This window comes from Streptomyces geranii (assembly GCF_002954775.1).
Taxonomy (GTDB): domain Bacteria; phylum Actinomycetota; class Actinomycetes; order Streptomycetales; family Streptomycetaceae; genus Streptomyces; species Streptomyces geranii.
In genome coordinates this window covers 1-56645 of record NZ_PJME01000050.1, presented here as the reverse complement: position 1 = coordinate 56645, position 56645 = coordinate 1, and the positions used below count along the sequence as shown (strand labels likewise).

General features: G+C 68.4%; 57 protein-coding genes and 1 pseudogene (1 of these 58 running past the window's edge). 15 read left to right on the top strand and 43 right to left on the bottom strand.

The genetic code is table 11. The features are described 5' to 3' along the window. Positions 1–5202 carry the 5' portion of a ricin-type beta-trefoil lectin domain protein gene (locus CW359_RS36640; RefSeq protein ID WP_232838764.1) on the bottom strand. It extends 2376 nt beyond the left edge of the window, so only the first 5202 of its 7578 coding nucleotides appear in the window; its start codon is at positions 5200–5202; its stop codon lies off the left edge, out of view. 377 nt (positions 5203–5579) lie between these two features. Between CW359_RS36640 and CW359_RS36635 the strand changes: the two genes are divergently transcribed. The 5 genes from CW359_RS36635 (at position 5580) to CW359_RS36615 (ending at position 14275) form a co-directional block, all read left to right on the top strand. Beyond that, on the top strand, positions 5580–8978 hold the full coding sequence (locus CW359_RS36635) for a hypothetical protein (protein WP_157968703.1): 3399 nt from the start codon (positions 5580–5582) through the stop codon (positions 8976–8978). A gap of 110 nt (positions 8979–9088) precedes the next feature. Next, on the top strand, positions 9089–10057 hold the full coding sequence (coaA, locus tag CW359_RS36630; protein ID WP_408647564.1) for a type I pantothenate kinase: 969 nt from the start codon (positions 9089–9091) through the stop codon (positions 10055–10057). Positions 10058–10140: 83 nt separating this feature from the next. After that, positions 10141–10599: an effector-associated constant component EACC1 gene (locus tag CW359_RS36625; protein WP_105974529.1), complete on the top strand. Its 459-nt coding sequence runs from the start codon at positions 10141–10143 to the stop codon at positions 10597–10599. Between the two features lie 6 nt (positions 10600–10605). After that, positions 10606–13317, top strand: coding sequence for a caspase, EACC1-associated type (locus CW359_RS36620; RefSeq protein WP_105974528.1), 2712 nt, complete (start codon positions 10606–10608; stop codon positions 13315–13317). A 37-nt stretch (positions 13318–13354) separates the two neighbouring features. Further along, positions 13355–14275 (top strand): DUF389 domain-containing protein, encoded by a 921-nt coding sequence (locus CW359_RS36615; protein ID WP_105974527.1) that lies wholly within the window; start codon positions 13355–13357, stop codon positions 14273–14275. Between the two features lie 86 nt (positions 14276–14361). Here CW359_RS36615 and glmM read toward each other — a convergent pair whose 3' ends face one another. From glmM to rplM, 3 genes are all read right to left on the bottom strand, one after another. Further along, complete coding sequence (gene glmM / locus CW359_RS36610) at positions 14362–15720, bottom strand: phosphoglucosamine mutase (RefSeq protein WP_105974526.1); 1359 nt, start codon at positions 15718–15720, stop codon at positions 14362–14364. Positions 15721–15973: 253 nt separating this feature from the next. Then, positions 15974–16510, bottom strand: a complete 537-nt coding sequence (gene rpsI, locus CW359_RS36605) for a 30S ribosomal protein S9 (RefSeq protein ID WP_105974525.1) — start codon at positions 16508–16510, stop codon at positions 15974–15976. 41 nt (positions 16511–16551) lie between these two features. Beyond that, a complete protein-coding gene (gene rplM / locus CW359_RS36600) occupies positions 16552–16995 on the bottom strand; it encodes a 50S ribosomal protein L13 (protein WP_006376008.1) in 444 nt (147 codons plus the stop codon). A 291-nt stretch (positions 16996–17286) separates the two neighbouring features. Here rplM and CW359_RS36595 point away from each other — a divergent pair, with 291 nt between their 5' ends. Continuing rightward, complete coding sequence (locus tag CW359_RS36595; protein WP_105974524.1) at positions 17287–18204, top strand: hypothetical protein; 918 nt, start codon at positions 17287–17289, stop codon at positions 18202–18204. 122 nt (positions 18205–18326) lie between these two features. Here the strand turns inward: CW359_RS36595 and truA are convergent, their stop codons facing one another. The 31 genes from truA to rpsJ form a co-directional block, all read right to left on the bottom strand. Then, positions 18327–19211 (bottom strand): tRNA pseudouridine(38-40) synthase TruA, encoded by an 885-nt coding sequence (gene truA / locus CW359_RS36590; RefSeq protein ID WP_105974523.1) that lies wholly within the window; start codon positions 19209–19211, stop codon positions 18327–18329. A gap of 145 nt (positions 19212–19356) precedes the next feature. Continuing rightward, entirely contained in the window at positions 19357–19881 is a 525-nt protein-coding gene (rplQ, locus tag CW359_RS36585) for a 50S ribosomal protein L17 (protein WP_105974522.1), read from the bottom strand. Between the two features lie 200 nt (positions 19882–20081). Further along, positions 20082–21104, bottom strand: coding sequence for a DNA-directed RNA polymerase subunit alpha (locus CW359_RS36580; RefSeq protein ID WP_003966937.1), 1023 nt, complete (start codon positions 21102–21104; stop codon positions 20082–20084). 126 nt (positions 21105–21230) lie between these two features. Next, positions 21231–21635: a 30S ribosomal protein S11 gene (rpsK, locus tag CW359_RS36575; protein WP_006376016.1), complete on the bottom strand. Its 405-nt coding sequence runs from the start codon at positions 21633–21635 to the stop codon at positions 21231–21233. Positions 21636–21704: 69 nt separating this feature from the next. Then, positions 21705–22085 carry a 30S ribosomal protein S13 gene (gene rpsM / locus CW359_RS36570; RefSeq protein WP_006376031.1) on the bottom strand — a complete coding sequence of 127 codons (381 nt, stop codon included), beginning with the start codon at positions 22083–22085 and terminating at the stop codon, positions 21705–21707. A gap of 207 nt (positions 22086–22292) precedes the next feature. Next, positions 22293–22406 carry a 50S ribosomal protein L36 gene (gene rpmJ / locus CW359_RS36565; protein WP_003998809.1) on the bottom strand — a complete coding sequence of 38 codons (114 nt, stop codon included), beginning with the start codon at positions 22404–22406 and terminating at the stop codon, positions 22293–22295. A gap of 63 nt (positions 22407–22469) precedes the next feature. Beyond that, positions 22470–22691: a translation initiation factor IF-1 gene (gene infA / locus CW359_RS36560; RefSeq protein WP_003948620.1), complete on the bottom strand. Its 222-nt coding sequence runs from the start codon at positions 22689–22691 to the stop codon at positions 22470–22472. Positions 22692–23644: 953 nt separating this feature from the next. Further along, positions 23645–24481 carry a type I methionyl aminopeptidase gene (gene map, locus CW359_RS36555; protein WP_105974521.1) on the bottom strand — a complete coding sequence of 279 codons (837 nt, stop codon included), beginning with the start codon at positions 24479–24481 and terminating at the stop codon, positions 23645–23647. A gap of 141 nt (positions 24482–24622) precedes the next feature. Next, complete coding sequence (locus CW359_RS36550; protein ID WP_105974520.1) at positions 24623–25285, bottom strand: adenylate kinase; 663 nt, start codon at positions 25283–25285, stop codon at positions 24623–24625. After that, entirely contained in the window at positions 25285–26598 is a 1314-nt protein-coding gene (gene secY / locus CW359_RS36545; protein WP_105974519.1) for a preprotein translocase subunit SecY, read from the bottom strand. Before secY ends, CW359_RS36550 begins: the two co-directional genes overlap by 1 nt. A gap of 245 nt (positions 26599–26843) precedes the next feature. Then, positions 26844–27299 (bottom strand): 50S ribosomal protein L15, encoded by a 456-nt coding sequence (gene rplO / locus CW359_RS36540; protein ID WP_105974518.1) that lies wholly within the window; start codon positions 27297–27299, stop codon positions 26844–26846. Positions 27300–27301: 2 nt separating this feature from the next. Beyond that, the gene (rpmD, locus tag CW359_RS36535; RefSeq protein WP_006376032.1) at positions 27302–27484 is read right to left on the bottom strand and encodes a 50S ribosomal protein L30; all 183 of its coding nucleotides are present in this window, start codon (positions 27482–27484) and stop codon (positions 27302–27304) included. After that, positions 27484–28089 carry a 30S ribosomal protein S5 gene (rpsE, locus tag CW359_RS36530; protein ID WP_006376045.1) on the bottom strand — a complete coding sequence of 202 codons (606 nt, stop codon included), beginning with the start codon at positions 28087–28089 and terminating at the stop codon, positions 27484–27486. Before rpsE ends, rpmD begins: the two co-directional genes overlap by 1 nt. A gap of 70 nt (positions 28090–28159) precedes the next feature. Further along, positions 28160–28546 carry a 50S ribosomal protein L18 gene (rplR, locus tag CW359_RS36525; protein ID WP_105974517.1) on the bottom strand — a complete coding sequence of 129 codons (387 nt, stop codon included), beginning with the start codon at positions 28544–28546 and terminating at the stop codon, positions 28160–28162. Between the two features lie 3 nt (positions 28547–28549). Then, entirely contained in the window at positions 28550–29089 is a 540-nt protein-coding gene (gene rplF, locus CW359_RS36520) for a 50S ribosomal protein L6 (protein ID WP_105974516.1), read from the bottom strand. A 22-nt stretch (positions 29090–29111) separates the two neighbouring features. Beyond that, entirely contained in the window at positions 29112–29510 is a 399-nt protein-coding gene (rpsH, locus tag CW359_RS36515) for a 30S ribosomal protein S8 (protein ID WP_010986352.1), read from the bottom strand. Between the two features lie 227 nt (positions 29511–29737). Beyond that, the gene (locus CW359_RS36505) at positions 29738–29923 is read right to left on the bottom strand and encodes a type Z 30S ribosomal protein S14 (RefSeq protein WP_003948630.1); all 186 of its coding nucleotides are present in this window, start codon (positions 29921–29923) and stop codon (positions 29738–29740) included. Positions 29924–29928: 5 nt separating this feature from the next. After that, positions 29929–30486, bottom strand: a complete 558-nt coding sequence (gene rplE / locus CW359_RS36500; protein ID WP_105974515.1) for a 50S ribosomal protein L5 — start codon at positions 30484–30486, stop codon at positions 29929–29931. Continuing rightward, positions 30486–30809, bottom strand: coding sequence for a 50S ribosomal protein L24 (rplX, locus tag CW359_RS36495; RefSeq protein WP_052839850.1), 324 nt, complete (start codon positions 30807–30809; stop codon positions 30486–30488). Before rplX ends, rplE begins: the two co-directional genes overlap by 1 nt. A 2-nt stretch (positions 30810–30811) precedes the next feature. Further along, entirely contained in the window at positions 30812–31180 is a 369-nt protein-coding gene (rplN, locus tag CW359_RS36490) for a 50S ribosomal protein L14 (RefSeq protein ID WP_006376015.1), read from the bottom strand. A 111-nt stretch (positions 31181–31291) separates the two neighbouring features. Further along, positions 31292–31585 (bottom strand): 30S ribosomal protein S17, encoded by a 294-nt coding sequence (gene rpsQ, locus CW359_RS36485; protein ID WP_105974514.1) that lies wholly within the window; start codon positions 31583–31585, stop codon positions 31292–31294. After that, positions 31585–31809, bottom strand: coding sequence for a 50S ribosomal protein L29 (rpmC, locus tag CW359_RS36480; RefSeq protein WP_005481220.1), 225 nt, complete (start codon positions 31807–31809; stop codon positions 31585–31587). Before rpmC ends, rpsQ begins: the two co-directional genes overlap by 1 nt. Further along, on the bottom strand, positions 31809–32228 hold the full coding sequence (rplP, locus tag CW359_RS36475) for a 50S ribosomal protein L16 (protein ID WP_105974513.1): 420 nt from the start codon (positions 32226–32228) through the stop codon (positions 31809–31811). Before rplP ends, rpmC begins: the two co-directional genes overlap by 1 nt. Before the next feature lie 5 nt (positions 32229–32233). Continuing rightward, positions 32234–33082 carry a 30S ribosomal protein S3 gene (gene rpsC, locus CW359_RS36470; protein ID WP_105974512.1) on the bottom strand — a complete coding sequence of 283 codons (849 nt, stop codon included), beginning with the start codon at positions 33080–33082 and terminating at the stop codon, positions 32234–32236. Then, on the bottom strand, positions 33082–33429 hold the full coding sequence (gene rplV, locus CW359_RS36465) for a 50S ribosomal protein L22 (protein ID WP_105974511.1): 348 nt from the start codon (positions 33427–33429) through the stop codon (positions 33082–33084). The genes rpsC and rplV overlap by 1 nt, the downstream gene beginning before the upstream one ends. Before the next feature lie 42 nt (positions 33430–33471). Next, positions 33472–33753 carry a 30S ribosomal protein S19 gene (rpsS, locus tag CW359_RS36460; RefSeq protein WP_005481224.1) on the bottom strand — a complete coding sequence of 94 codons (282 nt, stop codon included), beginning with the start codon at positions 33751–33753 and terminating at the stop codon, positions 33472–33474. 12 nt (positions 33754–33765) lie between these two features. Further along, the gene (rplB, locus tag CW359_RS36455) at positions 33766–34602 is read right to left on the bottom strand and encodes a 50S ribosomal protein L2 (protein WP_006376052.1); all 837 of its coding nucleotides are present in this window, start codon (positions 34600–34602) and stop codon (positions 33766–33768) included. 38 nt (positions 34603–34640) lie between these two features. Continuing rightward, entirely contained in the window at positions 34641–35060 is a 420-nt protein-coding gene (rplW, locus tag CW359_RS36450) for a 50S ribosomal protein L23 (RefSeq protein WP_105974510.1), read from the bottom strand. Continuing rightward, positions 35060–35716: a 50S ribosomal protein L4 gene (gene rplD / locus CW359_RS36445; RefSeq protein ID WP_105974509.1), complete on the bottom strand. Its 657-nt coding sequence runs from the start codon at positions 35714–35716 to the stop codon at positions 35060–35062. Before rplD ends, rplW begins: the two co-directional genes overlap by 1 nt. Positions 35717–35723: 7 nt before the next feature. After that, complete coding sequence (gene rplC / locus CW359_RS36440; protein ID WP_105974508.1) at positions 35724–36368, bottom strand: 50S ribosomal protein L3; 645 nt, start codon at positions 36366–36368, stop codon at positions 35724–35726. Positions 36369–36385: 17 nt separating this feature from the next. Further along, entirely contained in the window at positions 36386–36694 is a 309-nt protein-coding gene (gene rpsJ, locus CW359_RS36435) for a 30S ribosomal protein S10 (RefSeq protein ID WP_003948644.1), read from the bottom strand. Positions 36695–37168: 474 nt separating this feature from the next. On the opposite strand from rpsJ, the gene CW359_RS36430 reads away from it, so the two are divergent. Then, on the top strand, positions 37169–37876 hold the full coding sequence (locus CW359_RS36430; RefSeq protein WP_105974507.1) for a hypothetical protein: 708 nt from the start codon (positions 37169–37171) through the stop codon (positions 37874–37876). A gap of 13 nt (positions 37877–37889) precedes the next feature. Here CW359_RS36430 and CW359_RS36425 read toward each other — a convergent pair whose 3' ends face one another. Genes CW359_RS36425 through CW359_RS36415 form a run of 3 tightly spaced genes read right to left on the bottom strand, consistent with a single transcriptional unit; the run spans position 37890 to position 39821 of the window. Next, positions 37890–38723 carry a hypothetical protein gene (locus CW359_RS36425; RefSeq protein ID WP_105974506.1) on the bottom strand — a complete coding sequence of 278 codons (834 nt, stop codon included), beginning with the start codon at positions 38721–38723 and terminating at the stop codon, positions 37890–37892. Positions 38724–38772: 49 nt separating this feature from the next. After that, the gene (locus CW359_RS36420) at positions 38773–38970 is read right to left on the bottom strand and encodes a DUF397 domain-containing protein (protein ID WP_105974505.1); all 198 of its coding nucleotides are present in this window, start codon (positions 38968–38970) and stop codon (positions 38773–38775) included. Next, positions 38967–39821 carry a helix-turn-helix domain-containing protein gene (locus CW359_RS36415; RefSeq protein WP_105974504.1) on the bottom strand — a complete coding sequence of 285 codons (855 nt, stop codon included), beginning with the start codon at positions 39819–39821 and terminating at the stop codon, positions 38967–38969. The genes CW359_RS36420 and CW359_RS36415 overlap by 4 nt, the downstream gene beginning before the upstream one ends. Before the next feature lie 140 nt (positions 39822–39961). Here CW359_RS36415 and CW359_RS36410 point away from each other — a divergent pair, with 140 nt between their 5' ends. Together CW359_RS36410 and CW359_RS36405 are read left to right on the top strand one after the other, a co-directional pair. Then, positions 39962–40402, top strand: a complete 441-nt coding sequence (locus CW359_RS36410) for an ATP-binding protein (protein ID WP_105974503.1) — start codon at positions 39962–39964, stop codon at positions 40400–40402. Positions 40403–40523: 121 nt separating this feature from the next. Beyond that, entirely contained in the window at positions 40524–41276 is a 753-nt protein-coding gene (locus tag CW359_RS36405; RefSeq protein ID WP_105974502.1) for a hypothetical protein, read from the top strand. A gap of 18 nt (positions 41277–41294) precedes the next feature. Here CW359_RS36405 and CW359_RS36400 read toward each other — a convergent pair whose 3' ends face one another. The 5 genes from CW359_RS36400 to rpsL all read right to left on the bottom strand — a co-directional run bounded on the left by CW359_RS36400 (position 41295) and on the right by rpsL (position 48932). Further along, complete coding sequence (locus CW359_RS36400) at positions 41295–44390, bottom strand: glycosyl hydrolase 115 family protein (RefSeq protein WP_105974501.1); 3096 nt, start codon at positions 44388–44390, stop codon at positions 41295–41297. Between the two features lie 194 nt (positions 44391–44584). Further along, positions 44585–45778, bottom strand: a complete 1194-nt coding sequence (gene tuf / locus CW359_RS36395) for an elongation factor Tu (protein WP_105974500.1) — start codon at positions 45776–45778, stop codon at positions 44585–44587. 143 nt (positions 45779–45921) lie between these two features. Then, positions 45922–48048, bottom strand: a complete 2127-nt coding sequence (gene fusA / locus CW359_RS36390; RefSeq protein WP_105974499.1) for an elongation factor G — start codon at positions 48046–48048, stop codon at positions 45922–45924. Between the two features lie 39 nt (positions 48049–48087). Next, positions 48088–48558, bottom strand: coding sequence for a 30S ribosomal protein S7 (gene rpsG / locus CW359_RS36385; protein WP_105974498.1), 471 nt, complete (start codon positions 48556–48558; stop codon positions 48088–48090). 2 nt (positions 48559–48560) lie between these two features. Further along, on the bottom strand, positions 48561–48932 hold the full coding sequence (gene rpsL / locus CW359_RS36380) for a 30S ribosomal protein S12 (RefSeq protein WP_003948652.1): 372 nt from the start codon (positions 48930–48932) through the stop codon (positions 48561–48563). Between the two features lie 415 nt (positions 48933–49347). Between rpsL and CW359_RS36375 the strand changes: the two genes are divergently transcribed. From CW359_RS36375 to CW359_RS36350, 6 genes and pseudogenes are all read left to right on the top strand, one after another. Beyond that, entirely contained in the window at positions 49348–50058 is a 711-nt protein-coding gene (locus CW359_RS36375) for a Crp/Fnr family transcriptional regulator (protein ID WP_105974497.1), read from the top strand. 255 nt (positions 50059–50313) lie between these two features. Next, positions 50314–51207: a hypothetical protein gene (locus tag CW359_RS36370; RefSeq protein ID WP_105974496.1), complete on the top strand. Its 894-nt coding sequence runs from the start codon at positions 50314–50316 to the stop codon at positions 51205–51207. Further along, positions 51204–53453: a hypothetical protein gene (locus CW359_RS36365; protein WP_105974495.1), complete on the top strand. Its 2250-nt coding sequence runs from the start codon at positions 51204–51206 to the stop codon at positions 53451–53453. The genes CW359_RS36370 and CW359_RS36365 overlap by 4 nt, the downstream gene beginning before the upstream one ends. Before the next feature lie 47 nt (positions 53454–53500). Next, positions 53501–55522, top strand: coding sequence for a hypothetical protein (locus CW359_RS46090; protein ID WP_198655521.1), 2022 nt, complete (start codon positions 53501–53503; stop codon positions 55520–55522). Continuing rightward, on the top strand, positions 55519–56049 hold the full coding sequence (locus CW359_RS36355; protein ID WP_105974494.1) for a Pycsar system effector family protein: 531 nt from the start codon (positions 55519–55521) through the stop codon (positions 56047–56049). Before CW359_RS46090 ends, CW359_RS36355 begins: the two co-directional genes overlap by 4 nt. 53 nt (positions 56050–56102) lie before the next feature. Beyond that, positions 56103–56645 (top strand): annotated as a pseudogene (locus tag CW359_RS36350) (hypothetical protein); the annotation flags it as partial.

Below are 56645 nucleotides of genomic sequence, written 5' to 3'. Positions count from 1 at the left end.
GGCCTGCTCGTCGCCCCCGTACGTACGGGTATCGGCGTTCCCCGTCTTGTCGTACGTCAGCGTCGCCGTCTCGGTGATCTCCGGCCTCGTACCCGCCGTGTGCGACATGCCGGTCAGCGTGTGCGGCTGCGTGCCGTCCGCCTTGCCGTACGTGTACGTCGTGGTCGCGTTCTTCGTCGCGTCACCGGCGGGGTCGTACTCCACCAGCTTCTCGCGGTTGCCGGCCGCGTCGTACTCGTACTTCTTGTGGTAGCCGTCGCCCCGCGCGCCCGCGGTCACCGAGGTCGGCGTGCCGTCCGTCGCCGTGGCGCAGGCCGCGTCGCTCGCCGTCCATGCCCTCGTGAGCTGGCCGATCACGTCGTACGTGAAGCACTGGCGGTCCGTCACCGAGTCGACGGTGTCCTCGGTCCTCGTGACGTTGCCCGCGTTGTCGTAGGCGTACGTGCGGTTGTTGACCCGGTGGTCCAGCACACCGGTCCTGTCCGTGATCGATTCGCGGTCCACGATCGAGCGGGTGAGTTCGCCCGTGCTCTCGTCGAACAGGTTCGTCGTCCACACCCGGTTCGGCATCTCGCCGGTGACCGAGCGCAGGACCTCGCCGTAGGGGCTGTAGTCGGTCTCCGCCGTGTACCAGTCCAGGCCTGACGTGGAGACCGGCAGGCCGTCCGCGTTGTAGCGGGTGACGACCTTCTCCTCCGCCAGCGTGCCCGCCTTCGGCAGGGTCACCGAGTCGAGCCTGCCCAGCCTCGAGTACTCGTACGTGTACTTGTACATATCGAGCAGACCGGCCCGCTCCGCCACCAGCGGCGGCAGCGTGAGCCGCGTTCCCTTGGGCTGGTAGTCGTCGGTGTAGCCCAGCACGTCGGTGGTGTACGGCAGGTTGTCGGTGTAGCGGACGGCCTTCGAGGGCAGGCCGGCCGCGCCGATGATCCCGTCGTAGGCGGTCTCGGTCAGCTTCGTTCCGGTGGCGGAGTTCAGTCGCTGCTCGGTCGGGCGGGACAACGCGTCGTAGCCCGTCCACACCTTCACGCCACGGGCGTCGGTCGTCGTCACCGGGCGGTCCAGGACGTCGTACGTGGTCGAGGTCGTGCCGGTGTCCGGGTCCGTCGCCGTGAGTTGACGGCCACGCGCGTCGTACGTCCAGGACCAGGTGTTGCCCTGGCTGTCCGTCGCGCCGACCTGGTCGCCGCGCTCGTCGAACGCGTACTCCGTGGCGCGGTAGGCCGAGCGCAGGGCGTCGGTGAAGGTGTCGACCCGGACCGTACGGCCCAGGGCGTCGCTGTAGCTGCGCTGTGCGGCGGCGCCGGTCGGTTCGACGACCGTGGAGTAGTCGTAGCCGTACTCGTAGCGGGTGGACTTCGCGGGCTTGGTGCTGCCCGCCTCGTACGGGGTCTCCGACAGGGTGCGGCCCAGGCCGTCGTAGGCGTACAGCGTGGCGTTGGGGACGCGGAAGTCCGACTCGACCTCGAACATCACCGTCTTCGGGTCGTCCGGCGCGTAGTAGGCGTTGTCCGTGCGCTCGATCGTGCCGTTGGCGCTGTAGTGCGTGTCGGTGATGAGTCGGCCCTTGCCGACCGCCGGCTCCTGCCGCTGCCGCTCGCGGCCCAGGCCGTCGTAGAAGACCACCGAGTCGTCGTACGTGCCAAGGTCGTTGAGCGCGGAGGTGACCACGGACACCGGCTCGCCCGCCGTGGTGTTGTACGCGAACTTCACCAAGGGCTCGGTGGACGTGGTCCGCGTGGCGTCGGTCCAGCCGGCCGTCGTGCGGCCCAGCGCGTCGTAGGCGAACGCGCTGTAGTGGCCGTTGGTGTCGGTCTCCTTCAGGGAGGTGCCGCGGGCCGGGTCGACGACCGTCGTCTCCTCGTGGCCGAGTTCGTTGGTCGTCGTGACCGAGTACACCTGGCCCTTGTCGGGGACGTAGGTGGTCGTGTCGGTGTTGTTCAGGGCGTCGGTGGTGGACTCCACGCGCCCGAAGTCGTCGTAGGTGAGCGTGCCGCGCCGACTCCAGGCGCCGTTCCCGTCGGTGTCCCACGTGATGGTCGCCAGACCGGTGGTCGGGGCGTCGCCGTACTGGCTGTTGTCGTAGGCGACACGTGAACCGGCGAGCGTGTCGTCGCCCGTCGCCGTGTCGGCGTCGGCGCAGGTGCCGACGGTGGTCCGGGACTGCAGGGGCAGCCCGATCAGCCACTTGGTGGTGTTGTGGACGTACGACGACACCGTGCACGACTCGTCGCCCGACCGGCCCGTGTCGCCTTCGGACTCCACCCGCACGGGCAGGCCGTAGCCGTCGTACTCCGTCGTGGACCTGATGGTCCGCCACTCACGCTTGTCCTCGCCGGTCTTGGACGACCGGGTCACCGTATCGTCCCGGTCGTCCAGGACCCGGTAGGCCCTGAGCGGCGGGATACCGCCGTCGCGGGTACGGGTGGCCAGCACCGTGTGCTTGGGGCGGTCGACGGAGCGCGTCACCAGGTCGCCGCCGTACTTCGTGTACGTCATCGTCTCCGCGACGCGACCGGCGTACGGCAGCCTGTCGGCGGCGATCAGCCCGTCGGCGTAGTCCTTCACCTCGACCGAGCGGGTCGTACCGTCCGGCAGCGGGTCGCCGTCCATCCCACGGAAGTAGCGGGTCTCGGTCATCGACCGCTGGGTGCCGAGGTACTGCTCGGAGTTGTCCGCGCCGCCGATCGTGCGGACGACGGAGAAACCACGCCACTGGTCGTAGGTGCGGGTCTTCTTCTTGGAGAACTCCGCCTGGTTCAGGGCCCAGGCGCCACCGCCCTCGTACTTGTAGCTGGTCGTCATCGTCGGGACGCCCGTCATGGCGGGCAGTTCCTGGACGTTGTCGACGACGTACTTGTTGAACCAGTCGATGTTCTCGTCGGCCTTGTCCGGGTCAGGATGCCAGTACGCCGGGAAGCACAGCCCGGTGTTCTCCTCGGGCTTGGGGAAGCCGCTGCCGGAGGCGCACTCGTCGACGGGTTCGGAGTAGTCGACGAGGGTCTCGCCGCCGTACTCGCTCACGATCCGTTCGATGCGCAGCCGGTCGAAGGTCGGAGCCGGGTCGTTCGCCCCTTCCTTGACCCGGTTGGGCATGGCCTCCGTGTTCGCGACGAACGTCACCGGGCGCAGCGGGAGCGACTTGCCGTCGGCGCCGAAGCCCGTGCGGGTGATCGACTCCAGCCACAGGGCGGTGCCCTCGTCGGTGCGCTCGGCGGGCAGCGACTGCTGGAGGGTCCAGGAGTCGACCCTGGAGAGCGCGGTCGAGCCCTGGGTGCGCTGCGCGGAGGTGGTGACCTGTGCCAGGCGCTTTCGCGACCAGAAGGTGGGCACCGGTACGAAGCACTCCTTGCCGGTGGCGCCGGAGCAGTACAGGTCGGCCGGGGTGTCGTACCAGATGTGGGTCTTGTCCCAGTCGCCTGAGGTGAAGTTGTCCTCGGTGCAGGCGATGCCGTCCTCGGTGAAGCAGCGCTCGTCGACCGTGAAGGCGACGCGGGCGATCGGGTCGGCGGAGAGCAGGGTCTCCTCGCGCTGGCCGTAGTCGATGCGAAGGAGCTGGCCGTCGCGGTCGTACTCGACCGGGTCGTTGAACTTCAGGTTCTTCGCGTAGTGGTTGCTGTACTTCTTCCACCACAGGGTCATGGCGTTGCCATGGGGGTCCACGACGTAGTCGAGGTTCCAGCGCCAGGCCTGGTCGCAGAAGGAGTCGGCGAACTTCGTGGCGTGGCAGGGCTCGCCGGGCTGGTTGCCGGCCACCGGCACGGTCAGTACGGAGTTGGTGACCTCGGTGGCACTGGACGTCAGCTTGTGCTTGCCGAAGTAGTACTGGGTGCCGTCGCGGGTGGTGACCTTCCAGTACTCGCCGTCCTCGTCGCCGTTGCCGAGCGCGGTGTTCGTGAGCAGTTCGACGCGCGAGCCGTCGCCGTTGGCGGTGACCCACTTGCCGGTGGTGTTCTCGTCGAGGTCGGCGTCGGGGGTGTTGTCCTTGACCAGCTCGGTGGTGGTGCCGCCGAGGGTGAGGGTGGCGTTGTCGGAGCCCCAGCACAGGTCACTGGTCTTGCGCTCGGCGTTGTTGGCGCCGTCTGCGAGGTCGTCGCGGCACGTCCGGTAGGTACGGGTGACCGAGCCGGGGTTGTACTCCCAGCCCTCTCCGATCCAGGAGGCCTGGTTGTTGGTGGCGGACGTACGGCCGTCGACGACCTGCGAGTTGTAGCCGAAGACGATGCTGGGCGAGGGGCCGTTGGGAACGGTCGGAGCCTGGAGTCCGTAGGTGTAGCTGAAGGAGCCCGAGCTGTTGCCGGCCGCCCAGGAACCGGCGCTGACCAGCGGGGTCGCGGAGAAGTCGCCCTTGGCTCCGCTGCCCGCGGAGGTGGCGGCGAAGACGGAGGCGTCGGACTCCTCGGCGGCGGTACGCACTCCCGCGCCGGTCCCGGTCCTCCGGTACACGCCGTCGGTGATCACGCCCTGGTCGTCCGTGGCGGCGGCCGTGCTCGCGCCCGTCGAGGCGGCGGTCGCGTCGGTGAGTTCGGCGACGTCGATGACGGCCTCGACGCGCCGGACGCCGTCCAGGACACCGTCACCGGTGACATCGGTGGTCGCGGGCTCGATGACGTTCCGGGTGTCGACCTCGGTCGGCTCGGAGCAGCCCTCGGTGTCCGGGGTGGTGAGGAAGCACGCGGGGAACCTGACGAACTGCAGCCGGTCCGCCCAGTCGGCGCCGTACAGCTCGGCGAACTGGGTGTAGTCCAGGGCGACGACGGCGTCGCCGGTGGCGGTGGCGGGCGGGTCCACCCGGAAGACGAGGCCGTTGATGTCACGGTCGCCCAGGGTGGTGTCGTCGAGGAGGGTCGCCTGCCAGGAGCCTTCCAGTGCCTGGGCCTCGGTCGGGGTGGCGTCGTCGGGGGCGCCGACCTCGATGGGGAGGGTGCCCACAGGGACGGTCTCGCCGGCGGTCAGACCGGAGACCGTCTTGGTCTCCGTGTCGGCGGCCGGTTCGGCGACCTTGGTCGGCTCGTAGTCCGGCTCGGCCTGGACGGCGCCGGTGGTCAGGTCGGCGAGGGCACCGCCGTCCTCGCCCTTCGTCTCCTCGGCGACCGGCAGGTCGACCAGTTCGACGCCGCCCCGGTCGTCACCGGGCGGCGGTACGGCGTAGGCGCCGCTCAGCGTGCCCACCGTCAGGGCGACAGCCAGCGCGACGATCACGCCGACCCGGAGTCTCAGACGTCTGCTCCAAAAAAGCGATCCCCACACGACGGCCGCAGCCCCCCAGCTCGATCCGGTGACGGGCGGATCTTCTGCCAGGAATTCGCATTTGGTCAATCAATTTTCATGACAGGTGATTTACCTCACATATACTTCCGCTTTAACATCACTAAACCTCCCCTTCGCCGCAAAAAGGGAAAAAATATCTGTGGATTGCGCGGCGACGATCCGGCATGCTGCCCGCACGCTCAATGGCATCCAATTCGCTTTCATTGGTGACTCACAGGTTCACCGGTTCGGTATTGAATACGGCCGCGAAGAGCGGGTGGCTCAAAAGCACCCGCACGCTGCCGTTACGGGGAGGGGAATTCAGCACCGTGGACCGTCGTCGTCTCGCCGGGGTGGCAGCCCTGGCCGCCGCAGCTCTGGGCGTCACCCTTCTCACCGCACCGGAATGGGGCGAACCGGACAGCGCCGGAGGCCAGGAACATCCGAAAGCGGCCGTCGAGTCCCTGACCGAGGACGCCGCCCAGACACAGGCCCGAAACACCCGCAAGCGCGTCGAGGTCACCGCCCTGCGTGACGCCACCTCCACCACCTACGCGCTGCCGGACGGCGGCTTCGAACTCACCGCGTACGGCGCTCCCGTACGGGCCGAGGTCGACGGTGCCTGGCAGCCCATCGACACCGTGCTCTCCCGTACCGAGGAAGGCTGGGCCCCCAAGGCCACGACCTCGCCGGTGGTCTTCTCGGCGGGCAGCGAGGAGCGTTCGAGCACCGCCCGCCCTGCCGCGTACACGGTCTCCCGCGCCTCGCGCACGAACCGCACCGCCGTCACCCCCGTGGCCGACGACACCGCGTACACCGACCTGGTCACCTTCACCAGCGACGGCCACGAGATCACCATGGGCTGGCCCGGCACTCTGCCCGCCCCCGTCATCGACGGTTCGAGCGCCCTCTACCCGGGCGTGTTCGACGGCGTCGACCTGATGCTCACCGCCCGCGACAACGGCTTCAGCCACGTCCTGGTCGTGCACAGCGCGGAGGCCGCCGCCAATCCCGCGCTCGCCTCGCTCCCCTACCGTCTGACCTCGCCGGATCTGACCTTCCACCTCGATCCGGTGACCGACGTCCTGACCGCCCGGGACACCGAGGGCCAGGAGATCGCCGTGTCCCCGACCCCGTACCTGTGGGACTCGGCCGGCACCCCGGCGGTCACCGAGGGAGACGACCCCGAGCCCGCCGAGCCCACCGACGAGCCCTCGGCGACCTACTCCGAGGAGCCGGGAGAGGCCCCGTCCGACAACCCGACGGGCGCCGACACCGAGGACACCGCCGCCCCGGACCCCGATGACGACCCGACCCCGTCACCGTCGGAGTCCGCGGAAGCCGCCCCCACCCCGAGCGCGAGCGACGCCGACAGCTCCGGAACCGCCCAGCAGTCGGCGTACCGCACGGGCACCGGCGCCACCACCGTGTCCGATCCCACCCCCGCCGAGGTGTTCGCCCTCCCCGGCCTCACCGGCCCGCACCCCGGGACCCACCGAGCCGTCGGCACCTCCGCCCTCGACACCCCCGGAACCACGTCGGCCACGCTGACCATCACCCCCGACCGCTCTCTCCTGACCGCGGCGAACACGGTCTACCCCGTCTTCATCGACCCGCCCCTCTCGGGCAAGACCACCAACTGGACCACCGTCTACAAGAAGCACCCGGACGCCAACTTCCTCGACGGCGCCAACTACAACACCGGCACGACCGAGGCCCGCGTCGGCTACGAGTCCACCACCGGCGGTCTCTCCCGCTCCTTCTTCCGCCTCGGCTGGCAGACCCGCTTCAAGGGCGCCGTCATGAAGTCCGCCTACATCCAGCTTCAGGAGACCTACGCCTGGTCCTGCACGGCCCGTCCCATGGAGCTGTGGCGCACCGGGGCCATCTCCTCAGCCACCACCTGGAACAACCAGCCGAGTTGGGTGAGCCAGATCGGGGTGAAATCCTTCGCCTACGGCTGGAACTCCTCCTGCCCGGACTACTACGTGAGATACGACGCCATGTCAGTCGCCCAGGACGCCGCCGACGCGGGCTGGGTCAGCCTCTACATCGGGCTGCAGGCCACGGACGAGAGCTCCTCGTACTCCTGGAAGAAGTTCAAGGCCGAGACCGATGCCGCTCCCAAGCTCGTCATGACGTACACCCGCAAGCCGGCCGAGCCCACCAAGCTCCACATGACCCCGGGCCCCGACTGCGACACCACCTCCCCGTACGCCTCCGTCGGCGGCGCCGACCTGACCTTCGACGCCACCGGCACCGACCCGGACGGCGACCTCAAGTACCTGGACTTCGAGGTCTGGCAGTCCGGCAGCACCACGAAGCTCTACGACGACACCGTCCCCGTCACCTCCGCCGGCAAGGCGAGCATCACCCTCGACGGCCTCGACGGTTCCAGCAGCAAGTTCACCAACGGCAAGACGTACCACTGGCGCGTGCGCGGCCTGGACGCCACCGGATCGGGCTCCACGTACGCCCCGAAGGGCGACGGCAACTGCGGCTTCGTCTACGACGCCACCCGCCCGAACTCCCCCAACGTCACGTCGACCGCCTTCCCCGTGGACGACGGCACGGGCGCCGTCTGGAGCAGCGTGCCGTTCGGCACCGGCGGTGCGGCGACCTTCGACGCGCAGGGCAGCAAGGACACCGTGAAGTACGAGTTCTCGTACAACAACAGCACCTTCAACCACAGCGTGACCCCGGCCACGGCGGGCGGCACCGCCACGGCCACCCTCACCCCGCCCGCCGCGGGCCCCAACGTCCTCTACGTCCGGGCCGTCGACGCCGCCTCCAACGTCTCCGAAGCGTTCAAGTACGTCTTCTACGTCAAGCCGCGCGACAAGGCCGACGCGCCCGGCGACGTCACCGGCGACACCAAGCCCGACCTGTTCGTCATCGACCAGTTCGACGACCTGCGCCTCTACCCGGCCCCCAGCAACGGCGACATCCACGCCTCCCTGCCGGCCGCGCACGACGAGGGCGCGCTCCTCGCGGAGGACGACGCCTACGACACCTACTGGACCGGCGCGCTCATCACCCACAACGGCGACTTCCTGCCCGGCGACGGCATCCAGGACCTCGTCGCCCGGATGCCCGACGGCAAGCTGTACGCCTACCCGGGCGACGGCTACGGCAGCGTCGACATCACCAGGCAGACGGAGATCGTGCTCCCCTCCGGCGCCCCCGACCCGGCCGACCTCGACCAGATCCTCGCCGTCGGTGACGTCGACAACGACAAGCGGCCCGACCTGTTCGCCCTGGCAGGCAACCAGTACTGGGCCTTCCTCGGGTACACGGGCGGTACGTTCTCCCGGGCCGTCCTCCAGAACGAGGGCACCGCCTGGGCCGACCGCGACCTGGTCTCCCTCGGCGACCACAACGCGGACGAGGTGGTCGACCTGCTCTACCGCAGCGTCCCCTCCGGCCGCCTTCTCCTCCGCTACGGCAAGTCCGACGGCAACGGCGGCACCTCCCTCGCCTCTCTCGCCGTCTCCACCAGCTCCCTGAACGGCTCCGACACGGAGTACGCGGCCTCCGGCTGGACGACGGCGAGCGTCCGCCTGCTCATGGGCGGCCCGGACGTCAACCTGGACGGCATCCCGGACATGTGGGCGGTCATGAACGACGCCGCGGGCACGGTCCGCTTCTACCGGGGCGGCAGGACCGCGGTCGGCGCGTACACGACGGTGGTGAGCAGCGGCTGGACGGACAAGGCAGCGGTCGGCTGACCGTCCGTGGACCGGGTATGGACGGGGTGGGGACAGCGGCGTGACGCACCCCACCCCCCACCCCGTCCACACTCCCGTAACAATGGACTGTGATCTCTCCGGTCTCCTCGATGCCCCGGAGCGCCCACCGGCAGCGGCCGGAGGCGACTCCCTACGTCGACCTCACCCGTGCCGAGTGGAGTGCGCTGCGCGACAAGACGCCGCTCCCCCTCACCGCCGAGGAGGTCGAGAAGCTGCGCGGTCTGGGCGATGTCATCGACCTCGACGAGGTGCGGGACGTCTACCTCCCGCTCTCCCGCCTCCTCAACCTCTACATCGGCGCCACGGACGGGCTGAGGGGCGCCCTCAACACCTTCCTCGGTGAGCAGGGCGCCCAGACCGGCACCCCCTTCGTCATAGGGGTCGCCGGCTCCGTGGCCGTCGGCAAGTCCACCGTCGCCCGTCTCCTCCAGGCCCTGCTCTCCCGTTGGCCCGAACACCCGCGCGTCGAACTGGTGACCACGGACGGCTTCCTGCTCCCCACCGCCGAGCTGACCGCCCGCGGCCTGATGTCACGCAAGGGCTTCCCCGAGTCGTACGACCGCCGCGCCCTCACCCGTTTCGTCGCCGACATCAAGGCGGGCAAGGACGAGGTCACCGCACCCGTCTACTCCCACCTCATCTACGACATCGTCCCCGGCGAGAAGCTCACGGTCCGCCGCCCCGACATCCTGATCGTCGAGGGCCTGAACGTCCTCCAGCCCGCCCTCCCCGGCAGCGACGGCCGCACCCGCGTCGGCCTCGCCGACTACTTCGACTTCAGCGTGTACGTCGACGCCCGCCCCGAGGACATCGAGCGCTGGTATCTGAATCGCTTCCGGCGGCTGCGCGAGACGGCGTTCCAGAACCCCTCCTCCTACTTCCGCAAGTACACGCAGGTCTCCGAGAAGGAGGCCCTGGACTACGCCCGCACCACCTGGCGCACCATCAACAAGGTGAACCTCCTGGAGAACGTGGCCCCCACCCGGGGCCGCGCCACCCTGATCGTCCGCAAGGGCCCGGACCACAAGGTGCAACGCCTCAGCCTGCGAAAACTCTGATCTGCCGGAGTTATCCACAGCCGACCCGAATCCTCCCTCCGACGACTAAAGTTGCCGCCCACAGGAACGAACGGGGAGGCACGGTGGGGGCGCAGGACATCACGGTCGGACTGGTTCTCGACCTTCAAGACGGAGACAGAGACGCAAGGGGAGACGGGTACGGGGGCGGGGACCCCGAGTTCGTCGAAGAGGAACTCCAGTATCTGGTGGCCGAGTTGGACCAGCTCGACGTGACCGGCATCGGCCGCGTCCCGTCCGGCCCCGCGCCCGACGGCACCCGCGGCGAGGGCGCCGTCGAAGTGGGTGCGCTGCTGATCGGACTGGGCGGCGGTGGCGCCCTGTTACCCGTACTCGTCGGCCTCGTACAGGACTGGCTGAGCCGCCGTAGGTCCGGCACGATCCGGCTGCGGATCGGCGAGGACGAGATCGAACTGACCGCGACCACCGACGAGATGCGGCAGCGCGCACTGGACGACTTCCTGCGCCGGCACTCGGACCCGGGGCCTGCGGCCGAGCCGCCCGCCGTGCGGCGCGGGGAGTGAGCCGCCATGGCCAACAAGGCGCTCATCATCGCCAACAGCACCTACGACGACAGCAACTTCGACACCCTCCCGGCAGCCGCGGCCGACGCCGCCGCCCTGGCGCAGGTGCTCGGTGCCCCGGAGATCGGCGACTTCTCCGTGAACACACTCGTCGACGTCGAACAGCGCACCGCGCTGCGCGCACTGGAGTCCTTCTTCACCCAGGCCAGACCTGACGACCTGCTCCTCCTCCATCTCTCCCTGCACGGCTGGAAGGACGTGCGCAACCGGCTGCACTTCGCGATGCGGGACACCGAGCGCGACTACCCCGGCTCCACGGCGATCTCGGCGGACATGGTCGGGACCTGGATGGGCGAGAGCCGCAGCCGACGGATCGTGGTCCTCCTCGACTGCTGCTACAGCGGGGCGTTCGCGATGAACACGCGCCGCCGTGACGCCGGGCCGCCCACCGTCGACGTCGCCGAACCCTTCGCGGGCAACGGCCGGGTCGTCCTCACCGCGTCCACCGCCCTGCAGTACGCCCACGAGAGCGAACAGGACGTCCGCTACAGCCGCACCCCGGCCCAGCCGTCCGTCTTCACCTCGGCGGTGGTCAGCGGCCTGCGCGACGGCTCCGCCGACCTGGACGGCGACGGCCTCGTCTCGGTCGACGAGCTGTACGACTACGTCCACGAGCAGGTACGGCAGCGGATCGCCGGCCAGACACCGACACTCAGCGTGGACAGCGCCCAGGGCACGATCTACCTGGCCCGCAGCCCCCGCCACGAGGACGTGGACCGGCTGGTGGAGATGCGGGCCGCCGTACTCGACACCCAGCCGTGGAAACGCATCGGCTCCCTGCATCTGGTGGAGCAGCTGCTCGGCAGTGTCCGCGAGCCGACCCGCGACGCGGCCCGCGCGGCCCTGCTGGGACTGATCGCCGACGGGGACCGCGAAGTGGCCCGCCGGGCAAGGGAGTTGTGGCACGCCCGGGGCCTGGGCGAGATCCCCACGGCCCGCGCGCCCCGGCCAGCACGACCCGCCCCGCAACGGCTGAGCGGTGAGTACCGACCGGTCGTGGGCATCGACTTCGGTACGACGAACTCGGCGATCGGTCTGCTGGAGGGCGAGGACGTCCGTCTGATCCCCAACGCGGAGGGCGCGCTCACCACACCCAGCCTGGTGGCCATCACCGCCGAGGGCGACATCCTCGTCGGCACGGCGGCGAAACGGCAGGCGATCACCAACCCCGACTACACCGTCCGGTCGTCCAAGCTGAAGCTGGGCACGGGGTGGAGCATCACCCGGGGCGGCATCCACCTGACGGCGGAGGACGCGGCCCGGCTGATCCTCCAGCGGCTGCGCGAGGAGGCGGAGACATACGTCGGGGGCCCGCTGGGCGGCGCGGTGCTGACCGTGCCGGCCAACTTCGGCCTCGACCAGCGGGCGGCGCTGGTCCGGGCGGCGCGGCAGGCGGGACTCCATGTCTTCCGGGTCATCAACGAACCGACGGCGGCGGCGATCACGTACGGCCTGAGCCGGGAGGAGGACTCCACCGTGCTGATCTTCGACCTCGGCGGCGGCACGCTGGACGTGTCGCTCGTCGAGATCGGCGACGGGGTCGTGGAGGTCAAGGCGACCGGGGGCGACAGCCACCTCGGGGGCGACGACTGGGACCGGCGGCTCGTGGAGTACCTCGTGCGGCGGGTGCGGGACCGACACGGAGTGGACCTCGGCCAGGATGTCCCCGCGATGCAGCGGCTGCAGGAGGCGGCCGAGGCGGCGAAGGTCGAGCTGTCGTCGGCGACGTCGGCCACCGTCACGCTGCCGTATCTCGCGTCCGTGGCCGGCACCCCCGTACACCTCGACGAGACCCTGACCCGCACGCAGTTCGAACAGCTGACCATGGACCTGCTGGACCGCTGCCGCCGCCCTGTCCTTCAGGCCCTCCGTGACGCCGCCGTCCCCCTCGCCGAGCTCGACCAGGTCATCCTGACCGGCGGAGCCACCCGGATGCCCGCCGTGGGTGAGCTGGTCCGGGAACTCACCGGCGGCAAGCACCCTTACCGCGGCCTGATCCCCGAGGGCATCGTCACCGGTGCCGCACTCCAGGTCGGCATTCTCGCCGGGCAGCTCAAGGACGTACTCCTCCTCGACGTCAACTCGGCCTCACTGGGCGTGGAACTGCACGACGGCGGCGTTCTCACCCTGCTCGAACGCAACACCACCATCCCCACCCGGCGCCACACCGTCGTCGCCACGAACGCACGGGACCAGCGGACGATGGTGCTGCGTCTCGTGGAGGGCGAGCAGTCGACACCCACCGCGAACAGAACCCTCGCGGTGCTCCAGTTGTCCGACCTGCTCCCGGTCGCCCCGCGCACCCCGCTCGTCAGGCTGACCGTCGACATCGACGCGAACGGCCTGGTGCACCTCATGGCCCAGGATCTGGGCGGCAGCGGCAGACAGCTGGCCGCGAAGGTCAGGCAACTGGAACAGGCGAAGCAGGCACACCTCAACAGCACGGAGGCGGACGCCGACGACACCTGGACGGCACTGCGCGCGCTGGAGGCCTCGCTCTACACCGGCCGTGAGTGGAAGGTCCTCGTCGACCGGTCCACGACGACCGAGGCGGCGACCCTCGTGGCATCGCCCGAGTGGGAGACCCTCCGCCGCCGCACGCCCCTCGGCTGGACCCCACCCATCCGCCCGAAGCCCACCCTCTCCACCGACCGCTGACCCCCGGTCGGCCACCCGCCCCGGTTACCCTGCCCCCATGCTCCACCTACGCCTCATCACCCCCGCGGACCGAACCGACGACGTGGTCAGCCTGATCGAGAAGACGGTCGGCACCGCCCACCTCGTCGTCTTCCCAGGCGCCGCCCGCAACCCCGTCGGGGACGTCGTGACATGTGACGTGGCCCGGGAGGCCGGCGACGAACTCATCGGCGGGCTGCGGGCGTTGGACCTCGACGCCACGGGTTCGATCGCCGTGGAGAACATCGACCTGTCGCTCTCCAAGCGCGCCGACAAGGCGGAGGAGGAGGCACCCGGCGAGGGCGCGGACGCGGTCCTGTGGGAGCACCTCGCGGACGCGACCCACGAGGAGTCGACGCTCTCGATCACCTACGTCGCCTTCATCACGCTCGCCACGATGATCGCGGCCTGCGGTGTGGTCCTCGACAACGCGATCCTGATCGTCGGCGCGATGGCGGTGGGCCCGGAGTTCGGCCCCCTGGCCGGCTTCAGCACAGCCCTCGTCCAACGCCACCCGAGACTGGCACTCCGCTCACTGACCGCCCTGTTGGTCGGCTTCGCGGTGGCGATGGCGGTGACGGTCGGCTTCACCTACTTCATGGACGCCATGAACCTCTTCAGCCGGGTCCAGCTGGACGCCGAGCGCCCCAACACCAACTTCATCTACCAGCCGGACGCGTTCTCGTTCGTCGTGGCGGTCCTGGCCGGAATCGCCGGCATGCTCTCGCTGACCTCGGCGAAATCAGGCCTGCTGATCGGCGTGGCCATCTCGGTGACGACGATCCCGGCCGCCTCGAACGCGGCGGTGGCCTTCGCCTACGACGACTACCACCAGGCCTGGGGCTCCACAGTCCAACTACTCCTGAACCTCCTGGGCATCGCCCTGGCGGCGACACTCACCTTGCTGGCCCAGAAATGGCTGTGGAGAAGCGCCGGCTAGGGGCGCGAGGAACTGCGCGACAAGCCACGACGAATCCGCAGCCCGCCACGAACCAGCACCCCACCCCCGAACCCGGAAACCACCACCTACCCGAGCGCGGACTTCACCACATCCGCCAACCGCCCAGCCACAGACCGAGCCTGATCGATATCCGCCGCCTCCACCATCACCCGAACCAGCGGCTCGGTCCCGGAAGGCCGCAACAACACCCGCCCGGTAGCCCCAAGCTCACGCTCGGCCTCGGCCACCGCAGCCGCCAGCTCCGCGGAAGACCCCACCCGCGACCGATCCACATCAGGCACATTCACCAGCACCTGAGGCAACCGCTCCATCACCCCCGCGAGATCCTTCAGCGTACGACCGGTCTGCGCCACCCGCGCCGCCAGCAGCAGCCCCGTAAGCGTCCCGTCGCCCGTGGTCGCGTGGTCCGAGATGATCACGTGCCCGGACTGCTCGCCCCCCAGCGCGTACCCGTGCTCCTTCATCTCCTCCAGCACGTACCGGTCCCCGACCGCCGTCTGGATCACGGAGACACCGGCCCGCTCCATCGCCAGCTTGAAGCCCAGGTTGGACATCACCGTCGCGACGACGGTGTCGTCCCGCAGCGCGCCCCGCTCCCGCAGCGCCAGCGTGAGTACGGCCATGATCTGGTCGCCGTCCACCTCCTCGCCGGTGTGGTCGACGGCCAGGCAGCGGTCGGCGTCGCCGTCGTGCGCGATGCCGAGGTCGGCGCCGTGTTCGAGGACGGCGGCCTGCAGCTTGCCGAGGTGGGTGGAACCGCAGCCGTCGTTGATGTTGAGGCCGTCCGGCTCGGCGCCGATGGTGACGATCTCGGCGCCGGCCCGGGTGAACGCCTCGGGCGAGACCAGGCTGGCGGCGCCGTGCGCCTCGTCCAGGACGACCTTCAGGCCGTCGAGGCGGTTCGGGAGTACGCCGACCAGATGGGCGACGTACTGCTCGAAGCCCTGGTCGTACGTCCGTACGCGCCCCACGCCGCCGCCCGTCGGGCGGTCCCAGGGAGCGCCGGTGCGGTGCTCCTCGTAGACCGCCTCGATCCGCTCCTCCAGGTCGTCGTCGAGCTTGTGGCCGCCGCGGGCCAGGAACTTGACGCCGTTGTCCGGCATGGCGTTGTGGCTGGCGGAGAGCATGACGCCGAGGTCGGCGCCCAGTTCGGCGGTGAGGAACGCCACCGCGGGGGTGGGCAGCACACCGACGAGCAGGACGTCGACGCCGGCGCTGGCGAGGCCCGCGACCACGGCGGCCTCCAGGAACTCCCCTGACGCACGTGGGTCCCGTCCGACCACCGCGACCGGCCGGTGGCCCTCGAAGGAACCCGCCTCGGCGAGTACATGGGCCGCCGCGACGGACAGGCCGAGGGCCAGCTCGGCCGTCAGGTCCGCGTTGGCGACACCGCGCACGCCGTCCGTGCCGAAGAGTCGTCCCACTGGTGTCCTCCGAAGATGCTGGCGAGTAGCTGGCGAGATGCTGAGAATGTGCGGCTCATGCCGAGTGTCCATGCCGGACCTGGCAACGTATATCCCCTGTGCCTGTTTCCGGGCTGTAGGTGGCGTTCCTCAAACCTGTGCCGTAAGCCCGTGATAAGCAATGCCCCCGCTAAACGAACCGCCCCGACGGCACGAGAAGTGCCGCCGGGGCGATGCGTCGTACGAGAACTGCGAACAGCGAAGCGACAGAGATTTAGCGCTTGCTGTACTGCGGGGCCTTGCGGGCCTTCTTGAGACCGGCCTTCTTGCGCTCGACCGCACGGTCGTCGCGACGGAGGAAGCCGGCCTTCTTGAGGGCGCCGCGGTTGTTGTCCACGTCGGCCTCGTTCAGCGCGCGGGCCACGCCGAGGCGCAGGGCACCGGCCTGACCGGAGACACCGCCACCCGAGATACGGGCGACGACGTCGTAGCGGCCTTCGAGCTCCAGCACCTTGAAGGGCTCGTTGACTTCCTGCTGGTGCACCTTGTTGGGGAAGTAGTCCTCAAGGGTGCGACCGTTGATCTTCCACTTGCCGGTGCCCGGGACGATCCGGACGCGGGCGATGGCGTTCTTGCGACGGCCCAGGCCGGCGGCCGGCTGCGGGTCGCCGAAGCGGCCGTCAAGGGCCTCCGCGTACTCGCCCTCGACGACGGGCGCCTCGGACTCGGTGGTGTAGCTCTCGACGTCGGCGTTCTCGAACTCGACATCGGCGTTCTCGTCGAGCGGCTGCTCGACAGTGGTCTCGGCCACGATTCTCCTCAGAATTCTCTGTGCTTAGGGGGTGGCCGGAACTACTGCGCGACCTGGGTGATCTCGAACGGCACCGGCTGCTGCGCAGCGTGGGGGTGCTGGTCGCCCGAGTAGACCTTCAGCTTCGACAGGCACTGACGGCCCAGGGTGTTCTTGGGGATCATGCCCTTGATGGCCTTCTCGACGGCCTTCTCGGGGTTCTTGGCCAGCAGCTCGTCGTAGCGGACGGAGCGCAGACCACCCGGGTAGCCGGAGTGGCGGTAAGCCATCTTCTGGGTCTTCTTGTTGCCGGAGAGGTGCACCTTGTCGGCGTTGATGATGATGACGAAGTCACCGGCGTCGACGTGGGGGGCGTAAATCGGCTTGTGCTTGCCCCGCAGGATGTTCGCGGCAGTGGTCGCAAGGCGGCCCAGGACGACATCCTGGGCGTCGATGACGTACCACTGGCGAGTGATGTCGCCGGGCTTAGGGCTGAACGTACGCACTTCGTAGCCTTCGCTTCTTCAGTGGATGGGTCCTGACACATGGCATCACTGAAGCGATCGTGCAGCTGGGGACGACAGTGCCGGGAACGAGGCCCGTATGCCGCCCACTGGAAACTGCTCCAGGGAACCTACGTAAGGGCCTCTCGCATGAGAACGACCAAGCCGATACGCATAACAAGGATCCAGGTTACCCGCGCTGCCCCGGACGGGTCAAAACGAGCTGCGGGATCAGCGGGATCACAGGTCTGAGACGCCTCGGCACAGGGGTTGTACGGCGTCTAGGATGCGCGCATGAGCTTTGGGCAGGGGGGACCTCAGTGGGATCCCTGGAAACCGAATACCCAGCAGCAGCCGTGGGACAACCAGGCCGGCCGGGCCCCGCAGCAGCCGTGGGGCGGTCCGGGCACCGGTGTCCAGGCCCCCGACTGGGCGGCGCTCGCCGAGGCGTCCGAGACCCGTAACAGACGTCGCAGACTTCTGCTGATCGTCGGGGCCGCGGTGGCCACCGTCGGCGTGGGCGCGGCCGTCGCCATGGCCGTGGTCAACGCGGACGGCAACACCACGGCCTCCAACAAACCGACCTCCGACCTGCCCGCCACCGCCGCCATCCCCAGCGACACCGCCTCGGCGGCGCCGTCCTTCGCACCGACCAGCGCGCCGCCGCCGCTGGACCCGAAGGACTTCATATCGAGCGTGAAGAAGGACACGGCGCCCCTGGCCGTGGAGTCCCTCTTCCCCGGTACGCAGCTGACGATGGGCGAGCGCCTCTACAAGAAGGGCCCGACCGCCGATACGACGAACTGCGCGTCGGCCGCGAAGAACACCCTCCCGAAGATCCTCACGGACAACGGGTGCACCCGCTTCCTGCGGGTCACGTACAGCAAGGACGGCGTCGCGGTGACGGTCGGCGTGGCCGTCTTCGACACCGAGGCGCAGGCCACGAAGGTCAAGGCCGCGGCGGACAAGAAGAGCATCGTCGAGTCCCTGTCCGGCGGCGGCGTCCCCACCTTCTGCCGCGCGGCGATCTGCCGCTCGACGACCAACTCCTACGGCCGCTACGCCTACTTCACGATCGCCGGTTTCACCAACGGCAAGGACGTGACGACGAAGAGCACGGCCGTCTTCACGACGGGCGACGACCTGGCCGAGTTCGCCTTCCGCCAGATCAGACGCCGCGGCGAGGCCCAGGCCTCGGCGGCCAGCCAGTAACAGCACTCAGCACCACGGGCTCCTCCCCGCAATGGCCGGCGATCACCGATCGCCGGCCATTGCGCGTGCGCGCACACATGCACACACACCTGCGCACACCCGCATACATACGTGACTGCGATTCAGCCATTTTCCAGGGCGCCCGGGGTACGTTCTGGCTGAAAGTAAACCGCACCGCGCACCCGCCGGGCCTGCAGCTGCCGCTCGGCAAGCAACTCGTCGGCCGGATAGGCGACTTCCTCCAGCGTCAGCCCGTTCGGCCGCACGACGTGCACGGCACTGTCCCGCACCCCCGCGTCCAGCACCCGCCGCGGCCACTCCACACCCCGATGCCCGTCGCCGACGAACAGCAACGCGCCCACCATGGACCGCACTTGGTTGTGGCAGAAGGCATCGGCACGAACCTCGATCTCGACGATCCCGTCCGCTCTCCGCACCACCCCGAAGTCAAAGATCTCGCGAACGGTGGAAGCCCCCTCGCGCTTCTTCGCATAGGCGGCGAAGTCATGCTCCCCGACCAGGGACTTGGCGGCCCGATCCATGACGTCGACGTCCAACTCCCAGTCGTGCCAGAGCACATGACTGCGCAGCAGCGGATCGACGCCACCCTCCCGGTCACCGACGCGATACACATACCGCCGCCACAGGGCGGCGAACCGGGCGTTGAACCCGGAGGGCGCCTCGGCGACCCGCCACACCCGCACGTCCTTGTCCAACCGCCCGGCAAGCCGCTTGAGCAGCTTCTCCCGATGCTCACCCCACACCTCGACGGGCAGATCGACATGGGCGACCTGCCCCCGGGCATGCACCCCGGCATCGGTACGCCCGGCCACGGTCAGCTCGTACGTCGTCTCCCCCGACCGCGTCACCGTCCGCAGCGCGTCCTCGACCTCCCCCTGCACGGTCCGCCGCCCCCCGGACTGCTTGGCCCACCCGGAGAACGCGGTGCCGTCATAGGAAAGGTCGAGTCGAACACGGACATGGCCGGGTGCTACTTCGTCACTCACACAGAGATCCTCTCAGGAACACGAAAGCGGGCCCGCCCCTGGAAGGGAACGGACCCGCCAACGCCCTGCTCTTCAGGGTCGCGAGGAACTGCGCGACAAGCCACGACGATGCCGCAGCCGCCGACGCACAGCCCCCCGCAGACGCTTACGCGTCCTTGGACTCCTCAGCGGCGGCCTCGTCGGCCGGCTTGGCGTCCTCGACGACCTCGTCGGCAGCCTCGGTCTCGACCGGGGCGTCCTTCTTGAGGACGTCTTCCTTGACGGCACGCTTGGTCGCCGCCTCGGCCTCACCGGTGGCCTCCTGGGCCACGGTCAGGGCCTCCACCAGCTCGATGACAGCCATGGGCGCGTTGTCGCCACGACGGTTACCGATCTTGGTGATACGGGTGTAGCCACCCGGGCGGTTCTCGTAGCGCGGGCCGATCTCGGTGAAGAGCGTGTGGACGACGCTCTTGTCCGTGATGACCTGGAGCACCTGGCGACGGTTGTGCAGGTCGCCCTTCTTGCCCTTGGTGATCAGACGCTCGGCGTACGGACGCAGCCGACGCGCCTTCGCCTCGGTGGTCGTGATACGGCCGTGCTCGAAGAGCGACTTCGCGAGGTTCGCAAGAAGCAGCTTCTCGTGCGAGGCGCTGCCGCCCAGACGGGCACCCTTGGCGGGCTTCGGCATGATCTTTCTCCTAGGTGTCTGCCCCGGCCGTATCAGGTACCGAGGTCAGTGTCCGAGCGGGCGGTCACCCGTCGAAGATCCGGGGCACCTTTTCAAGTGCCCCGGAGGATCCGCGCCCCAAAGGGGCGCGGGGGTGTAACAATTCGCGGCTCCGCCGCGTGGGCGCGACCAGCCACAACGGTCCCGCGGTCAAAAACCGATCAGTACTGCTCGGTCTCCACGAACCCCGCGTCCGCGTCGTCGTCGGCGCCGAAGGCGTCGGCGGCGGCGGTCGGGTCGAACCCGGGAGGCGAGTCCTTGAGCGCGAGACCCATGCCCGCGAGCTTGGCCTTGACCTCGTCGATCGACTTCGCACCGAAGTTACGGATGTCGAGCAGATCGGCCTCGGAGCGCGCGACCAGCTCACCCACGGAGTGGATGCCCTCACGCTTGAGGCAGTTGTACGACCGAACGGTGAGCTCGAGCTCCTCGATCGGCAGGGCGAGATCAGCGGCGAGGGCGGCGTCCGTCGGGGACGGACCCATGTCGATGCCCTCGGCGTCGATGTTCAGCTCACGGGCGAGCCCGAACAGCTCGACGAGCGTCTTACCGGCGGAAGCCATGGCGTCACGCGGACGCATGGCCTGCTTGGTCTCGACGTCGACGATCAGCTTGTCGAAGTCGGTGCGCTGCTCGACACGCGTGGCCTCGACCTTGTACGTGACCTTGAGAACCGGCGAGTAGATGGAGTCGACCGGGATACGGCCGATCTCCTGCCCCACCTGCTTGTTCTGCACGGCGGAGACGTAACCGCGACCGCGCTCGACGGTCAGCTCCATCTCCAGCTTGCCCTTGCCGTTGAGCGTGGCGAGGACGAGGTCGGGGTTGTGCACCTCGACACCGGCCGGGGGCGCGATGTCGGCGGCGGTGACGAGACCCGGGCCCTGCTTGCGCAGGTACATCACGACCGGCTCGTCGTGCTCACTGCTGACGACGAGCTGCTTGATGTTGAGGATCAGGTCGGTGACGTCCTCCTTGACACCCGGCACGGTGGTGAACTCGTGCAGGACGCCGTCGATCCGGATGCTGGTGACAGCGGCTCCGGGGATCGAGGAGAGGAGCGTACGACGGAGGGAGTTGCCGAGGGTGTAGCCGAAGCCCGGCTCCAGCGGCTCGATGACGAACCGGGAGCGGAACTCGTCAACGACCTCTTCGGTCAGCGACGGGCGCTGAGCAATAAGCATGCTGTGATCCTTCAGTCATGGACACCCACTATTTGATGCCCGACTAGTACTACAAGGGTACGGGCGGCACAGCTCCGAGGAGCCACACCGCCCGAACCGAAAACAACCGCAGGTCAGACCAGTGGGTCAGACGCGACGGCGCTTGGGCGGACGGCAGCCATTGTGCGGGGTCGGGGTGACGTCCTGGATGGAGCCGACCTCAAGCCCGGTGGCCTGGAGCGAACGGATCGCGGTCTCACGACCGGAACCCGGACCCTTCACGAAGACGTCAACCTTGCGCATGCCGTGCTCCTGCGCGCGACGGGCGGCCGACTCGGCGGCCATCTGCGCGGCGAAGGGGGTGGACTTGCGCGAGCCCTTGAAGCCGACGTGGCCGGCGGAGGCCCAGGAGATCACGTTGCCCGCGGGGTCCGTGATCGAGACGATGGTGTTGTTGAACGTGCTCTTGATGTGAGCGTGCCCGTGAGCGACGTTCTTCTTTTCCTTGCGGCGCACCTTCTTGGCAGCGCCCTGACGACCCTTGGGGGGCATCTAAATCTCCTACGGGGAGGTGGTCGGTCCTACAGCGAAGACCGCTGATGAAGCGTTGTCCGCTGCGGACTACTTCTTGCCGGGCTTCTTCTTGCCGGCGATCGCGCGACGCGGGCCCTTGCGGGTACGGGCGTTCGTGCTGGTGCGCTGGCCGTGGACGGGCAGGCCACGGCGGTGGCGAATACCCTGGTAGCAGCCGATCTCGATCTTGCGGCGAATGTCGCCCTGGATCTCGCGACGGAGGTCACCCTCGGTCTTGATGTTGGCGTCCACGTACTCGCGGATCGCGACGAGCTGCTCCTCGGAGAGGTCCCGAACACGGGTGTTCGGGTCGATGCCCGTCTCCGCCAGCGTGAGCTGGGAGAGCGTCCGGCCAATGCCGAACACATAGGTGAGGGCGACCTCCACGCGCTTTTCGCGCGGGATGTCAACACCGGAAACGCGTGCCATTCAATGGCTCCAGTTGTCGTTCGGAGGTCTTCCACAAGGTCGTTTCCCGGCTCGCCGTACGAGGTACGAACTGGGTCCCCGGCCTCCGACCGGGGGTGTCAGGAGTGGCGAGTGAGCCACACCTGGACCCTGCGTATGAACAGGTACTGCTACTACTGCTCGCGTCGCGCGAATATCTGCGGATGCAGAAGGTACGGCCTGTAGCGATTAGCCCTGGCGCTGCTTGTGGCGCGGGTTCTCGCAGATGACCATGACCCGACCGTGACGGCGGATCACCCTGCACTTGTCGCAGATCTTCTTGACGCTCGGCTTGACCTTCATGGGGTGAGGTTCTCCGGGTCAGTTGCCGGCGGCCCCGCGAGGAACACGGGGCGTAGGCAAGATCTACTTGTATCGGTAGACGATCCGGCCACGCGTCAGGTCGTACGGAGACAACTCCACCACGACCCGGTCGTCAGGGAGGATGCGGATGTAGTGCATACGCATCTTGCCGCTGATGTGTGCCAGGACCTGGTGGCCGTTCTGGAGCTCAACCTTGAACATGGCGTTCGGAAGAGACTCGACGACAGTGCCCTCGATCTCGATGGCACCTTGCTTCTTGGCCACGCTTCGCCCTTCGAATCGACTACCTTGATCGACTCACTTGCGTTCCCTTTGACGGGCGCATGCGGACATGCGGGTGCACGAGAGCCGACGAGTCAGTCTACGTCAGCCCACCCGGAAAGACGAATCGAGGAAGAATGCCCCACAGCGATGATCCTTAACCAACGACACGCTCCGAAGCGCGCCCAGCGACCGGGGACCGAGCACCAGAAACAGCCCCCGGGACACCCTCCCAACCGCCCCAAGACGCAAGGCCGAGGCCACCCAGGCCGCCGGGGGTCTCCGGCTCCCGCCCGGGCGGGAGAAGAGCCGCAGCGCCCACAGGAACCCAGGTCCGCGAACCCCCGACCGGGCCCAGGGGCCAGCCACCGTACCGAGCAGAGCGGAGGGGCCGCGACACCCACCGGACCCCATGGGCACAGCCCCAAACGGGGTACAGGGGACGCAGTCCCCGCCGGGACTCCAGGGACGCAGCCCAGAGCCGGTACCCGCGTCAACAGCACCGCCGGGCTCCGGGGGCGCAGCCCGGGCGGGGTACAGGGGACGCAGCCCCCGCCAAGGACCCAGGGGCACAGCCCCGAGCGGGGCGCAGGGGACGCAGCCCCCGCCGGGGGTTCAGGGGGCGGAGCCCAGACCCGGTACCCGCGTCAACAGCACCGCCGGGCTCCGAGGGCGCAGCCCAAGCGGGGTGCAGGGGACGCAGTCCCCGCCGGGGGTTCAGGGGGCGGAGCCCAGACCCGGTACCCGCGTCAACAGCACCGCCGGGCTCCGGGGGCACAGCCCAAGCGGGGTGCAGGGGGCGCAGCCCCCGCCAAGGACCCAGGGGCGCAGCCCCGAGCGGGGTGCAGGGGACGCAGTCCCCGCCGGGGGTTCAGGGGGCGGAGCACCCTGGTGGGGTCGAAGGGGCGGAGCCCCTGGGGATGGGACGGGTAGGGGCGGCGGGGGCGAGGAAAGGCCTACGCCAGCGGATCCGGCGCCGCAGTCACGCCCAGTTCCGCCAGCTTCGCCTTCCCCCCGTCGGGAGACGTCAGCACCAGCGGCCCCTCCTCCGTCAACGCCACCGAATGCTCCCAGTGCGAAGACCACGTCCCGTCAGTCGTGATCACCGTCCAGTCGTCCGCCAGGACCTCCGTCCGAGGCGTACCCAGCGACACCATCGGCTCGATCGCGAGGCAGAACCCGGGCACCAGCTTCGGCCCCTTCCCCCGCTTCCGCTCGACGTAGTTCAGCAGATGCGGATCCATGTGCATCTCGGTGCCGATGCCATGCCCGCCGTAGTCCTCGATGATCCCGTACCGCCCGCCACCGGCCTTCGGCTGACGCCGGATGTACGTCTCGATCGCCCGCGAGACATCGACGAGCCGATTCCCCTGCTTCATCGCCGCGATCCCCGCCCACATCGACCCCTCGGTCACCCGCGACAGCTCCAGCAGCTCCGCCGAGTGCCCGGACCCCACGAACGCCGTGTACGCCGCGTCCCCGTGCCACCCGTCGATGATCGCGCCGCAGTCGATCGAGATGATGTCGCCGTCCTTCAGCACGACCTCGTCGGACGGGATCCCATGCACCACCACCTCGTTCACGGACGTGCAGATCGTCGCCGGAAACCCGCCGTACCCGAGGAAGTTCGGCTTCGCGTCGTGCTCCGCGAGCACCTTGCGCGCGACCTGGTCCAGATCCCTCGTACTGGCGCCGGGCACCGCCGCCTCACGAGTGGCCGCGTGGATGGCGGCGACGACAAGCCCCGCCTCGCGCATCTTGGCGATCTGCTCGGGGGTCTTGATCTGCACCATGGGAACGACGGCCTTTCCTGAACCGGAGAACGAACGACTCAACGATACGGGCCCCGGCCCCCACCCAGCAGCCCGCCCCTACGCAGCAGCCGCGGTCCCCGACAGGGAACCGCGGCTGTCCACACGTACAAACGAAAACGACTACTCGCCCTCGCCGTCACCCTTCAGCGCGGCCATCGCCTTGCCCGTGACGTCCTCCACCTTGCCCAGCGCCGAGATCGTCACCACGAGGCCCTGGGCCTTGTAGTAGTCGATGATCGGCTCGGTCTGGGTGTGGTAGACCTCCAGGCGCTTGCGGACCGTCTCCTCGGAGTCGTCGTCCCGCTGGTACAGCTCGCCGCCGCAGGTGTCACAGACACCCGCGGCCTTCGGCGCCTGGTACGTGACGTGGAAGACGTGCGCCGAGTCGTTACGGCAGATGCGGCGGCCGGCGATGCGCTTGACCACCTCGTCCTCGGGGACCTCCAGGTCGAGCACCGCGTCCAGCTTCATGGACTCGGCCTTGAGCATCTCGTCCAGCGCCTCGGCCTGCGAGACGTTCCTCGGGAAGCCGTCCAGCAGAAAGCCGTTGACCGCGTCGGACTGCTCCATGCGGTCCTTGGCCATGGCGATCGTGACCTCGTCGGGCACCAGATTCCCCGCGTCCATGTAGGACTTGGCGAGTTTCCCGAGGTCCGTCTGCTTGCTGATGTTGGCCCGGAAGAGGTCGCCCGTGGAGATGTGCGGGATCGACAGGTTCTTGGCCAGGAACGCGGCCTGCGTTCCCTTCCCGGCACCAGGCGGCCCGACGAGGACGATTCGCATCAGCGGAGGAACCCTTCGTAATTGCGCTGCTGGAGCTGGCTCTCAATCTGCTTCACGGTCTCAAGACCGACACCCACGATGATCAGGATGCTGGTCCCGCCGAACGGGAAGTTCTGGTTTGCCCCGAAACCAACCAACGCCATCGTCGGTACGAGAGCGATCAGACCCAGATACAGCGAACCCGGCCAGGTGATCCGGTTGAGTACGTAACTCAGGTACTCAGCGGTGGGCCGGCCAGCCCGGATGCCCGGGATGAAGCCACCATACTTCTTCATGTTGTCGGCTACTTCTTCGGGGTTGAAGGAGATGGCGACATAGAAGAACGCGAAGAAAACGATCAGCAAGAAGTACGTGGTGATGTAAATCGGGTGGTCACCCTTGGTCAGATTCGCCTCGATCCACGTCTTCCAGCCAGAGGTTCCGCCGGAGAACTGCGCGATCAGCGCGGGGATGTAGAGGAGCGAGGAGGCAAAGATCACAGGGATGATGCCGGCCTGGTTGACCTTGAGCGGGATGTACGTGGAAGTGCCGCCGTACGACCTGCGGCCGATCATGCGCTTCGCGTACTGGACCGGGATACGGCGCTGAGCCTGCTCGACGAAGACCACCAGCGCGACCATGACGAGGCCGACGGCGATGACCGTACCGAACTCGATCCAGCCGTCCGCCAGGTCGCCCTGGGTCTTGATGGCCCACAGCGCGGACGGGAAGGTGGCGGCGATCGAGATGAACATCAGGATCGACATGCCGTTGCCGATGCCGCGGTCGGTGATCAGCTCACCGAGCCACATGACGACGGCCGTACCGGCGGTCATGGTGACGACCATGGTGATGGTGACGAAGATCGACTGGTCCGGGACGATCTCGCTGGCGACCGGGCAGCCGCTGAACAGCGCGCCGCTGCGGGCGGTGGCGACGAGGCCGGTGCCCTGGAGGATGGCGAGAGCCACCGTCAGGTAGCGGGTGTACTGCGTGATCTTCGCCGTGCCGGCCTGGCCCTCCTTCTTGAGGGCCTCCAGACGCGGGATGACCACGGTCAGCAGCTGGAGAATGATGCTCGCCGTGATGTACGGCATGATGCCGAGCGCGAAGATCGTGATCTGCAGCAGGGCGCCACCGCTGAACATGTTCACCAGACCGAACAGGCCCTGGTTGCCCTTCGCCACATCGATACACGTCTGGACGTTCGAGTAGTCGACACCGGGGATCGGGATGTGTGTGCCCACCCGATAGACCACGATGATGCCGAGCGTGAAGAGCAGCTTCTTGCGCAGGTCGGGCGTCTTGAACGCCCGGGCGAACGCGGTGAGCACGGTGCCTCCTGCGACCCCCGCGCTACTGCGTCAGAGGTGACGGTCTTGAGGTGCGACGGATACGTTGACAGATAACTAACAGCCAAGAGGCGCCCGGAGTTCCTCGTGAGCACACCGGACTCAAATTGACATTGCTGGCCACCTTACCGGCGACCATGCCTCCCTAGGAACGACCAACCGGGGATACCCCTTTTGTGGGGTATCCCCGGTCGGGATCGCTCAAGTCATCGAGGCGCCTGTGGTGTTCAGACGAGCTCGGTGACGGTACCGCCGGCGGCGGTGATCTTCTCCTTGGCGGAGCCGGAGACGGCGTCGACCGTCACCTGCAGCGCCACGGAGATCTCGCCCTGGCCGAGGACCTTGACGAGGCTGTTCTTGCGAACGGCACCCTTGGCGACGAGACCCTCGACGGTGACCTCGCCACCCTCCGGGTACAGCGCGCCCAGCTTGTCGAGGTTCACGACCTGGTACTCGGTCTTGAACGGGTTCTTGAAGCCCTTGAGCTTCGGGAGACGCATGTGGAGGGGCATCTGGCCACCCTCGAAGCGCTCCGGAACCTGGTAACGGGCCTTCGTGCCCTTGGTACCACGACCAGCCGTCTTACCCTTCGACGCCTCACCACGACCCACACGGGTCTTGGCGGTCTTGGCGCCCGGGGCAGGACGGAGGTTGTGGATCTTGAGCGGGCTGTTCTCCGCCATGATCAGTCGACCTCCTCAACCGTCACGAGGTGGCGGACGGTGTGCACCATTCCGCGGAACTCGGGGCGGTCCTCCTTGACGACCACGGTGTTGATCCCCTTGAGACCAAGGGACCGCAGGGTGTCACGGTGGTTCTGCTTGCTGCCGATGTACGACTTCGTCTGCGTGACCTTGAGGCGAGCCATTACGCACCCGCTCCCGCACGCGCACGAAGCAGAGCCGCGGGGGCGACGTCCTCAAGGGGCAGACCGCGGCGGGCCGCGATCTCCTCGGGACGCTGCAGGCCCTTGAGGGCCGCCACGGTCGCGTGCACGATGTTGATCGCGTTGGACGAACCGAGCGACTTCGACAGGATGTCGTGAACGCCGGCGCACTCCAGGACAGCACGCACCGGGCCACCGGCGATGACGCCGGTACCGGGGGAGGCAGGCTTGAGCAGGACGACGCCCGCGGCCTTCTCGCCCGTGATCGGGTGCGGGATGGTGCCCTGGATACGGGGGACCTTGAAGAAGTGCTTCTTGGCCTCTTCAACACCCTTGGCGATCGCGGCCGGCACCTCCTTGGCCTTGCCGTAACCGACACCGACGGTGCCATCGCCATCGCCCACTACGACGAGCGCAGTGAAGCTGAAGCGACGACCACCCTTCACAACCTTGGCGACGCGGTTGATCGCGACGACGCGCTCAACGTACGCGGTCTTCTCGGCGGCGGCAGCGCCGCCGTCACGGCCCTTCCGGTCCCGCCGCTCGCCGCCACCGGCACCGCTTCCGCGGCGCTGGGGTCCAGCCATTGGATTACCTCTCTCTTTTTCCGCTAGCTACGCTGCGCCGCGACACGAAATCGCGAACGCGACGGGCGGCTCAGAACTTGAGCCCGGCTTCGCGGGCGGCGTCGGCCAGGGCGGCGATACGACCGGCGTACCGGCTGCCACCACGGTCGAACACAACGGCCTCGACACCTGCGGCCTTGGCACGCTCGGCGACGAGTGCGCCGACCTTGCCTGCCTGCGCCGACTTGTCATCGCCCTCGGTACCGCGGATCGAGGTGTCCAGGGTCGACGCCGACGCCAGGGTGTGACCCTTGATGTCGTCGATGACCTGGGCCACGATGTGGCGGTTGGAGCGGGTCACAACCAGGCGGGGACGCTCAGCCGTTCCGTTGACCTTCTTACGGATCCGGATGTGACGCCGCTTGATGGCAGCACGCTTGTAAGCGTCGCCCTTAGCGATCTTCGTACCGTATGCCATGGCTTACTTACCCGCCTTTCCGACCTTGCGGCGGATGACTTCGCCCTCGTACTTGACACCCTTGGCCTTGTACGGGTCGGGCTTGCGCAGCTTGCGGATGTTGGCCGCAACCTCGCCGACCTTCTGCTTGTCGATGCCCTCGACCGAGAACCGCGTGGGGTTCTCGACCTTGAAGCTGATGCCCTCGGGCGCTTCGACGGTGATCGGGTGGCTGTAGCCGAGCGCGAACTCGAGGCTCGTGCCCTTCGCCGCCACGCGGTAACCGACACCGCTGATCTCGAGCTTCTTCACGTAACCCGCGGTCACGCCGGTGATCATGTTCGCCACCAGCGTGCGGGACAGGCCGTGCAGGGCCTTGTTCTGACGCTCGTCGTTGGGGCGGGTGACGTTGAGAACGCCGTCCTCACCCTTGGCGATGTCGATCGGCGCAGCGACGGTGTGGGAGAGGGAACCCTTGGGGCCCTTCACCTGGACCGTACGGCCGTCGATGGTGACGTCCACGCCGGCGGGAACCGTGATGGGGAGCTTGCCAATACGCGACATAGCTGTTTCCTCCGTTTCCCTTCTACCAGACGTAGGCGAGGACTTCTCCGCCTACGCCCTTCTTGCCGGCCTGCTTGTCGGTGAGGAGACCGTGCGACGTGGAGATGATCGCCACGCCCAGGCCGCCGAGCACCTTCGGCAGGTTGGTGGACTTCGCGTAAACCCGGAGACCGGGCTTGGAGATCCGCTTGATGCCCGCGATGGAGCGCTCACGGTTCGGGCCGAACTTCAGCTCGAGGACGAGGTTCTTGCCGACCTCGGCGTCCTCGACCTTCCAGCCCGTGATGAAGCCCTCCTGCTGGAGGATCTCCGCGATGTGCGACTTGATCTTGCTGTGCGGCATACCCACGGTGTCGTGGTACGCCGAGTTCGCGTTACGCAGACGAGTCAGCATGTCCGCGATCGGATCAGTCATGGTCATGAATTGGCCTTCGGCCTCTCTCGCCGGGGTTTCCTGGATGCGCCATCCCTCTCCCCACTCACGCAGTACTCACTGAGTGGCGGGACGGGTGCGGTGCGGGGGACCTACGGCGTAGTAAGTCGTACGGGCGTCAAGGCGCCCAACCCTCCTAGCCTAAGCCATGGAGGGGTGGGCCCCTGACCAACCCAGATGCTTACCGAGAGCTTCCGGAATCCCGAATTAGGGGATTACCAGGAGCTCTTGGTCACGCCCGGCAGCTCGCCACGGTGAGCCATCTCACGAAGGCAGACGCGGCACAGGCCGAACTTGCGGTACACGGAGTGCGGACGGCCGCAGCGCTGGCAGCGCGTGTAGCCACGTACGCCGAACTTGGGCTTACGAGCAGCCTTGGCAATCAGAGCCTTCTTCGCCATCTCGCTTACGCCTCCTTGAAGGGGAAGCCGAGGTGACGGAGAAGGGCGCGGCCTTCGGCGTCGTTGGTCGCCGTGGTCACCACGGTGATGTCCATACCCCGGGTGCGGTCGATCTTGTCCTGGTCGATCTCGTGGAACATGACCTGCTCCGTGAGACCGAAGGTGTAGTTGCCACGGCCGTCGAACTGCTTGGGGGACAGACCGCGGAAGTCGCGGATGCGCGGCAGCGCGAGCGACAGGGTGCGGTCCAGGAACTCCCACATGCGGTCGCCACGGAGCGTGACGTGGGCACCGATCGGCTGACCCTCACGCAGCTTGAACTGCGCGATGGACTTGCGGGCCTTGGTGACGGCCGGCTTCTGACCGGTGATCGTGGTGAGGTCGCGGATGGCGCCCTCGATCAGCTTGGAGTCGCGGGCGGCGTCGCCCACACCCATGTTGACCACGATCTTGACGAGGCCGGGGATCTGCATGACGTTCTCGTACGAGAACTCCTCACGCAGCTTGCCCGTGATCTCCTCGCGGTACTTCGTCTTGAGACGCGGAGTGGTGGTGGTCGTCATCAGATGTCCTCACCCGTCCGCTTGGCAACGCGGATCTTGTTGCCCTCGTCGTCGAAGCGGTAACCGACACGCGTGACGACCTTGTTGCCGTCCTTCTCAACGACCAGCTGGACGTTGGAGACGTGGACGGGCGCCTCGGTCGTGACGATGCCGCCGGCCTGCGAACCGCGAGCGGTCGGGCCGGCCTTGGTGTGCTTCTTGACCCGGTTGACACCCTCGACCAGGACGCGGTCCTCACGGGGGAAGGCCGCGATGACCTTGCCCTGCTTGCCCTTGTCCTTACCGGTGATGACCTGAACCAGGTCGCCCTTCTTGATCTTCATGCTTACAGCACCTCCGGCGCGAGCGAGATGATCTTCATGAACTTCTTCTCGCGCAGCTCCCGGCCCACCGGGCCGAAGATACGGGTGCCACGAGGGTCGCCGTCGTTCTTCAGAACGACAGCGGCGTTCTCGTCGAAGCGGATGTACGAGCCGTCCGGACGGCGGCGCTCCTTGACGGTGCGAACGATGACCGCCTTGATGACGTCACCCTTCTTCACGTTGCCGCCGGGGATCGCGTCCTTGACGGTGGCGACGATCACGTCACCGATGCCCGCGTAGCGGCGACCGGAGCCACCGAGGACACGGATGCAAAGGATTTCCTTCGCACCAGTGTTGTCGGCGACACGCAGTCGCGACTCCTGCTGGATCACGTCTATCTCCTGATTGTCTGCCGGTTCCCGGGGACCTCCGTAAGTGACTTACGGAGGTCCCCGAGCCTGGCGGAACTGTCCTGCGGGATTACCCCCGCAGGAATTACTCGGCTACTTGGCCTTCTCGAGGATCTCCACGACGCGCCAGTGCTTCGTCGCGGACAGCGGCCGGGTCTCCATGAGGAGGACACGGTCGCCGATACCCGCGGCGTTCTGCTCGTCGTGCGCCTTGAGCTTGCTCGTGCTGCGGATGACCTTGCCGTACAGGGCGTGCTTCTTGCGGTCCTCGACGGCGACGACGACGGTCTTGTCCATCTTGTCGCTGACGACGATGCCCTCACGGGTCTTGCGGAATCCGCGCGCCTCGGTCGTGGTGCTGTTCTCGGTCACGTTGCTCTCGCTCATCAGGCGCTCTCCACCGTTTCGATGCCCAGCTCGCGCTCACGCATCAGGGTGTAGATCCGCGCGATGTCCTTGCGGACGGCCTTGAGCCGACCGTGGTTCTCGAGCTGACCCGTGGCCGCCTGGAAGCGGAGGTTGAACAGCTCTTCCTTGGCTTCGCGGAGCTTGTTGAGAAGCTCCTCGTCACCCAGTTCGCGCAGCTCGGACGCCTTGGTACCGGCCGACATCACGCTTCACCTGCCTCGCGCTTGACGATCCGGCACTTCATCGGCAGCTTGTGGGCTGCGCGAGTGAGGGCCTCACGGGCGATCTTCTCGTTGGGGTAGGACAGCTCGAACATGACCCGGCCCGGGTGCACGTTCGCGATCCACCACTCCGGCGAACCCTTACCGGAACCCATGCGGGTCTCGGCAGGCTTCTTCGTGAGCGGGCGGTCCGGGTAGATGTTGATCCAGACCTTGCCGCCACGCTTGATGTGGCGGGTCATCGCGATACGCGCGGCCTCGATCTGGCGGTTGGTCACGTAGGCCGGCGTGACGGCCTGGATGCCGTACTCGCCGAACGAGACCGTCGTACCGCCCTTGGCCATGCCACGGCGCTTGGGGTGGTGCTGCTTGCGGTGCTTGACCCTACGGGGGATCAGCATGTCGGTCAGGCCTCCGTTCCGGTGCTTTCAGCAGCCGGAGCGGCAGCCGCCGGAGCCTCGGCCTTGGGGGCCTCGGCAGCGGGAGCCTGCTGCGGCTTGCGGCCACGGCCGCCACGCTCGCCACCACGGCCACCACCACGGGCCGGACGGTCGGCACCGCCACCGGCACCACCGCGGGCCGGGCGGTTACCCGCACGGGCAGCGGCGTTCTCGGCGCGGACCTCGGCGATGTTCTTGACGTCGCCCTTGTAGATCCAGACCTTCACACCGATACGGCCGAAGGTCGTCTTGGCCTCGAAGAAGCCGTAGTCGACGTTCGCGCGGAGCGTGTGCAGGGGCACACGGCCCTCGCGGTAGAACTCCGAGCGGGACATCTCGGCGCCGCCGAGGCGGCCACCGCACTGGATCTTGATGCCCTTGGCGCCGGCCTTCATCGTGCCCTGCATGCTCTTGCGCATGGCACGACGGAAGGAGACGCGGGAGGAGAGCTGCTCGGCGACGGCCTGGGCCACCAGCTGAGCGTCGGTCTCCGGGCTCTTCACCTCAAGGATGTTGAGCTGGACCTGCTTCTTGGTGAGCTTCTCCAGGTCACCGCGGATGCGGTCGGCCTCGGCGCCGCGGCGGCCGATGACGATGCCCGGACGCGCGGTGTGGATGTCGACACGGACGCGGTCACGCGTGCGCTCGATCTCCACCTTCGAGATGCCGGCGCGCTCCATGCCGGACGTCATCATCCGACGGATGGCGACGTCTTCACCGACGTAGTCCTTGTACAGCTTGTCGGCGTACCAACGCGACTTGAAGTCGGTGGTGATGCCGAGTCGGAACCCGTGCGGGTTTACCTTCTGGCCCATTACCGGGAACCTTCCTTGCTGCTGACGACCACGGTGATGTGGCTGGTCCGCTTGCGGATCCGGTAGGCACGGCCCTGGGCACGCGGACGGAACCGCTTCAGGGTCGGACCCTCGTCGACGTACGCCTCGGTGATGACGAGGCTGCCGGCGTCGGTGTGGTCGTAGTTGTGCGCGGCGTTGGCGATGGCGCTGTCAAGCACCTTGCCAACCGGCACGCTCGCGGCCTGCGGGGCGAAACGCAGGACCGCCTGAGCCTCCGTGGCACCCATGCCACGGATAAGGTCCACCACGCGGCGGGCCTTCATGGGCGTAACGCGGATGTACCGCGCCTGGGCCCTGGCTTCCATGGTTGTCCTTCCAGTGTCTGTCATGGTCGATTCCACCCCGCGTTAGCGGCGCTTCGACTTCCGGTCGTCCTTGACGTGACCCCGGAAGGTGCGCGTCGGCGAGAACTCGCCGAGCTTGTGGCCGACCATCGACTCGGTGACAAACACCGGGATGTGGGTCTTGCCGTTGTGCACCGCGATCGTGTGGCCGAGCATGGCCGGGATGATCATCGAGCGACGGGACCAGGTCTTGATGACGTTCTTGGTGCCGGCTTCGTTCTGTACGTCCACCTTCTTGATCAGGTGGTCGTCGACGAAGGGCCCCTTCTTGAGACTGCGCGGCATCTAAACCCGCTCCTAGCGCTTCTTGTTCGTCTTGCGGCGGCGGACGATGTACTTGTTCGACGCCTTCTTGGGCGAACGAGTACGACCTTCCTTCTGACCCCACGGCGAGACCGGGTGACGTCCACCGGAGGTCTTGCCTTCACCACCACCGTGCGGGTGGTCAACCGGGTTCATCGCCACACCGCGAACGGTCGGACGGACGCCCAGCCAGCGCTTGCGGCCGGCCTTGCCCCAGTTGATGTTGCTCTGCTCGGCGTTGCCGACCTCGCCGACCGTGGCGCGGCAGCGCTGGTCGACCAGGCGGATCTCACCGGAGGGCATACGAAGGTGGGCCATCGTGCCCTCCTTCGCCAGCAGCTGCACCGAGGCACCGGCGGAGCGGGCGAACTTGGCGCCGCCACCGGGACGGATCTCGATCGCGTGGATCGTGGTACCGACCGGGATGTTGCGGAGCGCCAGGTTGTTGCCCGGCTTGATGTCGGCCCCGGGACCGTTCTCGACGCGGTCACCCTGCGACAGGTTGCGGGGGGCGAGGATGTAGCGCTTCTCGCCGTCCGCGTAGTGCAGCAGCGCGATGCGCGCGGTGCGGTTGGGGTCGTACTCGATGTGCGCGACCTTCGCCGGCACGCCGTCCTTGTCATGACGACGGAAGTCGATGACGCGGTAGGCGCGCTTGTGTCCGCCACCCTGGTGGCGAACGGTCACACGACCGGAATTGTTACGGCCGCCCTTGCTGTGCAGGGGGCGAACCAGCGACTTCTCCGGCGTGGACCGCGTGACCTCGACGAAGTCGGCGACGCTGGAGCCACGGCGGCCCGGCGTAGTCGGCTTGTACTTGCGGATTCCCATTTCTCAGTCCTCGTCCGATATCGGACGATCCGACCCGCTTACGCGGCCGGACCGCCGAAGATGTCGATACGGTCGCCCTCGGCGAGGGTCACGATCGCGCGCTTGGTGTCAGCGCGCTTACCGAAACCGCTCTTGGTGCGCTTGCGCTTGCCGATGCGGTTGATCGTGTTGACCCCGGTGACCTTGACCGAGAAGACCGCCTGGACGGCCTGCTTGATCTGGGTCTTGTTGCTTCCGGGAGCGACGATGAACGTGTACTTGTTCTCGTCGATGAGCGCGTAGCTCTTCTCGGACACGACCGGCTTCAGCAGGACGTCACGGGGGTCCGTGTACGACTTGCTGACCGGCGTGACGACGGTGTTCTTGCCCTCGGCCTCGTGGCGCTTCGCCTTGGCGACGCGCGCGGCCTTGGCGGCCTTGGCCGCCTTGGAGGCAATGGCGGGGTGACGGATCGCCATCAGACCTCGCTCCCTTCGGTGTCAGTGGCCTTGGGGCCGGACACGAAGGACTCGAAAGCGGCCTGGGTGAAGACCACGTCGTCCGAGACGAGAACGTCGTACGTGTTCAGCTGGCCCGGGTCCAGGATGTGCACCTGGGGCAGGTTGCGGGCGGAAAGCAGCCCGGCCTCGTCGGAGCGCTCGATGACCAGGAGCACGTTCTTGCGCTCACTGATCTTGGCGAGCAGGCTCTTCGCGGCCTTGGTGGAGGGGTTGTCGCCCTCGATCACGCCGGTGACGACGTGGATACGAGCGTTGCGGGCCCGGTCGGTGAGGGCGTGGCGCAGGGCCGCGGCCTTCATCTTCTTGGGGGTCCGCTGCGAGTAGTCGCGCGGGGTGGGGCCGTGAACGACGCCACCGCCCGCGAACTGCGGCGCACGGGTCGAACCCTGACGGGCGCGGCCGGTGCCCTTCTGGCGGTAAGGCTTGCGGCCACCACCACGGACCTCGGCGCGGGTCTTGGTCTTGTGCGTGCCCTGACGGGCAGCGGCCAGCTGGGCGACTACGACCTGGTGAAGCAGCGGAATGCTGATCTTCTCCACGTCGAAGATCTCCGCGGGGAGCTCGACGCTACCGGTCTTCTCGCCAGCGGGCGAAAGGATGTCAACAGTGCTCATCGGTACCTCAGGCCCCCTTGGCCGCGGTGCGGACCAGGACGAGGCCGCCGTTCGGACCAGGGATAGCGCCCTTGATGAGCAGCAGACCCTTCTCCGCGTCAACGGCGTGGACGGTCAGGTTCTGGGTGGTGACCCGCTCGTTGCCCATGCGGCCCGCCATGCGGACGCCCTTGAACACACGGCCGGGGGTGGCACAGCCACCGATCGAGCCGGGAGAGCGGTGCTTGCGCTGGACACCGTGGCCGGCGCCGAGGCCCTTGAAGTTGTGACGCTTCATGACACCGGCGAAGCCCTTGCCCTTGCTCTTGCCGGTCACGTCCACCTTGACGCCCGCCTCGAAGACCTCAGCGGAGATCTCCTGGCCCAGCGTGTACTCGGAGGCGTCCGCGGTGCGGATCTCGACGAGGTGGCGGCGGGGGGTGACGTCGGCCTTGGCGAAGTGACCCTTGAGGGGCTTGTTCACCTTGCGGGGGTCGATCTCGCCAAAGGCGATCTGGACCGCTTCGTAGCCGTCGGCGTCGTTCGTACGGACCTGGGTCACGACGTTCGGACCGGCCTTGACGACGGTGACCGGAACAACACGGTTGTTCTCGTCCCACACCTGCGTCATGCCGAGCTTCTCGCCCAGGATGCCCTTGATCTGCTTAGCCATTCTCAGATCACCGTCCCCTAGAGCTTGATCTCGATGTCGACACCGGCCGGGAGGTCGAGTCGCATCAGAGAGTCAACGGTCTTGGGCGTCGGGTCGAGGATGTCGATCAGGCGCTTGTGCGTGCGCATCTCGAAGTGCTCGCGCGAGTCCTTGTACTTGTGCGGCGACTTGATGACGCAGTACACGTTCTTCTCAGTGGGCAGCGGCACCGGGCCCGCGACCGACGCACCAGTTCGCGTCACCGTCTCGACGATCTTCTTCGCCGAGGAATCGATGACCTCGTGGTCGTAGGCCTTGAGCCGGATGCGGATCTTCTGTCCCGCCATGGCTACTCAGTAGTCCTTTGTCTAGTGAAACGCTCTGCAACCCGGGGGTTCGCGTCCTGTCCTCCGACCCACGCGGTCGGGTGTGTCGCGCTCCTGCCGCACAGATATCCGCTAATCCATCAACGGATTCCCCTACGTACGAGGGACGCGGCCCGCCCGAAAGCAACCGCAGGACCGGGGGTTGGACACCCACCGAGTGCCTGGCCTGCACCCCGCTGACACTTCCCGAAAGATTCCCGTACGTCCGCCCCAGCGCTGCCTTACGGCAGTTGAGGCGACGAGTACTGTGGGACTCGCTTCCGGTCCTCCCGACGGGAGGCGCGCAGCATCGGCGCTCGACCGAGCAACTCCGACAGTCTGCCATACGGGGCAGGGGCTCCGCCAATCGAGCCGGAGAGAATACCCCGAGGGTGACGAAGGTCAAACACGAGCGCGAGGTGTCGCCCGGTCGGCGGGGTCGGCGATGATCCCGGTGTGACGGATGACATGAACCTGAATACGGCGGCAGAGCACCTGAAGTCACGGATACGGGGCTGGCGGGCGGAGGGCATGCGGGTCTCGGACGCCCTGTGGGCGGCGGACGGTCGCATGGTGGAGGTACGGATCGAGTCCCCGTCGTGGCAGATCCCGCTCACCGTCATACAGCTGTACGAGTCCGGCCACGCCCGCGCCCTGTTCCTCTCACCGGCCGACCCCGTCGAGGAAGGCCGCCAGGTCCCGTCCCTGGACGCGTGGAGCACGCTGCTCACGGAGACGGTGACCCGGGCGGCCCGCTTGCGCCATACACAGGCCCAGTTGCTGACCAAGACCTGCACGACCGGCTGGCTGGACTGGATCCACGGCGAGCTGTGGCTGCTCCCCGAGGGCCTGCTGCGTATCCGCAGCGGCTTCATGGCGACGCTGGCGAACGGCTCCGTCTCCGCCGGCCTGAAGGCCCAGGAACCGTACCGGCCCCTCACGTACGACCCGGAGGCGGTCTTGGCGGCCCACCCCACGAACAAGCTGATCCCGTTCGCGGGGATAGCCGCGGGCCGCCTGCACGGCGGGCTGACCGCCTCCGGCCTGGAGGTGGTCATGACGGACGGCACCCGCCACAAACTCCTGTGGTCGTCCCTGGACCCGGCACGGCGGCTACTGCGGGAGCAGTTGCCGCCCGTGCTGGGCGCGAGGCTCGATCACTGACCGGTTCACGGTTTCAGCGCACGTCGATGAAGTCCTGGCCGCTGGTGGCGGTGCCGGTGACGCTGTTGCCGTAGTAGACCCACCGGAAGAAGCCGTCGGTGGTGGCGGTGACGGTGGTGCTCAGGGCGCCCGCGCTGTTCGTCTTGACCTTCTTCAGCGTCTTGAAGGTGCTGGTGCCGCTGGCGCGGAACTGCAGGCTCACGGTGCTGCCGGCGTAGCCGTCGTTCTTCTTGGTGGTCCAGTTCGCCCGGGTGAGCTTGCTCTTGAGGGTGAGCTTCTTGCCCTTGGCGACGGGCTCGGGGGTGGCGTCGGCAGTGGCCAGCTTGGCGGCTCGGCGGAGGGAGACGGTTGCGGACCTGGTCTCGTACTCCTCGGCCACGACAGTGGTCTCGTCGGCCTTGAACAGCCGGAGCACTACGCCGATCTTCCAATTGGTGGCGTCGCTGTTGGAGTCGACGTGCTCACGCAACGGATGGGGGTCGATGTACATGAACCCCTCGCAGCGGGCCCGCTGGGAGCTGAGTTCGTAGCAGGTGTAGCTGCCCGGCCCCAGATAGTTCGGTCCGTTCTTGGCCGCTTCCGCCACCGAACTTCCACGGTAGAGGAAGGGGTGCGCGTCGTAGCGGAACGGATTGGCCGTGCTGTACCCGGCAGGCAGGGCGATCTTGAAGGAGAAGGACGGCTCTACCACCTTCGCCGTGCCGACCACGATCGGCTTCCCCTTGTTCATGACGATGTCGGACAGGACGATGCCCGTGTCCTTCGCCTGCGCGGCCGGCGCGTTGAGCACCGAGAGCGCGAGGGCTCCGGCGGTCGCGATCACGGCGGCGGTACGTCTTCGGTTCATTCGGGCCTCTCCGATGGGTAAAGGAATCGGAAAGGCTACACCGGTGTGATCAACTGCCGGACACGAACGAGATGAACTCGGTCCATGTGGTGGGGCCAAGGGCGAGACGGGGCCCCTCCGCCGTCGACTTGGAGTCGCGGACGTGGACAAGCGCGGGCGTGGTGGCTATCTCGACGCAGTCGTTGCCGTTACTGCTGTCGCTGTAGCTGCTCTTGAACCACAGCAACCCGGATTCCCTACGGATCATGTTTCTCCCAGCACTTGCTCGATGAAGGCCACCGACTCCTCCGGCGAGAGAGCCTGGGCCCGGATGATGCCATACCGCAGCTCAAGGACCCGGAGCTGCCTCGGACTGGTCACCGGCCGCCCTCCGAAATCGTCGTCCATCCGCCCGGCCCCCGTACCGTCCGCGAACTTGATCACCTGGATCCGCCCACCCGTTCCCGGATGGTTCGCGCAGGCGGTCGGCATCACCTGGAGCTCCACGAAAGGCAGTTGGGCAACCTCCAGCATGTGCTCAAGCTGTCGGCGCACCACCATTGTGCCTCCGACCGGACGACGGAGCGTCACCTCTTCCTGCACGAAGCCCAGTTCAGGCGCGGGCTCGCGCTCGAAGACGGACTTGCGGGCCATACGTCCTGCCAGCATGCGTTCCAGTTCGCCCTGCGAGTACTTCGGCCGCCACGTGCCCAGCAACGCCCGCGCGTACTCCGCCGTCTGCAACAGCCCATGGATGTTGTGGTTGCTGTACATCTGAAGCTCGACCGCCCGGTCCTCCAACCCCTTCAGCTCACGTACCTTCCTGGGGTACCGGGCCCTCTCCATGTCCTCCATGAACGCCCGAATGTGCCCACCCGCGTTGAGGACATCATCGGCCTGGTCGAGGAACTCCACCCTCGGGATACGCGCCCCGCGCTCGATCTTGCGGATCATGTCCTCGCCGTAGCCCATGATCCGGGCGAACTCGGCCACCCTCATCCCGGCCTGCTCGCGGCAGAACTTGATCAGCCGCCCGACCGCCTCCACCAACGGCGCGCTCTCGTCACCGGGTTCGAGGTCCCACCCGGACTCGTCCACACCCTCATGTTCATTGCTCATGCCCACCCACCTCCAACGCGCACCCGTACCCGCACGTCATCCGAGACAGCCGAGACAGAGCGAGACAAGAACCGGACAGCACGGATACGCACAGGCGTTACCGCACGTCAAGGCAAGCAGGTTCCGCCACGCTGAGTGACATGAATCAAGAAACCGCCGCCCCCCGAACCCAACGCCCCTGCCACACCCGCAACTTCACCGCCCTCCTGCCACCCACACCCCGTGGCGCCAGGCAGGCCCGCCACCTCGCGGTGGAACAACTCCGCGCCTGGGGCCTCCCCTTGGACCCGGCCGAACACCTCGTCGCCGAACTCGCCGCCAACGTGGTGACCCACGGCCGGGTCCCGGGCCGCGACTTCCGACTCGAGCTGTACGTCATCGGCGCCACCCTGCGCATCGAGGTGACGGACACCCGGGACGACCTGCTGCCGAACCCGCAGGAACCGACCGCTCACGCCGAGTCGGGGCGGGGCCTGGTGATCGTCGAGGCGTTGGCCGACCGGTGGGGAGTGAGCCTGGGACCGCGCCCCCGGAAGACGGTCTGGGCGGAGTGCGCGGCGGAGGTCAGGGATGAGGGGTGAGAGGTGAGAGGTGGAGCCCATCCACCGCGCCCCTTCCTCCCGTTGCTGCCCACCCCTAAGATATCGTCGAAGTGACGAAATCTCGTGACCGAGCCCCGCATCGCACCGAGAGGAACCCCTCATGGCTCCCACCCTCCGCCCGACCCGGACCAGCACCAGAAGCAGCGGCATACGGCACACCACGGTCCGTCTCGTCCCCCAAGACCCCCAGTGGCTCCACGACTTCTACCTGACCAACGACCTCCTGCTCGCGCCCTACCACGCGGCCCAGGTGCTGAACACCGGCGCGAACGAGCACCTCGGACCCGCCTGCCCGCCCGGACTGGAGAACCTCACCGGCCTGGACGCACCCGCCGCCCTCGACGCCTGGAGCGCCGTTCACCAGGCTCTCCCGCCCGTTCTGCGCAGTCGCCGGATCCTCCGGGACCCGACCGCGGACCCCGCCCGCGGCAGCGCCCTCCATGCCCCCGACGGCACTCCGCTCGTCCCCCTGCACCCCGTCACCCTGGACGAGGAGGACCTGGCCGCCCTCAAACGCGTCCGCCGCTCCCTGCGCGCGGCGGCGAAGGCGAACCCCTCGCTCCTCGTCACCCACCACGCCGACGGCTCGGCGGACATCGAGAGCGTGGCGAGCCCCGGCGACTACACCGGCACGGTCGACCGGACCGTGGCCGTCCTGACCCTCGCCCCCGACGCGGACGTGGAGACCCTCGCCGCCGCCCTCGCCCCCAACCGCTTCGCCGGAGGCGCCCACCGTGTCGACCTGACCACCGAGGAGTACGCCGCCTACGAGCGCTTCGCGGACCGTCTCGCGGGTGCGGCCATGACCGGCGACTTCATCGGCGACCGAGCCCTGTTCAGGAGCCGCTACTGACCCGCACGGCAATGCGGCTCAGCGGATCCGCCGGCTCTCCAGCGGCCCCAGATACGTCCGCGTCAGCCCGCCCGTGTCGATCACCAGCCGCTGCACCACCACCGTCGGATCCACCACCCAGAACTTCAGCCGGTGCACCCCCGCCGCCGCCACCTCGTGCCGCGTCGCCGTCACGTTCACGTTGTCGCTCGTGTGCCGTGCCCACTGCCTGTTCATCAGGCCGTCGTCCGCCCCCGTCACCGCGTGGATGTCCACCTGCCGCGGCTCGGCCCCGTCGAACGACACCGCGTACCGCAGCCCACCCGTCGGCAGGGTCGGGTTGCGCGGCGACAGATACGCCCACACCGTCACCTCACCAGCCGAGAACAACCCGACCTCGTACTCCAGCCGCGCCGAACCTCCACCCGGCGTCCGGCGCGGAGCCGTCACCGGCCACGGAGTCATCCCCGCGCCCGTCCGCCCGATACGGTCCAGCCGCCGCCAACTCCCCACCGCCCGCGAGTAGTTGTCGGCGTCCATGGCCACATAGCCGCCCGCCTCCACAAAGCCCCGCAGCCCCCGCCGCTCCCTCCGCGACGGCTTCTCCGCCACGCACCCGACCGTCACCGACGAACCCGCCCCGGACACCGTCAGCGAACCCTCCGCACGACCACCCCCCTCCGGCACCCGCCCCCACTCCACCCCCACCCGCAACCGCACCTGCCGCTCGACCCGCCCCCTCGGCCGCTCCACCACCAGCCACGGCACCGACGACTCCACCCGGTAGTCGAAGGGCGTACGGCCCCTGTTGAACACCTCGACGTACTGGTCGGGCCGCGTCTGGTACGGGCTGAACACCGGCAGCACGGCCGGACCGGAGGAACCCCCCGGCCACCACTCCCCCGCGTCCTCCGCGCCGTCGACCGACACCCCCAACTCCCCGTCCACCGGCAGCTCGACCCTCCGCACCGCCGGGAACAGCACGTCCGGCAAGGCCACGTTGTCCTTCTCCGGCTGCTGCCAGGGCGCGTTGGGCCCGTACCGCTCCACGTCCCCGTAGCCGATGTGCGGCTGGGTCTGAAAGCCCTCCCACTTGCCGCCGGCCACCCCGTGGTTGAAGCGATCGGCGAGCGCGAAGTCCCGTTCCAGGCCCGCCTCCGCCTCCGCCGCGCGGTCGTTCGTCGCCGCCCGGCCCTGGGCCGCGTACAGCAGGTTCTCGAACTCGGCCTCGCGCAGGGCGTACAGGTTCGCGGTCGCCGCCACCTGGTAGCCGACCAGCTCGTACCACGCGTCCTGCGACCGGGCGGGCAGGCGTCCCCGTACCCGCTCCGCCTCCTCCGCCAGCTGCCGCCACTCCTCCGTCGCCCGCTCCAACTCCCGGTGACCGAAGGCGAACGGCGTCTCCTGGTCGTCGTACACGACCGCCGACTCGTCCCTCGTCGGGTCCTTCGCGGGGTTGAGGGTGATCCGGCGGTTCAGCAACTCCGGCTTGCGGCGGGCCTGCAGCTGCCCGTACGACGCCAGCACCGCCGCCACCGCCCTCGCCTGCTCCGGCCCGAAGTTCTGGCGGGCGTACCGCCGTTCCCACTCCTCCAGCGCCGACAGGTCCCAACGGGCCGGATTCCAGGCGTAGTCGAGGAAGAACTCGGTCGGGAGTTCGTTGCCCTTCAGATCGCCGACGTTCGTCACCCACAACCCGTGGTTGCCGTACGCGTGCGCCTGGTGGAGCTGGTCCCAGAGGTTCTGGAGGTTGGCCGTGTCCACCCACTTGTAGTTGCGGCCGACGCCGACGTAGTCGAAGTGGTAGTACAACCCGTATCCACCACTCCTCACCCGCTCCGCCGGGTCCGGATGCTTGCGGATGTTGCCCCAGTTGTCGTCCGTCAGGACGACCGTGACGTCGTCCGGAACCCTCAACCCCCGGTCCCAGTACCGCTGGACCTCCTTGTAGAGGGTCCACACCTGCGGGGTTTCCCCCACCGGCTTCCCCGTCACCTCGGCGATGATCCCGCGCTGCGTCTCGATGATCTCCCGCATCAGCTCGATGCCGTCGCCGTCCGGCAGGCTCGTGTCGCCGTTGCCGCGCATGCCCAGGGTGACGACGCCCTCGAAGCCCTCGCCAACCATCCGCTGGATGCCGTCACGCCAATACGCCCGCACCGCCGCCGCGTTCCGCCGGTACGACCACTCCCCCGTGCCCCCGTAGGGGTCCCTCCCCGGCGTCACCACGTTGCCCGCGCTGTCGCGCACCGCCGGGACCGCGTGCCGGTTCCACTCCTCGATGCCGCGCATCATCGGCGCCTCGTGGGACGTGCCCATGACGATGCCGTACGCCTTCGCCCGCGCGTGGTTCTCCGGGTCGTCCTCGGCGAACGCCCTGCCCCACACCGCCGGCCAGAGGTAGTTGGCCTTCAGGCGCAGCAGGACCTCGAAGACCCGCTCGAAGAAGGCTGAGTTGAAGCCCCCTGGATGCCCCGGCGCCTTCCCCGGACCGAAGAACCTCGGGGCCCAGGTCCCCAGCGCCGGGTTCTCGTCGTTGATGAAGATCCCCCGGTACTTCACGGCCGGGGTGCCCTGCGTGAAGCGGCCCGGCAGCACGTACAGCGCGTCGCGGTGGACCGGCGGTACGTCATCCCACCAGTACCAGGGCGAGACCCCGATGCCGTACGAGACGTCGTACGCGCCGAAGATCGTGCCGCGCGGATCGCTGCCCGCGACGACGAACGCCCGGTCCACACCCGGCATCGGGCGCTCCACGACCGTCTGCAGCGAGGTCTCCCAGCGGCCCGCGATGCCCGTGACGTCCAGCTTGCCGGTGCGGATCAGACCGTCGATCAGCGGGCTGCGGCCTATCGTGCCGACGAGGATCACCTCCCGGGCGACGGTCGCGGCCGGACGTACACCTGTGACGCGTTCGATGTCGTCCCGCAGGTCGGCTGCCACTCGTACGACTCCGGGGTGGTCGTCCGCGCTGACCACGACCGGGGCCCCGACCAGCGCGAACGCGCCGCCGGTGAACGAGATGTACGCGCCCGAGTCCGTGCGGCGAGCCCCCGCCCAGGCCACCCCAGACAGCACCGGCACCGCGGCAAGACCAGCCCCGAGAACAGCTCTACGGCTGACGACCCCAGACATGACGTATCCACCCCTCCGCCGAATTTGGTCAGTGGCATGACAAATGGTGGAGGGAGTGACCGGCGGGAGGAACGGGTCGTACGCGCCGAATAGTTTCGTAACAGCAACCAGGCACAGCAAAGAGGCCCGTACGACCGAAGTCGTACGGGCCCCTCTGACAGAACTACCGAGTCAGGCTGTCAAGCCAACAAGAACTACTTGTTGATCTTGATGACCTGGCCGGCGCCCACGGTCCGGCCACCCTCGCGGATGGCGAACTTCAGGCCCTCTTCCATGGCGATGGGCTGGATGAGCTCGACGCTCATCTCGGTGTTGTCGCCCGGCATGACCATCTCGGTGCCCTCGGGGAGGGTCACGACGCCGGTCACGTCCGTGGTGCGGAAGTAGAACTGGGGGCGGTAGTTGTTGAAGAACGGCGTGTGACGGCCGCCCTCGTCCTTGGACAGGATGTACGCCTGCGCCTCGAACGAGGTGTGCGGGGTGACCGAGCCCGGCTTGATGATGACCTGGCCGCGCTCGACGTCCTCGCGCTTGATGCCACGGAGGAGCAGACCGACGTTCTCGCCCGCCTGGCCCTCGTCGAGCAGCTTGCGGAACATCTCGATGCCGGTGACCGTGGTGGTGGTCTTCTCCTGCTTGATGCCGATGATGTCAACGGTCTCGTTGACCTTCAGGACACCACGCTCGATACGGCCGGTGACGACCGTACCGCGACCGGTGATCGTGAAGACGTCCTCGACGGGCATGAGGAACGGCTTGTCGACGTCACGCTCGGGGGTCGGGATGGCCTCGTCGACGGCGTCCATGAGGTTGAGAACCGACTGGCCCCACTCGGCGTCGCCCTCAAGCGCCTTGAGCGCCGAGACCTTGACGACCGGCAGGTCGTCGCCCGGGAACTCGTACTCGGAGAGGAGCTCACGGACCTCGAGCTCGACGAGCTCCAGGATCTCCTCGTCGTCCACCATGTCGGCCTTGTTCAGGGCGACGACGATGTACGGCACGCCGACCTGGCGGGCCAGGAGCACGTGCTCCTTGGTCTGCGGCATCGGGCCGTCGGTGGCGGCCACGACCAGGATCGCGCCGTCCATCTGCGCGGCACCCGTGATCATGTTCTTGATGTAGTCCGCGTGACCCGGGCAGTCGACGTGGGCGTAGTGACGACCCTCCGTCTGGTACTCGACGTGCGCGATCGAGATCGTGATACCACGCTGGCGCTCTTCCGGCGCCTTGTCGATCTGGTCGAAGGCCGAGGCCTCGTTCAGGTTGGGGTACTTGTCGTGCAGCACCTTGGTAATGGCGGCCGTGAGGGTCGTCTTACCGTGGTCGATGTGACCGATGGTGCCGATGTTGACGTGCGGCTTAGTCCGCTCGAACTTTGCCTTCGCCACTGGGGTCCTCCTGCGGAGTGGTTCTGGTACGCCTTACTCATCGGCGCCAGGTGATCTTTGCTGGGATGCCGCCCGCCGGGCTCTGCCCTCCCGGGTGAGCCCCGGCGGTCGGTGTCAAGCCTAAAGCGTGTAAACGGTGTGTGTTACTCGCCCTTGGCCTTCGCGATGATCTCCTCGGCGACGTTCCGGGGAACCTCGGCGTAGGAGTCGAACTGCATCGAGTAGCTTGCGCGACCCGAGGTCTTGCTGCGGAGGTCGCCGACGTAGCCGAACATCTCCGAGAGGGGCACGAGGCCCTTCACGACGCGGGCACCGGCACGCTCCTCCATGGCCTGGATCTGACCACGGCGGGAGTTGATGTCGCCGATGACCTCACCCATGTAGTCCTCGGGCGTGGTGACCTCGACGGCCATCATCGGCTCCAGGAGCACGGGGCTGGCCTTGCGCGCGGCCTCCTTGAAGGCCTGCGAGCCGGCGATCTTGAACGCCAGTTCGGAGGAGTCGACCTCGTGGTAGCCGCCGTCGAGAAGGATGACGCGGACGCCGGTCATCTCGTAGCCGGCCAGGATGCCGAACTGCATGGCCTCCTGCGCACCGGCGTCCACCGACGGGATGTACTCCCGCGGGATACGGCCACCGGTGACCTTGTTGACGAACTCGTACGAAGCGTCGCCGTCCGTGATCGGCTCGATCGCGATCTGGACCTTGGCGAACTGACCGGTACCACCGGTCTGCTTCTTGTGCGTGTAGTCGTGACGCTCGACGGTCTTGCGGATCGTCTCGCGGTACGCGACCTGCGGCTTGCCGACGTTGGCCTCGACCTTGAACTCGCGCTTCATACGGTCGACCAGCACCTCAAGGTGCAGCTCGCCCATACCGCCGAGGATGGTCTGGCCCGTCTCCTCGTCCGAGTGAACGTGGAAGGAGGGGTCCTCCTCCGCGAGACGCTGGATGGCCACACCCAGCTTCTCCTGGTCACCCTTGGACTTGGGCTCGATGGCGACCTGGATGACCGGCGCCGGGAAGTCCATGGACTCCAGGATCACCGGGTTCTTGTCATCGCAGAGCGTCTCACCGGTCGTGGTCTGCTTCAGACCCATCACGGCGACGATGTCACCCGCGCCCACCGCCTCGATCTCCTCACGCTTGTTCGCGTGCATGCGGTAGATCTTGCCGATGCGCTCCTTCTTGCCCTTGACGGAGTTCAGCACCGCGGTGCCGGTCTCCAGGCGTCCGGAGTAGATGCGTACGAACGTGAGCTTGCCCAGGTGCGGGTCGCTCATGATCTTGAACGCGAGCGCGGACAGCGGCTCGTCCACGGACGGCTTGCGCTTGACGACGACCTCGGGGTCCTTGACGTCGTGGCCTTCGATGGCCTCGACGTCGAGCGGGGTCGGCAGGTAGCGAACGACCGCGTCGAGCAGGGGCTGGACGCCCTTGTTCTTGAACGCGGTGCCACAGAACACCGGGGTGACCGTGACGCCGGTGGACTTGCCGGACGCGATGGTGATGCGACGGATCGCGGCGTACAGCTGCTCCTCGGTGGGCTCCTGGCCCTCCAGGAACAGCTCCATGATCTCGTCGTCGTTCTCCGCGACGGCCTCGACGAGCTTGCCGCGGTACTCCTCGGCAGCCTCGACGTGCGTGGCCGGGATGTCGACGACGTCGTACATCTCGCCCTTGGCGGCCTCGGCGGACCACACGAGCGCCTTCATGCGGACCAGGTCCACAACGCCCTTGAAGTCCATCTCGGCACCGATCGGCAGCTGCATGATCAGCGGAACCGCGCCGAGGCGGTCCCGGATCATGTCGACGCAGCGGTGGAACTCCGCGCCGGTCCGGTCGAGCTTGTTGACGAAGCAGATGCGGGGCACGCCGTAACGGTCGGCCTGACGCCACACCGTCTCGGACTGCGGCTCGACACCCGCGACGCCGTCGAACACGGTGACGGCACCGTCGAGGACGCGCAGCGAGCGCTCTACCTCAACGGTGAAGTCGACGTGCCCGGGGGTGTCGATGATGTTGATCGTGTAGTCGTTGTCCTCAAGCGGCCAGTGACAGGTGGTGGCAGCAGAGGTGATCGTGATGCCACGCTCCTGCTCCTGCTCCATCCAGTCCATGGTGGCGGCGCCGTCATGGACTTCACCGATCTTGTAGCTGACGCCGGTGTAGAAGAGGATCCGCTCTGTGGTGGTCGTCTTACCCGCGTCGATGTGAGCCATGATCCCGATGTTGCGGACCCTGGCCAGGTCAAGTGAAGTGGTAGCCATAAGGCTTCGGTCTTCTCTCGGTCTCGATGTGGGCTGCGACTACCAGCGGTAGTGCGCGAAGGCCTTGTTGGACTCGGCCATCTTGTGGGTGTCCTCGCGCTTCTTGACGGCCGCACCGAGGCCGTTCGAAGCGTCGAGAAGCTCGTTGAGCAGACGCTCGGTCATGGTCTTCTCGCGACGGGCGCGGGAGTAACCGACCAGCCAGCGCAGCGCGAGCGTGTTGGCGCGACCGGGCTTGACCTCGATCGGAACCTGGTACGTCGCACCACCGACACGGCGGGACTTGACCTCGAGGGTCGGCTTGATGTTCTCCAGCGCGCGCTTCAGCGTGATGACCGGGTCGTTGCTGGTCTTCTCGCGCAGGCCCTCCATGGCGCCGTACACGATGCGCTCGGCGGTGGAACGCTTGCCGTTGAGCAGGATCTTGTTGATCAGCGACGTGACAAGAGGAGAGCTGTAGACCGGGTCGATGATGACCGGGCGCTTCGGGGCGGGGCCCTTACGAGGCATTCTTACTTCTCCTTCTTGGCGCCGTAGCGGCTGCGGGCCTGCTTGCGGTTCTTGACACCCTGGGTGTCAAGCGAGCCGCGGATGATCTTGTAGCGAACACCGGGCAGGTCCTTCACACGGCCACCACGCACGAGCACGATCGAGTGCTCCTGCAGGTTGTGTCCCTCACCCGGAATGTAAGCGGTGACCTCGATCCCGCTGGTCAAACGCACACGCGCGACCTTGCGCAGGGCCGAGTTCGGCTTCTTCGGGGTGGTCGTGAACACACGCGTGCAGACGCCACGGCGCTGGGGCGAGCCCTCGAGCGCGGGCGTCTTGTTCTTCTCGACCTTGTCCTGCCGGCCCTTCCGGACCAGCTGCTGGATCGTAGGCACTACTTCTCCGGTTTCTGTGTGCCGATGGTGAAGCTAACCTGGAACGTCGCCGACCCACGCGGTCGGGTGTGTCGAATACTGCAGACTCCCACCGCGAGGCGGGAAGGGCGCAGATTGCGGTGGTCGCTTACGGCTCCCCGCGCGGTTCGAAGGCACGCACGAGGGCCAGGGCACACCCCAGGCACAAGGTCTGAGCGTACCTACCTCAACGACTTCGGTCAAAACAAATGGAGGGCGGTACGACACGCCGGGCTCACGAGCCCGCGCGAGCCGCCGTTTATCTGCTTCTAGCAGCTTTGCATGCCTTACGCGCGGCTTGCTGGCCAAGGTGGCTGATTCGCGCCCTTTACAGCCCCGAGGGCCCGCCCGTTCAGTACCTTGATCCGTCCGCTGCGACGATCGGGGGCTGAGCGTGATGAGGACGGCGGCGTACTCACCGGACGACGGGGGCCTGGACGACCGGGTGCCCTTCCTGGCCCGCCTGGAGCAGGAGGACCGTACGGCCCTCCTGTCGCTGGGCCGCGAGCTGAACTTCGCCACCAGGGTGATCCTGATACACCAGAGCGAGCCCTCCTCCCACGTCCTCTTCCTGGTCCAGGGCTGGACGAAGGTGACGGCCTCGGCGGCCAACGGCTACGAGGCCCTGCTGGCCCTGCGCGGCCCCGGCGACATAGTCGGCGAGTCGGCCGCCCTCACCGGCCGCCCGCGCTCGGCCACGGTGACCGCGCTGGAGGCGGTCAGGGCGGTGGCCGTGGAGCACGAACGCTTCAAAGACTTCCTGGCCCGTTCACCGGCTGTTTCCTTCGCCCTCCTGGGCCTGACGGCCGACCGCACGAGGGCCGCGGACCGCCGCCGCCTGGAGTTCGCGTCCATGAACGTACGGGAACGCTTCGCGATCCTCCTCCTGGACCTGGCCCGCACCCACGGCCGCCGCACCCCCGAGGGCATCGAACTCTCGGTCCCCCTGAGCAAGCAGGAGCTGGCGGGCTCGGTGGGCGCGTCCAGGGAGATGGTCCAGCGGCTGCTGCGGGAACTGCGGGAGAAGGAGGCGGTCGAGACGGGGAGGCGGGCGCTGCTCATCCGGCGACCGGACATCTTGCGGAGGATCGCGGCGGCCGAGGGTTGAGCTGGGGAGTGGCGGCTCGTGTCTGCGGCGGGCGGCACCATCCAGCCCGTCCGGCGTTTGAGGACGAGGCCGTTCAGGCCGACAGCGGGGGTCTGGGGGCGCAGCCCCCAGTACGGCGCCCGCACCAACTCCCCGCACTCACCAACCCCCTTGTGTGTACCCGTACACACTCCGACTGCGTCATACGCCCTCACAGCACACCTCCCTCACCCGCCACGCTGCTGCAAGCAACCCCCACGTTCCCGAAGGGCGACCATGACCGACCCCGTCAGCCGCACGATCCTGTTGCTGGACATAGAGAGGTTCAGCGACCGGGACGACGTGGAGCAGGCGTATCTGCGGCGCATGTTGTACGACATCACCGACCGCGCCCTGGAGAACGCCGGCATCGACGAGACCCGGCGGCTGCGTGCCGACCGGGGGGACTCGGTGATGGAGCTGATCGACGCGGGCGCCCCGGTCACCGCCCTTCTGCGGGCCCTCCTCGTGGAGGTCCCCGCCCAGCTGCGCGCCGTCAACCGCATGGCGTCCAGCTCGGCCCAGATCCGGCTGCGCGGGGTCGTCGCGACCGGATACGTGGGCATCGACGAGCGGGACGGCTGGGTCGGCACCGACCTGAACAACGCCTGTCGGCTGCTGGACGCCCAGCTGCTGCGGGCCGCCCTGCGCGAACGCCCCCACGACTTCGCGCTGCTCGTCTCGGACGCCCTGTACAGCGGCGTCGTACGGCACGACCACCCGGGCATCCCGGCCGACGAGTTCCACCCGGTCGGGGTGGACAGCAAGAACGGCCCGATGAGGGCATGGCTGCACGGACCGCTGCCCGGCGGTTACGACGCCGCCGACCAGGACCACCGTGGCACGGGGGCGGGGGAGGCGCCGGGCGGATCGGGGGACCGCCCGGCGCCGCAGCCCCCGCGGGCTCAGGCCCAGGAGACGCCACCGCCGCCGGTGCCGAGGGTCCCCGCCCAGGGGACCTCCCCGGCGCCGGAGAACCGCCCCGCCCCGGGCCCCGTGTTCAACTTCAACGGCGCCGTGAGCATCGGCGGCAGCGTGGTCGCCGGTGACCAGCACGGCGTCAGCGGCGGCCAGGTCACGGGGGACGTGAACATGGGCGGCCTCCGGGGGAACGGCGGTGACGGCTCATGAGCACCCCGGACTCGCCGGAGCCCCCGCGCTCCGGACCCGCCGACGATCCGGCCGCCGCCTCCGACGACGGCAAGGACGGCAGAGAGGGCGGCGCCAAGGGGTCCGAGGGGGCGGCTGACGGCTCGGAGGGGTCCGAGGACCGCGAGCAGGCGCAGACCCCCTGGTCGGCCCGGCGCGACCTGATCGACCACAGCCCGCGGAGCATGAACGTCGGCGACCGGTCCCGTTTCGGCGGCGGTCTGGTCGGCGGTGACCAGCACGGCGTGAGCGGCGGCCGGGTCACCGGTGACGTGATCATGGGCAGCAAGACGGAGATCCACCAGTGGGCGATACCCGGGTTCTCCGCCCCGTCCGCCGCCTCCGCCTCCGGCGAGGTCCCGCGGACCACGCTGGTCCGGCTCGCCGACTCCTTCGTCGCCGCCGACGCGACCGCCGAGGCCCTGCTCACCCGGCTGCGCCGCGACCGGGTCCTCGTCCTGTCCGGCGCCCGCTCCACCGGCAGACACACGGCCGCCCTGACGCTGCTGCACCGGCTCGGGGCGGCCTCCGTGCACGCCCTCGACCGCGACACGGGCCCGGCCACGCTGGCGGACCGGGTCGGTACGGCGGACGAAACCGCCGAGCGGCCCCGCGGTTACGTGCTCGCCGACCTGGCCACCCGCCGCGACCGCCCCCTCCGCGAGCACCACCTGCTCGCCGCCCGCGACCGGCTCGCCACACAGGACGGGTACCTGGTCGTCACCGTCGGCCACACCGCCGTACTGGAGGACGTCCCGGCCGTCGAATGGCACGCGCCGCCCGCCGCCGACGTACTGGCCGCCCATCTGCGCACCCGCGTCGCCGAGGAGGAGACGCGGGCGAAACTGCTCGAACTCCCGGACGTGGCCGAGTTCCTGAGCCGCAGTCACCAGTTGCGGGAGGTGGCGGCCTTCGCACAGCAGCTGGCCCGGTACGCGGTGGGCGAGGTGACGGCGGAGGACATAGCCCAGTTCTCGCTCATATCCCTGGAGAACCAGGTCCGGGAGTGGTTCGAGGAGGACGAGGCGTCGGTCCATCTGCGCGACAAGGCGTTCCTGGTCGCGCTGGCCGCGTTCGACGACGGCCCGTACGCCCTGACCGCCGAACTCAGCGACCTGCTCTACCGGTTGCTCCAGAAGACGCAGAACCCGGTGGGCGTCCCCGAGGTCCCCGTCTTCGGCACGCACATCGGCAAACGGCTCCAACTCGCCCGCGCCGAGCGGTACGAGGACGACGAGCACACCGAGTGGGGCCCGGTGATCCAGCAGAAGGCGCGCTTCGTCGACGACCGCGCCCCGCTCGTCCTCCTCCGCGAGGTCTGGACGGGCCACCCCTCCGCGCGCCCCGCGCTGATCAGCTGGCTGCGCCAACTGGCCGACGACGGCCGCCCGTTGGTCCGCACCCGGGCCGCGTCCACCGTCGCTGTCCTGGCCCGCACGGACCTGCCGTCGGCGATGGCCCTGGTCATCGAACCCTGGGCGACCTCGAACCGCTTCCGGCACCGTCTGGTGGCCGTCAACTCCCTCACCCTCGCCCACCTCATCGACACCCCGAACATCCCGCGCATCCTCGACGAGTGGTCCAGGAGCGAGGACCGGCGGCTGCGCTGGGTGGCCGTACGGGCGTACGCGCTGATCGGCGCCGAACGCCCCGAGCAGGCACTGGCGGCGCTGCGTACGGCGGCCCGCAGCCTGTACGAGAACGTGCGCGGCGACCGGGACGCCTTCGACCGCGAGATGGCGGACGAACTGCGCGAGGCGGTCGCCCTGTTGCTGCTCTCGGAGGCCGGCGAGGCGGTCCTCGCGGAGCTGCGGCTGCACCTGGCCGACGACCGCCCGGTGCACGACCTGACCCTCGGCGGCTTCGTCAGCGCCTGCCGCCACACCCAGGACGACGAGCGGTACGGCCATCCGCTGGTCCTCGGCTGGTACGCCCGCGCGGTCACCGACGGCTCGGCCGCCGCGCAGGGGGTGCCGTTCCTGTGGCGGGCGGCGCTGGGCGACCCGGCCGAGACGCGGGGCGCGCTGAATGTCCTGCGCGAGTGGGTCCTGATCGCCGACCGCTCGACGACGACGGAGTGGGCCCTGGCACACCTGCTCCCGACCCTGGTCACGACCCCGCAGGAGTACCACCGCCTGGACCACCTCCTGCGGACGATGCCGGGCGAGGACGGCGCGGCCCCGCCGACGGTGGCGTCCCGCCTCCTGACGACCCTGCCCGTCCGCTGACACACCGTCAGCAGCCCCCGCTCGCGCTCACCGAGGAGCAACGCACGATGCCCGCCTTCCACCGCCCGCCCGAGTGGCAGCAGTCCGCGGACCGGCACACCCAGCTGATCGACCCGGTCCTCACCGTGCGCCAACTGTCGCGCTTCGAACTCTCGTTGAAGTCGACGGTCCGCATCGACCACGCACTCGTCTTCTCGACCGCCAAGGGCGCCTACGAGGCCTACCTCCCGCCGCGCCGCCCGACGCGCAGCGAGATCGCGTCCCGCCACTACACGGCGGTGTACGAGATCGACATGGGCGTGCACCCCTTCTCCGGCACGCTGACCCTCCCCAGCGACAACGACGCGTTCGAGTTCTCGGCCGAGGTCGACATGTCCTGGCAGGTGATCGACCCGGCACGTTTCGTGGGAAGCGGCCACCGGGACGTACCGGGCCTGCTGATCGGCGAACTCCAGCGAGCAGCCCGCCCGGTGAGCCGCCGCTTCCCGATAGCGGAAAGCGCGGCGGCGGAGGGAGAACTGCTCCAGGCGATCAACGTATTGGGCCCCCTGGGCGCCCCGGCCGGCCTCCAGACGACCTGGACCCTGCGCCTGCGCCGCGACCAGGAGAACATCGACCACCAGCGCCGCCTCCAGGCGATCGACCACTCGGCGACCGAGCAGGTACGGGTGGCCCAGCGCGGCCAGGAGATCGACGTGGAGGTGGACCGCCGCAACCGCCAACAGGACGCGCTGCAGCTGGAGCGCTCGATGTCGTACGGCGCACAGCAACAGCACCTGGCCCTGCAACAACAGCGCTGGGACTACGAACAGGCGGCCCTGCAGAGCAGCCAGCAACACCACCTGGCGATCCAACAGGGCCACCAGGAACTGGAGTTGCAGCGGATCGAGGCGGAGAAGATCGCCTTCTACCAGTACCACCTGCAACAGGGCGGAGTGCAGGCCTGGGCCCTGCACCTGTCCCAGCACCCCGAGGACTCCCGCCTGGTCATGACGAGCATGCGGGACGACCAACTCCGCATGATCCAGGCCCAGATGGACCTGGTGAAGGACCTCCTCCACGGCGAGAACGCGGAAAAGTTCGAACTGGAGGGCCCCAAGCAGCTAGCGCTCCGCACGGTGAGCGACATCCTGACGCAACGGCTACCGGGGGTCCCACAGACACCTCCGGTGCTGGCGGGGGGCGAGCCGGGGGTGGGGGGTTCTTACGACGGCGACTCTGCGTATGGCGGGGGCTCGTATGGCGGGGGCTCGTATGGGGCGGGGTATGGGCCTGGGGTGGCTGGGGGACCGGGGGTGGCTGGAGCGGTTGGGGGTGCTGGTGGGCCCGGGGTTGCTGGGCAGCCGGGGGTGACTGGGGTGTCCGGGGTGGCTGGGCAGCCGGGGTTCGTTGCCAGCCAGCCGGGGGCTGGGCAGGGGCAGGTGGGCACCACCCCCGGGCAACCAGGCTTCCTCCCCGGCCACTCAGACTCCGACCCTGGGCAACCTGGCGCACTCTCCAGCCAGCCGGGCGCAGCGCCGGGGCAGGTGGGCCAAGCGCCTGGGCAGCCCGGGTTCGCCTCGGGCCGGCCGGGTTCCGTTCCCGGGCAACCGGACCTCGGCTCCAGTGGGCCTGGTCCCGGCGCGGGCCATCCCGGTGTTGGGTACCGGGACCGGGGTCGGGCCCCGAGCGATGCGACCCCGGGTCAGGCGAGCCAGACGCCAGGGGCCCCGGCCTGGGGTGTCCAGCCGCCGGCGAGCCCGTATCCGGGGGTACCGCAGGCGCCCGTGTCCCCAGCATCCGCGCCGGGTGCCGCCGGGCCCTACGGGGCCGTCCCCTCGTACGGCGGCGATGTCCCCGGAGCGCCCGCGCCGATGGCACCCCCGCCCGCCCGTCCTCCGGGTGCCCCGGGCCCGTACCAGCAGCCGTACTCCGCTCCGCACGCCCCGGGCAGCCCCGCCTGGCAGCCGCCCCCGGGCTACGGCAGCACCCCCACCCTCCCCGAGCAGCAGAACGCGCCCGCGGACGAGCCGGCCGACGGGACCGGTGACGGAACCGGGGAGGAGCGGGCGGCGGGCAGCGGGACATGACCACGGTCGATCCGCGCACGACGCCGGTTCCGCCCGCCGACCCCACCCAGCTCTGCGAGCGCCTCCTCACCGACCTCCGTACCGAGATCGCCCGTGCCGACAGCAAGGCGTCCGTGCTGGTCGCCGCGCTCGGGATGACCGCCGGGGTGTTCAGCGGGCTGCTCGCCGGGCGGAACTGGAACCCGGCCGCGCTCAGCACCTTCGGCACCGTCGTCTGGAGCGCCGGGGCGGGCTCCCTGGTGCTGTCCCTGTTCGCGCTGCTCCTCGCCGTCCTGCCCCGCTACCGCTCCGAGCCCTGGGCTCCGGGCCAGCCCCTCTCCTACTTCGGCGACATCCAACAGGCCGTACGGCTGGGCCGGTTGGAGGCAGCGCTCGCCGACACCCAGCGCGACCCCACGGCCGCACTCACCTCGGCGCTCACCGAGACGAGCCGTATCGCCGCGCGCAAGCACCAGTGGATACGTACCGGCCTGATCTCCTTCTGCACCGGCACGATCCTCCTCCCCGCCGCACTGCTCATCGGCTGAACCCAACGGACACCGGACCGCTCAGTCACCGTCCCCGCACGTGAAGGAAGACCATGACCCAGCCACCCTCGTCACCACCGGAACACCCCGAGCCCGCCGAGCAGCCCCTGGGTCCACCGACGTACCCCGAGACCACCGCCCACACCCAGTCTCCGGGCATCCCACCGACTTACCCGCAGACCTCGGCCGGCCCCCTGGCCCAGCCGGCCTACCCGGAGACCACCGCCAACCCCTTGGGCCAGCCGACCTACCCACAGGCCGCCGCTCACCCACTGACTCCGCCGACCTACCCCGAGACCACCAGCCGCCCCCCGGCGCAGCCGACCTACCCCGAGACCACCACCCGCCCCCCGGCGCAGCCGACCTACCCGGAGACCGCCGCTCAATCCCTGGCTCCGCCCGCCTACCCCTCCCCCGCCACCCATCACTCTCCGGCCCCGCCGACCTACCCCACGCAGGCCGCGCCCCATCCCTCAGCCCCGCCCATATACCCCGAGTACCCGCAGGCGGCGCAGTCGGCGCAGGCCCCGCACCAGCCACCCCACTACCCGTCCCCGAACCCGTACCCGAACCAGGCCCCGGCCGCCCCGGCCCCG

Coding starts and splice junctions, on each gene's coding strand:
- coaA (WP_408647564.1), top strand. CDS start 9,089: ATGCCCCGGAGCGCCCACCGGCAGCGGCCGGAGGCGACTCCCTACGTC.
- CW359_RS36620 (WP_105974528.1), top strand. CDS start 10,606: ATGGCCAACAAGGCGCTCATCATCGCCAACAGCACCTACGACGACAGC.
- CW359_RS36615 (WP_105974527.1), top strand. CDS start 13,355: ATGCTCCACCTACGCCTCATCACCCCCGCGGACCGAACCGACGACGTG.
- CW359_RS36595 (WP_105974524.1), top strand. CDS start 17,287: ATGAGCTTTGGGCAGGGGGGACCTCAGTGGGATCCCTGGAAACCGAAT.
- rplQ (WP_105974522.1), bottom strand. CDS start 19,881: ATGCCGAAGCCCGCCAAGGGTGCCCGTCTGGGCGGCAGCGCCTCGCAC.
- CW359_RS36580 (WP_003966937.1), bottom strand. CDS start 21,104: ATGCTTATTGCTCAGCGCCCGTCGCTGACCGAAGAGGTCGTTGACGAG.
- rpsK (WP_006376016.1), bottom strand. CDS start 21,635: ATGCCCCCCAAGGGTCGTCAGGGCGCTGCCAAGAAGGTGCGCCGCAAG.
- rpsM (WP_006376031.1), bottom strand. CDS start 22,085: ATGGCACGCGTTTCCGGTGTTGACATCCCGCGCGAAAAGCGCGTGGAG.
- rpmJ (WP_003998809.1), bottom strand. CDS start 22,406: ATGAAGGTCAAGCCGAGCGTCAAGAAGATCTGCGACAAGTGCAGGGTG.
- map (WP_105974521.1), bottom strand. CDS start 24,481: ATGGTGCAGATCAAGACCCCCGAGCAGATCGCCAAGATGCGCGAGGCG.
- CW359_RS36550 (WP_105974520.1), bottom strand. CDS start 25,285: ATGCGAATCGTCCTCGTCGGGCCGCCTGGTGCCGGGAAGGGAACGCAG.
- rplO (WP_105974518.1), bottom strand. CDS start 27,299: ATGGCGGAGAACAGCCCGCTCAAGATCCACAACCTCCGTCCTGCCCCG.
- rpmD (WP_006376032.1), bottom strand. CDS start 27,484: ATGGCTCGCCTCAAGGTCACGCAGACGAAGTCGTACATCGGCAGCAAG.
- rpsE (WP_006376045.1), bottom strand. CDS start 28,089: ATGGCTGGACCCCAGCGCCGCGGAAGCGGTGCCGGTGGCGGCGAGCGG.
- rplR (WP_105974517.1), bottom strand. CDS start 28,546: ATGGCATACGGTACGAAGATCGCTAAGGGCGACGCTTACAAGCGTGCT.
- rplF (WP_105974516.1), bottom strand. CDS start 29,089: ATGTCGCGTATTGGCAAGCTCCCCATCACGGTTCCCGCCGGCGTGGAC.
- rpsH (WP_010986352.1), bottom strand. CDS start 29,510: ATGACCATGACTGATCCGATCGCGGACATGCTGACTCGTCTGCGTAAC.
- CW359_RS36505 (WP_003948630.1), bottom strand. CDS start 29,923: ATGGCGAAGAAGGCTCTGATTGCCAAGGCTGCTCGTAAGCCCAAGTTC.
- rplE (WP_105974515.1), bottom strand. CDS start 30,486: ATGACGACCACCACCACTCCGCGTCTCAAGACGAAGTACCGCGAGGAG.
- rplX (WP_052839850.1), bottom strand. CDS start 30,809: ATGAAGATCAAGAAGGGCGACCTGGTTCAGGTCATCACCGGTAAGGAC.
- rpsQ (WP_105974514.1), bottom strand. CDS start 31,585: ATGAGCGAGAGCAACGTGACCGAGAACAGCACCACGACCGAGGCGCGC.
- rpmC (WP_005481220.1), bottom strand. CDS start 31,809: ATGTCGGCCGGTACCAAGGCGTCCGAGCTGCGCGAACTGGGTGACGAG.
- rplP (WP_105974513.1), bottom strand. CDS start 32,228: ATGCTGATCCCCCGTAGGGTCAAGCACCGCAAGCAGCACCACCCCAAG.
- rpsC (WP_105974512.1), bottom strand. CDS start 33,082: ATGGGCCAGAAGGTAAACCCGCACGGGTTCCGACTCGGCATCACCACC.
- rplV (WP_105974511.1), bottom strand. CDS start 33,429: ATGGAAGCCAGGGCCCAGGCGCGGTACATCCGCGTTACGCCCATGAAG.
- rpsS (WP_005481224.1), bottom strand. CDS start 33,753: ATGCCGCGCAGTCTCAAGAAGGGGCCCTTCGTCGACGACCACCTGATC.
- rplB (WP_006376052.1), bottom strand. CDS start 34,602: ATGGGAATCCGCAAGTACAAGCCGACTACGCCGGGCCGCCGTGGCTCC.
- rplW (WP_105974510.1), bottom strand. CDS start 35,060: ATGGCGATCCGTCACCCCGCCATTGCCTCCAAGGCGGCCAAGGCCGCC.
- rplD (WP_105974509.1), bottom strand. CDS start 35,716: ATGAGCACTGTTGACATCCTTTCGCCCGCTGGCGAGAAGACCGGTAGC.
- rplC (WP_105974508.1), bottom strand. CDS start 36,368: ATGGCTAAGCAGATCAAGGGCATCCTGGGCGAGAAGCTCGGCATGACG.
- rpsJ (WP_003948644.1), bottom strand. CDS start 36,694: ATGGCGGGACAGAAGATCCGCATCCGGCTCAAGGCCTACGACCACGAG.
- CW359_RS36425 (WP_105974506.1), bottom strand. CDS start 38,723: ATGAACCGAAGACGTACCGCCGCCGTGATCGCGACCGCCGGAGCCCTC.
- CW359_RS36420 (WP_105974505.1), bottom strand. CDS start 38,970: ATGATCCGTAGGGAATCCGGGTTGCTGTGGTTCAAGAGCAGCTACAGC.
- CW359_RS36415 (WP_105974504.1), bottom strand. CDS start 39,821: ATGAGCAATGAACATGAGGGTGTGGACGAGTCCGGGTGGGACCTCGAA.
- CW359_RS36410 (WP_105974503.1), top strand. CDS start 39,962: ATGAATCAAGAAACCGCCGCCCCCCGAACCCAACGCCCCTGCCACACC.
- CW359_RS36405 (WP_105974502.1), top strand. CDS start 40,524: ATGGCTCCCACCCTCCGCCCGACCCGGACCAGCACCAGAAGCAGCGGC.
- CW359_RS36400 (WP_105974501.1), bottom strand. CDS start 44,390: ATGTCTGGGGTCGTCAGCCGTAGAGCTGTTCTCGGGGCTGGTCTTGCC.
- fusA (WP_105974499.1), bottom strand. CDS start 48,048: ATGGCTACCACTTCACTTGACCTGGCCAGGGTCCGCAACATCGGGATC.
- rpsG (WP_105974498.1), bottom strand. CDS start 48,558: ATGCCTCGTAAGGGCCCCGCCCCGAAGCGCCCGGTCATCATCGACCCG.
- CW359_RS36375 (WP_105974497.1), top strand. CDS start 49,348: ATGAGGACGGCGGCGTACTCACCGGACGACGGGGGCCTGGACGACCGG.
- CW359_RS36370 (WP_105974496.1), top strand. CDS start 50,314: ATGACCGACCCCGTCAGCCGCACGATCCTGTTGCTGGACATAGAGAGG.
- CW359_RS36365 (WP_105974495.1), top strand. CDS start 51,204: ATGAGCACCCCGGACTCGCCGGAGCCCCCGCGCTCCGGACCCGCCGAC.
- CW359_RS46090 (WP_198655521.1), top strand. CDS start 53,501: ATGCCCGCCTTCCACCGCCCGCCCGAGTGGCAGCAGTCCGCGGACCGG.
- CW359_RS36355 (WP_105974494.1), top strand. CDS start 55,519: ATGACCACGGTCGATCCGCGCACGACGCCGGTTCCGCCCGCCGACCCC.